Origin of the sequence: Protofrankia symbiont of Coriaria ruscifolia, assembly GCF_900634745.1 — a bacterium.
Lineage (GTDB): Bacteria > Actinomycetota > Actinomycetes > Frankiales > Frankiaceae > Protofrankia > Protofrankia californiensis.
Genome location: NZ_CAAAFR010000094.1, coordinates 1 through 57,671, shown reverse-complemented (window position 1 = coordinate 57,671; position 57,671 = coordinate 1). Strand labels below are relative to the sequence as shown.

The 57,671-nt window shown below is 68.1% G+C and carries 49 protein-coding genes and 1 riboswitch (1 of these 50 running past the window's edge); of the genes, 13 read left to right on the top strand and 36 right to left on the bottom strand.

The annotated features are described in order from the left end of the window. The 4 genes from cobO to CV1CTNOD_RS12370 form a co-directional block, all read right to left on the bottom strand. On the bottom strand, positions 1-435 hold the 5' portion of the coding sequence (cobO, locus tag CV1CTNOD_RS12385) for a cob(I)yrinic acid a,c-diamide adenosyltransferase (RefSeq protein WP_131786266.1). It extends 171 nt beyond the left edge of the window; only the first 435 of its 606 coding nucleotides appear in the window; its start codon is at positions 433-435; its stop codon lies beyond the left edge, outside the window. Between the two features lie 3 nt (positions 436-438). After that, a complete protein-coding gene (locus CV1CTNOD_RS12380; RefSeq protein WP_131786279.1) occupies positions 439-2,622 on the bottom strand; it encodes a VWA domain-containing protein in 2,184 nt (727 codons plus the stop codon). A gap of 103 nt (positions 2,623-2,725) precedes the next feature. Further along, a riboswitch (cobalamin riboswitch) is annotated at positions 2,726-2,851 on the bottom strand. Between the two features lie 99 nt (positions 2,852-2,950). Further along, positions 2,951-4,534: a TIR domain-containing protein gene (locus tag CV1CTNOD_RS12375; protein WP_207386387.1), complete on the bottom strand. Its 1,584-nt coding sequence runs from the start codon at positions 4,532-4,534 to the stop codon at positions 2,951-2,953. A 122-nt stretch (positions 4,535-4,656) separates the two neighbouring features. After that, positions 4,657-5,568 carry a mechanosensitive ion channel family protein gene (locus CV1CTNOD_RS12370; protein ID WP_131786264.1) on the bottom strand — a complete coding sequence of 304 codons (912 nt, stop codon included), beginning with the start codon at positions 5,566-5,568 and terminating at the stop codon, positions 4,657-4,659. Positions 5,569-6,472: 904 nt separating this feature from the next. Here CV1CTNOD_RS12370 and CV1CTNOD_RS12365 point away from each other — a divergent pair. Then, the gene (locus tag CV1CTNOD_RS12365; RefSeq protein WP_207386386.1) at positions 6,473-7,990 is read left to right on the top strand and encodes an O-antigen ligase family protein; all 1,518 of its coding nucleotides are present in this window, start codon (positions 6,473-6,475) and stop codon (positions 7,988-7,990) included. Between the two features lie 214 nt (positions 7,991-8,204). Here the strand turns inward: CV1CTNOD_RS12365 and CV1CTNOD_RS12360 are convergent, their stop codons facing one another. The 6 genes from CV1CTNOD_RS12360 to CV1CTNOD_RS12335 form a co-directional block, all read right to left on the bottom strand. Next, positions 8,205-9,185, bottom strand: coding sequence for a GDP-mannose 4,6-dehydratase (locus CV1CTNOD_RS12360; RefSeq protein ID WP_131786262.1), 981 nt, complete (start codon positions 9,183-9,185; stop codon positions 8,205-8,207). Then, entirely contained in the window at positions 9,185-10,207 is a 1,023-nt protein-coding gene (locus CV1CTNOD_RS12355; RefSeq protein ID WP_131786261.1) for a hypothetical protein, read from the bottom strand. Before CV1CTNOD_RS12355 ends, CV1CTNOD_RS12360 begins: the two co-directional genes overlap by 1 nt. A 23-nt stretch (positions 10,208-10,230) precedes the next feature. Beyond that, positions 10,231-11,370: a DegT/DnrJ/EryC1/StrS family aminotransferase gene (locus CV1CTNOD_RS12350; protein WP_131786260.1), complete on the bottom strand. Its 1,140-nt coding sequence runs from the start codon at positions 11,368-11,370 to the stop codon at positions 10,231-10,233. 76 nt (positions 11,371-11,446) lie between these two features. Then, complete coding sequence (locus tag CV1CTNOD_RS12345) at positions 11,447-12,157, bottom strand: nucleotidyltransferase family protein (RefSeq protein WP_131786259.1); 711 nt, start codon at positions 12,155-12,157, stop codon at positions 11,447-11,449. Continuing rightward, positions 12,154-13,281: a sugar transferase gene (locus CV1CTNOD_RS12340; protein ID WP_242606626.1), complete on the bottom strand. Its 1,128-nt coding sequence runs from the start codon at positions 13,279-13,281 to the stop codon at positions 12,154-12,156. The genes CV1CTNOD_RS12345 and CV1CTNOD_RS12340 overlap by 4 nt, the downstream gene beginning before the upstream one ends. A gap of 336 nt (positions 13,282-13,617) precedes the next feature. Beyond that, on the bottom strand, positions 13,618-14,862 hold the full coding sequence (locus CV1CTNOD_RS12335) for a glycosyltransferase (protein WP_131786257.1): 1,245 nt from the start codon (positions 14,860-14,862) through the stop codon (positions 13,618-13,620). A 208-nt stretch (positions 14,863-15,070) separates the two neighbouring features. On the opposite strand from CV1CTNOD_RS12335, the gene CV1CTNOD_RS12330 reads away from it, so the two are divergent. Beyond that, positions 15,071-16,456 carry an oligosaccharide flippase family protein gene (locus tag CV1CTNOD_RS12330; RefSeq protein ID WP_131786256.1) on the top strand — a complete coding sequence of 462 codons (1,386 nt, stop codon included), beginning with the start codon at positions 15,071-15,073 and terminating at the stop codon, positions 16,454-16,456. Between the two features lie 61 nt (positions 16,457-16,517). Here CV1CTNOD_RS12330 and CV1CTNOD_RS12325 read toward each other — a convergent pair whose 3' ends face one another. From CV1CTNOD_RS12325 to CV1CTNOD_RS12320, 3 genes are all read right to left on the bottom strand, one after another. After that, positions 16,518-17,663 (bottom strand): glycosyltransferase family 2 protein, encoded by a 1,146-nt coding sequence (locus CV1CTNOD_RS12325; RefSeq protein ID WP_165485469.1) that lies wholly within the window; start codon positions 17,661-17,663, stop codon positions 16,518-16,520. Further along, entirely contained in the window at positions 17,650-18,438 is a 789-nt protein-coding gene (locus tag CV1CTNOD_RS24690; RefSeq protein WP_165485468.1) for a class I SAM-dependent methyltransferase, read from the bottom strand. The genes CV1CTNOD_RS12325 and CV1CTNOD_RS24690 overlap by 14 nt, the downstream gene beginning before the upstream one ends. Positions 18,439-18,550: 112 nt before the next feature. Further along, on the bottom strand, positions 18,551-19,543 hold the full coding sequence (locus CV1CTNOD_RS12320; RefSeq protein ID WP_131786254.1) for a hypothetical protein: 993 nt from the start codon (positions 19,541-19,543) through the stop codon (positions 18,551-18,553). Between the two features lie 561 nt (positions 19,544-20,104). Here CV1CTNOD_RS12320 and CV1CTNOD_RS12315 point away from each other — a divergent pair. Then, positions 20,105-20,743 (top strand): response regulator transcription factor, encoded by a 639-nt coding sequence (locus tag CV1CTNOD_RS12315; protein ID WP_165485467.1) that lies wholly within the window; start codon positions 20,105-20,107, stop codon positions 20,741-20,743. Positions 20,744-20,881: 138 nt separating this feature from the next. Then, entirely contained in the window at positions 20,882-21,583 is a 702-nt protein-coding gene (locus CV1CTNOD_RS12310) for a response regulator transcription factor (RefSeq protein WP_165485466.1), read from the top strand. On the opposite strand, the gene CV1CTNOD_RS12305 is transcribed toward CV1CTNOD_RS12310, so the two are convergent. Beyond that, positions 21,570-23,039 carry an MFS transporter gene (locus tag CV1CTNOD_RS12305; RefSeq protein WP_131786251.1) on the bottom strand — a complete coding sequence of 490 codons (1,470 nt, stop codon included), beginning with the start codon at positions 23,037-23,039 and terminating at the stop codon, positions 21,570-21,572. The two genes, CV1CTNOD_RS12310 and CV1CTNOD_RS12305, sit on opposite strands and share 14 nt — an antisense overlap. Before the next feature lie 75 nt (positions 23,040-23,114). Between CV1CTNOD_RS12305 and CV1CTNOD_RS12300 the strand changes: the two genes are divergently transcribed. The 4 genes from CV1CTNOD_RS12300 (at position 23,115) to CV1CTNOD_RS12285 (ending at position 25,928) form a co-directional block, all read left to right on the top strand. Continuing rightward, on the top strand, positions 23,115-23,600 hold the full coding sequence (locus tag CV1CTNOD_RS12300) for a winged helix-turn-helix transcriptional regulator (RefSeq protein ID WP_131786250.1): 486 nt from the start codon (positions 23,115-23,117) through the stop codon (positions 23,598-23,600). A 198-nt stretch (positions 23,601-23,798) separates the two neighbouring features. Continuing rightward, positions 23,799-24,107 (top strand): hypothetical protein, encoded by a 309-nt coding sequence (locus tag CV1CTNOD_RS12295; RefSeq protein WP_131786249.1) that lies wholly within the window; start codon positions 23,799-23,801, stop codon positions 24,105-24,107. Between the two features lie 344 nt (positions 24,108-24,451). Then, on the top strand, positions 24,452-24,823 hold the full coding sequence (locus CV1CTNOD_RS12290; RefSeq protein WP_131786248.1) for a hypothetical protein: 372 nt from the start codon (positions 24,452-24,454) through the stop codon (positions 24,821-24,823). Positions 24,824-25,394: 571 nt separating this feature from the next. Beyond that, entirely contained in the window at positions 25,395-25,928 is a 534-nt protein-coding gene (locus CV1CTNOD_RS12285; protein ID WP_131786247.1) for a hypothetical protein, read from the top strand. A 64-nt stretch (positions 25,929-25,992) separates the two neighbouring features. Here CV1CTNOD_RS12285 and cobN read toward each other — a convergent pair whose 3' ends face one another. From cobN to CV1CTNOD_RS12260, 5 genes are all read right to left on the bottom strand, one after another. Further along, on the bottom strand, positions 25,993-29,802 hold the full coding sequence (gene cobN, locus CV1CTNOD_RS12280) for a cobaltochelatase subunit CobN (RefSeq protein WP_347402927.1): 3,810 nt from the start codon (positions 29,800-29,802) through the stop codon (positions 25,993-25,995). Between the two features lie 108 nt (positions 29,803-29,910). Beyond that, the gene (locus CV1CTNOD_RS12275; RefSeq protein ID WP_131786245.1) at positions 29,911-30,324 is read right to left on the bottom strand and encodes a type II toxin-antitoxin system VapC family toxin; all 414 of its coding nucleotides are present in this window, start codon (positions 30,322-30,324) and stop codon (positions 29,911-29,913) included. A gap of 53 nt (positions 30,325-30,377) precedes the next feature. After that, positions 30,378-30,638: a hypothetical protein gene (locus tag CV1CTNOD_RS12270; RefSeq protein ID WP_131786244.1), complete on the bottom strand. Its 261-nt coding sequence runs from the start codon at positions 30,636-30,638 to the stop codon at positions 30,378-30,380. 336 nt (positions 30,639-30,974) lie between these two features. Then, entirely contained in the window at positions 30,975-32,633 is a 1,659-nt protein-coding gene (locus tag CV1CTNOD_RS12265) for a cobyric acid synthase (RefSeq protein WP_165485465.1), read from the bottom strand. Then, on the bottom strand, positions 32,585-33,613 hold the full coding sequence (locus CV1CTNOD_RS12260; protein ID WP_131786242.1) for a cobalamin biosynthesis protein: 1,029 nt from the start codon (positions 33,611-33,613) through the stop codon (positions 32,585-32,587). The genes CV1CTNOD_RS12265 and CV1CTNOD_RS12260 overlap by 49 nt, the downstream gene beginning before the upstream one ends. 388 nt (positions 33,614-34,001) lie before the next feature. On the opposite strand from CV1CTNOD_RS12260, the gene CV1CTNOD_RS12255 reads away from it, so the two are divergent. The 4 genes from CV1CTNOD_RS12255 (at position 34,002) to CV1CTNOD_RS12240 (ending at position 37,817) form a co-directional block, all read left to right on the top strand. Further along, positions 34,002-34,232: a hypothetical protein gene (locus CV1CTNOD_RS12255; protein ID WP_131766899.1), complete on the top strand. Its 231-nt coding sequence runs from the start codon at positions 34,002-34,004 to the stop codon at positions 34,230-34,232. A gap of 77 nt (positions 34,233-34,309) precedes the next feature. Continuing rightward, positions 34,310-34,636 (top strand): PIN domain-containing protein, encoded by a 327-nt coding sequence (locus CV1CTNOD_RS12250; RefSeq protein WP_207386385.1) that lies wholly within the window; start codon positions 34,310-34,312, stop codon positions 34,634-34,636. Between the two features lie 162 nt (positions 34,637-34,798). Then, on the top strand, positions 34,799-36,025 hold the full coding sequence (locus CV1CTNOD_RS12245; RefSeq protein ID WP_131786239.1) for a methyltransferase domain-containing protein: 1,227 nt from the start codon (positions 34,799-34,801) through the stop codon (positions 36,023-36,025). Between the two features lie 541 nt (positions 36,026-36,566). Beyond that, positions 36,567-37,817 carry a cytochrome P450 family protein gene (locus tag CV1CTNOD_RS12240; RefSeq protein WP_131786238.1) on the top strand — a complete coding sequence of 417 codons (1,251 nt, stop codon included), beginning with the start codon at positions 36,567-36,569 and terminating at the stop codon, positions 37,815-37,817. 128 nt (positions 37,818-37,945) lie between these two features. Here the strand turns inward: CV1CTNOD_RS12240 and CV1CTNOD_RS12235 are convergent, their stop codons facing one another. The 11 genes from CV1CTNOD_RS12235 to pafA all read right to left on the bottom strand — a co-directional run bounded on the left by CV1CTNOD_RS12235 (position 37,946) and on the right by pafA (position 52,107). Then, positions 37,946-40,768 (bottom strand): DEAD/DEAH box helicase, encoded by a 2,823-nt coding sequence (locus tag CV1CTNOD_RS12235; RefSeq protein ID WP_165485477.1) that lies wholly within the window; start codon positions 40,766-40,768, stop codon positions 37,946-37,948. Positions 40,769-40,924: 156 nt separating this feature from the next. Then, a complete protein-coding gene (gene tatC / locus CV1CTNOD_RS12230; RefSeq protein ID WP_131786236.1) occupies positions 40,925-41,923 on the bottom strand; it encodes a twin-arginine translocase subunit TatC in 999 nt (332 codons plus the stop codon). Positions 41,924-41,972: 49 nt separating this feature from the next. Beyond that, the gene (gene tatA / locus CV1CTNOD_RS12225) at positions 41,973-42,287 is read right to left on the bottom strand and encodes a Sec-independent protein translocase subunit TatA (RefSeq protein ID WP_131786235.1); all 315 of its coding nucleotides are present in this window, start codon (positions 42,285-42,287) and stop codon (positions 41,973-41,975) included. 132 nt (positions 42,288-42,419) lie between these two features. Next, positions 42,420-43,256 carry a formylglycine-generating enzyme family protein gene (locus CV1CTNOD_RS12220; RefSeq protein ID WP_131786234.1) on the bottom strand — a complete coding sequence of 279 codons (837 nt, stop codon included), beginning with the start codon at positions 43,254-43,256 and terminating at the stop codon, positions 42,420-42,422. A gap of 184 nt (positions 43,257-43,440) precedes the next feature. Then, the gene (locus CV1CTNOD_RS12215) at positions 43,441-44,880 is read right to left on the bottom strand and encodes a sulfatase-like hydrolase/transferase (RefSeq protein ID WP_131786233.1); all 1,440 of its coding nucleotides are present in this window, start codon (positions 44,878-44,880) and stop codon (positions 43,441-43,443) included. A gap of 259 nt (positions 44,881-45,139) precedes the next feature. Beyond that, entirely contained in the window at positions 45,140-46,567 is a 1,428-nt protein-coding gene (locus CV1CTNOD_RS12210; protein WP_131786232.1) for a sulfatase family protein, read from the bottom strand. Positions 46,568-47,341: 774 nt separating this feature from the next. After that, entirely contained in the window at positions 47,342-47,560 is a 219-nt protein-coding gene (locus CV1CTNOD_RS12205; protein ID WP_131786231.1) for a hypothetical protein, read from the bottom strand. Positions 47,561-47,713: 153 nt separating this feature from the next. Continuing rightward, positions 47,714-48,691 carry a helix-turn-helix transcriptional regulator gene (locus CV1CTNOD_RS12200; RefSeq protein WP_131786230.1) on the bottom strand — a complete coding sequence of 326 codons (978 nt, stop codon included), beginning with the start codon at positions 48,689-48,691 and terminating at the stop codon, positions 47,714-47,716. Next, entirely contained in the window at positions 48,688-49,968 is a 1,281-nt protein-coding gene (locus tag CV1CTNOD_RS12195; protein ID WP_242606624.1) for a helix-turn-helix transcriptional regulator, read from the bottom strand. The genes CV1CTNOD_RS12200 and CV1CTNOD_RS12195 overlap by 4 nt, the downstream gene beginning before the upstream one ends. 182 nt (positions 49,969-50,150) lie before the next feature. Further along, complete coding sequence (locus CV1CTNOD_RS12190) at positions 50,151-50,735, bottom strand: FKBP-type peptidyl-prolyl cis-trans isomerase (protein WP_242606623.1); 585 nt, start codon at positions 50,733-50,735, stop codon at positions 50,151-50,153. Positions 50,736-50,748: 13 nt separating this feature from the next. Continuing rightward, positions 50,749-52,107, bottom strand: coding sequence for a Pup--protein ligase (gene pafA, locus CV1CTNOD_RS12185; protein ID WP_131786229.1), 1,359 nt, complete (start codon positions 52,105-52,107; stop codon positions 50,749-50,751). A 246-nt stretch (positions 52,108-52,353) separates the two neighbouring features. On the opposite strand from pafA, the gene CV1CTNOD_RS12180 reads away from it, so the two are divergent. Continuing rightward, on the top strand, positions 52,354-53,094 hold the full coding sequence (locus tag CV1CTNOD_RS12180; protein ID WP_207386383.1) for a dienelactone hydrolase family protein: 741 nt from the start codon (positions 52,354-52,356) through the stop codon (positions 53,092-53,094). 87 nt (positions 53,095-53,181) lie between these two features. On the opposite strand, the gene prcA is transcribed toward CV1CTNOD_RS12180, so the two are convergent. From prcA to CV1CTNOD_RS25700, 6 genes are all read right to left on the bottom strand, one after another. Continuing rightward, entirely contained in the window at positions 53,182-53,904 is a 723-nt protein-coding gene (gene prcA / locus CV1CTNOD_RS12175; protein WP_131786227.1) for a proteasome subunit alpha, read from the bottom strand. Between the two features lies 1 nt (position 53,905). After that, positions 53,906-54,685, bottom strand: a complete 780-nt coding sequence (gene prcB / locus CV1CTNOD_RS12170) for a proteasome subunit beta (protein WP_347402926.1) — start codon at positions 54,683-54,685, stop codon at positions 53,906-53,908. Further along, complete coding sequence (locus CV1CTNOD_RS12165; RefSeq protein ID WP_165485464.1) at positions 54,682-54,819, bottom strand: endonuclease domain-containing protein; 138 nt, start codon at positions 54,817-54,819, stop codon at positions 54,682-54,684. Before CV1CTNOD_RS12165 ends, prcB begins: the two co-directional genes overlap by 4 nt. Positions 54,820-55,076: 257 nt before the next feature. Further along, the gene (locus tag CV1CTNOD_RS12160; RefSeq protein ID WP_131766886.1) at positions 55,077-55,295 is read right to left on the bottom strand and encodes a ubiquitin-like protein Pup; all 219 of its coding nucleotides are present in this window, start codon (positions 55,293-55,295) and stop codon (positions 55,077-55,079) included. A gap of 517 nt (positions 55,296-55,812) precedes the next feature. Continuing rightward, positions 55,813-57,330, bottom strand: coding sequence for a depupylase/deamidase Dop (dop, locus tag CV1CTNOD_RS12155; RefSeq protein WP_347402925.1), 1,518 nt, complete (start codon positions 57,328-57,330; stop codon positions 55,813-55,815). A 95-nt stretch (positions 57,331-57,425) separates the two neighbouring features. Beyond that, positions 57,426-57,671, bottom strand: a 246-nt coding sequence (locus tag CV1CTNOD_RS25700) for a hypothetical protein (RefSeq protein ID WP_207386381.1), incomplete at its 5' end; no start/stop codon positions are given.

Below are 57,671 nucleotides of genomic sequence, written 5' to 3'. Positions count from 1 at the left end.
CACATCGATCCACCCCCACTTCAGCGGATAGGTCAGCTCGTCGAGGACGTAGAGCTGGTAGGTCTGCGCGGCCAGATCCCGGCGGATCTGCGCCCAGCCCTCACGCGCGGCCTCGGCCGGTTCGGCGCCCGGGTCGATCCGGCGCTGTACCCAGCTCCAGCCCTCGCCCATCTTGTGCCAGGTGACCGCGCCGCCCTCACCGGTGGCGGCGAGGGTGCGCAGCGCCCGTTCCTCCCCGATCCGCCACTTCGCGGACTTGACGAACTGGAACACCCCGACCGGCCAGCCCTGCGCCCAGCCGCGCAGGGCCAGCCCGAACGCCGCGGTCGACTTCCCCTTGCCGTCACCGGTATGGACGATCAGCAGCGGGCGGTCCCGGCGGGCCCGGGTGGTCAGGCCGTCGTCGGGTACCACGGCCGGCTGTCCCTGCGGCATGCTTCAGGCCGCCTTTCCGGGACGGGTGGATACCGTCGGCTTTCCAGGACGAACGGATCCCGTCGGCGTCCCGGGACGCATGGGCCCCGCCGGGCCGGCCGCTGCCGACAGGGCGGCCAACGGAACGGTCGTGCCACCGAGGATGGTGGCCAGACGTCCGGCCAGGCCCAGGCGGACGTGCCCACTCTCGCAGTCGACGACGACGCTGGCCACACCGGCGCGGGCCAGCGCGTGCGCGGCGGCGGCCGGATCCGGGCCGGTCGTGGACCGGCCGTCGGTGACGACGACCAGCAGCGCGCGCCGGTCGGGGTCACGCCGGTGTTCGGTGGCCAGAACCTGCCCCGCGCGGGTGAGCCCGGCGGCAAGGGGGGTGCGCCCGCCGGTCGGCAAGGAGCTCAGCCGCGCCGCACCCACCTCCACGCTGGACGTCGGCGGGAGGACGACATCGGCGCCCGCACCCCTGAACGTGATCATTCCGATCCTGTCGCGGCGCTGGTAGGCGTCCAGGAGCAGGGAGAGCACGGCCGTGGTGACCGTACGCATCCGGGCGCGGGCGGCCATGGAACCGCTGGCGTCCACCACGAACAGCACCAGGTTGCCCTCGCGTCCTTCCCGTACGGCGCCGCGCCGGTCGGACGGCCGCAGGAGCAGCCCCGGCCCGTGGCGTCCGCGGTCATGCTGCCACGGTGCGGCTGCCCGCAGGGTCGCTGGCAGGTGCAGGCCGGTGGCTTCCGGCGACGCGGTGACCACCGCACCGTGGCGGGTGCGGGCCCGTGAGCGCCGCCCGGCCGCGCCGAGGCCGGTACCGATGTCGGGGATCTCCAGGCGGCGGGGGCGGAACGCCGGTCCGGGCGGGTCGGCGGGACGGCCGTCGGCGGCCTCCGCGGCGTCCACCTGCCCGCGACGCGGGTCGGGTTGGCCGTACCGGCCGTGACCGGGTGCGACGGCCAGCTCGCAGGCGGGCTCCGGTTCCGCCTCCGCCTGGTGAAGGGGTTCCGCTTCGGCCGGACGCGGGGCCGGCAGGTCACCGGCAGGGGTGAACGGCAGCCCACCACCAGCACCGTCGCCACGACTGCCATCACCATCACTGTCAGCAGCTCCAGCATCACTACCGGCGCCGGAACGACCTCCGCCACCACCGCCGGCCGGTGGTCCATCGGGATCCGTGGGTGGTTCCCCGGCCTGTTCCAGGGCCTCGGCAAGGGTGTTCTCGTCCAGGCCGGGAGCGTCGAAGGGGCCCCGGCGGCGCCGGTGCGGCAATGCGAGGCGGGCGGCGCGGCGCACGTCGTCGGCGGCAACGCTGTCCCGGCCCTCCCAGGCGGCCAGCGCGATCGCGGTGCGGGCCGTGACCACGTCCGCGCGCATCCCGTCCACGTCGAACGCGGCACAGACCGCGGTGACCTGGCGCAATGCCGTGTCGGACAGGTCCACGGCGGGCAGCCGGTCGCGGGCGGCGGCGATCCGGGCGGCAAGGGCTGCGTCCTCGTCAGCCCAGGCGGCGGCGAAGGCCCGCGGGCCGGCGTCATAGGCCAGCCGGCGGCGCACCACCTCGGCCCGGACCCGCGGATCCCGGCTGGCCGCGACCTCGACGGTCAGCCCGAACCGGTCCAGCAGCTGCGGGCGCAGTTCGCCCTCTTCCGGGTTCATCGTCCCGACCAGCAGGAACCGGGCGGCGTGGCGGACCGACACCCCGTCGCGTTCGACGTGGGCGACACCGAGCGCGGCCGCGTCCAGCAGCAGGTCGACAAGATGATCGTGCAGGAGGTTGACCTCGTCGACGTAGAGCAGGCCCCGGTGGGCGGTGGCCAGCAGCCCGGGGCGCAGCGCCGTGACGCCCTCGGCGAGCGCCCGGTCGAGGTCGATCGACCCGGTCACCCGGTCTTCGGAGGCTCCCACCGGCAGCTCCACCAGCCGCACCGTCCGGGTCGCCGCAGGGCTGCCGGGGGAATGCGGGCCGTCCGGGCAGCCGGCGTCGTCGGAGGCGGCCGGGTCGCAGGAGAACCGGCATCCGGTCACCACGTGCAGGGGCGGAAGCAGGGCCGCAAGCCCCCGCACCGCCGTCGACTTGGCGGTGCCCTTCTCCCCGCGGACGAGCACCCCACCGATGGCCGGTGACACCGCGTTGAGAACGAGCGCGAGCCGTAGATCGTCCATACCCACCACCGCGGACAGCGGGTAAGCCGTCATCATGCTCCCGACCATGCGCCGACCACCGGCTGGCGGGCGTGAATGGGCATGCCGCGGTCCTCCCTCGGGTTTCCTCGCCCTCGGTAACGGTGCGGACGGCCGAAGTATCCCGGCTTCCGGATCAGTGCTCCCCCTCGGCCTTCCGGACGCATGCGCATCCGTGACATACGGTGAGGGTTCGCTCCCCGGTTACGGTGGCGGGACCGCGCCGGATTCCCACCGGCTTCCTCCACTGCCGTCGCCCACCCAGCATGGCACAACATGGCACCACGAGGTGGCGCGGCACAGCCAGGCACTGTGCGTGCCACCCCGGTATCCACCCAGGCGTTCAGGGCGGCGGTGTCCTGCGCGAGTGAATGTCAGTGGATCTCGAGGTGCCCCGGTGTGGCCGCCGCGGGGCGTTCGGCCGCTGCCACCGGTCCTCTCCGTTCCGCATCTCAGGAGTTGGGGGCGCCGTCCCCGAGGCGATGACTTCCAGCCGGCCCAGCTTGTCAGCGACCATCATCCCGAATCGCTCCGGGGTGATGGCGCGCAGGTCGATGGCGACCATGTCCGAGAGCAGGCCGGGTAGTGCGGTGTCGTCGAACCGGGCCGGCAGCACATACTCCCGGCGTTCCCGCACCGCCCGGTTCAGCGCGGCTCGGCGCTCCAGATTCGTCCAGTCCCCGGCGGCGTAGTCCGCGGAGACGAACACGACCACCACCGAGGCCCGCTCGGCGTAGATCACGGGAAGTTCCTCGGCCAGATACCTCCCCCACAGGTCGATCTGCTCGTCCGCGTCGTAGAAACAGCGCACCCCCCGCGCCCTCAGCGCAGCCGCGACTCGCTTCACGTACGGCCGCTGCGCCCCGGCGAACGACAGCGCGACATCCCACCGCCGGTCATCTGAGGTGGTTGCCGGCGGAGGGACGACTGACCTCCCGGGGATGCCGAACAACAGGGGATCACCGGCGACCTCATAGGGGAGATGAAAAGCTGCGGCGGCCTCCGGAACGTCGACCAGGTCGCACAGGATACGTTCCGGTTCGTTGAGGAAATCTGGCGGCGAACCCTGCCGGTATGTCGCGTCGAGCCATTCACGACCCGAGGTGGTGATATTGGCCCACGCCGGTTGGAGTTCCTCGGGCGCCGGCCGCCGGACCACCGGCCCGCCACCCCCGAAGGCGCCGTCGCGAACCGGTGGTGAAATGGTCGCCGCAAGCAGTTCGCCGAAAGCTGGATCCAGCGGGCCCGCGGAGGCCACCGAGACCCGGATGCGGTATGCGTGGTCGGTGTAGCAACGTACCGCTTCTGCGTAGAGCGGTTGTGCCTCGATCGCGAAGGTGTCGGCCGGTACGCGTCCTTTGTAGGGCCTGGGCGGTATCTCCGTCGCGAGCACGGCGTATTCCCCGGCGAGCGCGCTGAGCGCATATCGGAGGCCGTCCCCCACCATGTATGGTTCCAGGCAGATGCTGACTAACGTCGGATACTGCTGCCGCGCGAGTGCGCGCCAGAGCGGTTCCCAGGAACGGTCACCATCGGTGAACGCGGACACCGCGAAGCAGAGCCGGCGCCCGGTGTCCGTCCGGGTACAGTAATGGTGGGTCAGTCGCTTGCGTATTTCGGTTAGCCCGTCCAAGTGCGGTTCGATCGGCGCGAGCCAGTGCCGGACGTCTGCCGTATCGGCAAACGGCTCGGCCGCGACGTGGTCCGGTACGGCCGCCAATCGTTCCCTCAACGCGACCGCCGCGTGGGCGGCCCTGGCGTTGTCAGGAGCGAAAACCCGTCCGAGAATGGCGCAGGACAGGCTTCCGGACCCGGGGTCGCTCAGATATCGCAAGTCGAAACAGAGCGGGCCGGCGGTCGACCGCTGTGCCGCGATCCAGGCCATCTCCGTGGCGAAGGCGTCGGCGCGCCGCCGAGGTTCACTCATGTCGGAATACAGGCCTGAACCCGCCGTGGGTGTGATCGGCGCAAGACCGACCCCCACCCACGCCCAGACGCCGTCCGGGACGGACTGTCGATACACCCCGTCCTCACGGACACCGTTCCATGTCATCGCTGGTAGGGAGGTTCATCGCCGTTCTGCCAGGGCTGGTCGCCGAAGCCCGGTGCCTGGTGCTGCTGCCCCGGTGGTGGGCCGGCGAAGCCGGGGTTCCCCGCGACCGGCGGTGGGGTCGGGCCAGGGGCGTCGATGGGTGGCAGGCCATGGGGGAAACCGAATCCGATGGGCACATCCTGCCCCTCGATCGCGACGTACAGTCCTTCCCGGCACGCGGCATGGACGGCTTCGCGCATCGCCCTGGGCCGTTCGGTACGCAACATGATCGTCTCCGGGTCGGTCCTGCCGAGCATGCCGTTGACCAGATCGACCAGATATTTTCCGATCAGGACATAGCCGCGGCGCGAACGCCACATCATCCACCCGAGGTAGAGACTCGTGCCATAGCCGAACACCGACACGTACGCCGAGTAGTTCCCCTCGGTCAGCACGAGCCGGTTACTGACGTGCCGGGCGCCGATGCCGGTATACATGCGGCGGACCGTCCAGGCGAGCGGAATCTCGCGGACCCGGAGAGAACCGGCGATCTTGCTGTACGTGGATTCCACGCTGCCGGTCCTGTCCTCCAGCAGGACCCGCCATTCTCCAATTGGCTCGGTAAACCGCGCGAGTAGCAGGACCACCCAGAAAATGATACCCGCCACAAGGGCACCGAATCCCGCGATGCTGACCGCCCCCGAACTGCTGCCGCCCACCGCGGCGAACAGCGAGAGAAAACCGAAGACGAACCAGACCAAAAAAGACGCGAACAATGCCCTTATGAACAGCATGAACATGGTGTTCAGGCTGACACTGTCGTCGAGTGACAGCTCGATCGGCCGATGCCGCAGTGTTTTGTCGAGATAAGCGGCGTTGCCGTCACCACCGCGCCATCCGGGAATGTTCATCGCTTCCGGATAGATCATCGTTACCCCCTCGTGAGACGGACTCGCCGTCCGATGTCGAAAGTCTGGCGCGGGTGCGCGACGCGTGGTACCCGGCCGACCATGGATTCCGTTCTGCGGACCGACAGCATCACCACACGCCCCGGACCCCTGTCCCGATCCGTCCCAGACCCGGAAATCGAATGGAGGTCAACCGTGGGCCGCACCTCCGGCCGGCGGCCAACCCCGATCTTTCGCGTGTCGGGCGGGTCGGCTTTCGGGTCCACCCCCACTCTTGTTGATGTTGATTTGCGGCTGTCAGGTCGTGATGGTTCCGCCCGGCTGTCGCACAGGTGGAACCGCCGGTCCACTGTAAATCATGCGTGTACGCGCCCCTATCACGCCCAACCGCGTTCGCGATAAATTCGATCACGCGAATCGGCTACGGACGAAGCCCTGTAGCAATCGCCGAAAAACAACGAATACGCTGGTCAGCGCCTCGAAGGCCGGTCAGCGGGCGCAGTTCCGCGGCAGCCCCGCTGGCCTGCATCGACGTTGGTTCTTCCGCCGGAAACACCGGGACCCCCGAGAGCACAACCCCGCTGTCGTACTCCGGACACACCTCGATCGCCTCCCTCACCCGGCACGCCCGCCTCTCCCCGCCGGAAGCTCCGGCCCGCCGCGACCACTGTGTCGGAAAAGACAGTCGGAGCCGGGAGAGCGCCCGCGACCACCCACAGGCGGCGTAGGTGAACTACTACATCCGCGGGAACTGCGCGTGTCCGGGTCGGCATACGGTCGACTGCGGTGAGCCATACGGTCGACCGCGGTGAGCAAGGTGGACCGATGTCGCGCGGACCGGGAGGTTGCACATGCCTCAACGAGCTGACGGGACGATCTCCGACAACACAACCACCCGGCACAACACAACCGCTTGGCAACGCTGATGCAAGCGGTCGCCCTGGAATCCGCCCGCCGGCGATCGGCGATGGCCGAGTGGTTCGGCAGACCGGAAACGGTGCTCGCCGTTGCCGCGACCGCCGCCGCCGCGCTCATCGGCGCCGCGCTGGCCGAGCGAGTGTGGGTGGGGCTGGCGCTGCTCGTGTTCATGCTGTACGTCGCCCTGGCCGCCGTGGACCTGCAGCTCGGCATCGCCCTGTGGACACCGGCCCTGTTCTTCGAGGCTGTTCCTGCTCTCAACCTCGGCGCGAAGGCAGCCGGTCTGGTCATCATCCTGTTCTGGCTCACGGCGCCGGGCCGGCGGACGCAGCGGACGGCAGGGCAGGCGGTCGTCGGGTTCTCCGTCTTCAGGCACCAGCCGGGGCTTGTCGCCCTGGGCACGCTGCTGCTGATGTGGCTGTCGCTGTCTCTGCTGTGGGCCGTCGACATCGGGGAGGCCGCCACCGACCTGTGGCACTGGTGGGCGCTGGGGCTGGTCTTCGTCGTGGTGAGCACGGCTATGGCCGAGGTGAGGGCCGTACGTCTGGCGAGCGGCGCGTTTCTCGCCGGCGCGGTGCTCTCGGTGACCGTCGGCCTGATCGGCGCTGGTCCGGACCCGAAGAACCCCGCAGGCTCAGCCGGAACCGCCCGCCTGCAGGGAGGGGCGGGCGATCCCAACTTCCTCGCCGCGTGGCTGCTGGCAGGATTGATCCTGGCGGTCGGTCTCATCGCGGCAACCAGGAACCGGACGCTGCGGTGGGTCCTCGTCGCTGCTGCCGGCGTCGACGCCGTCGGCCTTGCCTCGACCCTGTCACGGGGTGCGTTCGTCGCCGCCCTTGCCAGCGCGCTCGCCGCGCTCGTCCTGCTGCGACGCCAGCGTCGTCAGGTGGCCGGGCTGATCCTGCTCGGCGCGGTCGCGGCCGCGGCCTGGCTGTCGACGTCGCCCGCCGCATGGCAACGCATGACGGCGAACGACCGCGGGGACGGCCGGGTGGACCTGTGGATGGTTGCCTGGAGCATCGTCCGGGACCATCCGATCCTGGGCGTGGGGCTGAACAACTACACCGTGGTCGAGAGCGACTACGTGCGCCGGGTCGGACCCATACCGTGGGTCGACATCATCGTCAGTCGTGCGCACGAGGTGCACAACTCCTACCTCCAGTTGCTCGCGGAGAACGGGATCGTCGGATCAGCCCTGTTCCTGGCCTTTCTCGTCGCCTGTCTGCGGGCGGCGTTCCTCGCCGCGCGGCGTTTCGAGGCGCTCGGCGACCGGCGAAACGCCGCTCTCGCGAACGCGGTCCTACTGGCCACGTTCAGCATGACCGTTTCGGGCCTCTTCCTGTCCAACGCCGTGGACAAGCGTCTGTGGTTCCTGCTGGCGCTGGGGCCGGCGCTTCTTCGGGCAGCGGTCGACAGCCCATGTCCGTCCGAAAAAAATTCGAGCCCCGAAAGAATTTCCGCGGCCGATCCGTCGTCTCCTTGTACCGAACGTTCACCGAGACCAGTTGATCAAGGAATTACGTGACCATCTGCGTGACGTGTCCACTCCGGATCTCAAGTCCGAGACCTGGACCCCGAATTGGGCGCGGACCTGATGTCAGTCAGTCTCTCGGGTAGTATACCGCCACACTGAATGATCAGGCGGTCCGTCGAGTTCGACGTAATAGAAGCTACGACGTAATAGAAGCTACTTTGCATCGGAGAAGTTCTTCGTCTCCGTTCCGCTCATCCGGAGTATTTCATCTGGAGTATTCGCCGATCCGGAACCGGCTCATGTTCGACTCGATCCATCTGATCGTCGCCGAGAGTCCGGCACCGAGATCGACCTTGGGATTCCAGCCGATGAGCTCATGGGCCAGCGCCGGATTCGACACCAACCGCCTGACCTCACTGAGCGGGGGCCGCAGCCGAGTGTCGTCGACTTCGACGGCGAGCCGGTGGCCCAGCAGTTCGCCGACCACGGCGACGAGCTCAGCCACCGAGACGTCGTTACCTGTCCCCAGGTGTACGGTGCGGCCGACGGCGGCATCGGATTCCGCCGCGGCGATGAAACCGGCGACGGTGTCCGAGACGAAGGTGAGGTCCCGACGGGTGTCGAGCTCCCCGAGCAGGAGCGTTTTCCCGGCCAGTGCCTGCGTGACGATGGTGGCCGTGACGGCGCGGGTCGACTGGTGCGGACCATACGTGTTGAAAGGTCTGAGAACGGTCACCGGCAGCCGGTGCGACCGGAAGAAGGCGTCCATCAGCTTGTCGCCGCCGATCTTGCTGGCGGCATAGGGGGAATGTGCTTCCAGGGGGTGGTCCTCGGTCATGGGGACGGTCCGGGCGGTGCCGTACACCTCGCTTGTCGAGGTGTGCACGACTCGGCGTACCCCCGCGCGCAGGGCGGCTTCGGCGACATTCAGCGTCCCGAGCACGTTCGTTTCGAAGAAGTCCCGGGCGTTGACGTAGGAATATGGGATGGCGATCTGCGCCCCGAGATGAAAGACAACGTCCGCACCGGTGATTGCCCGCCCCACCGATTCGACGTCGCGTAGGTCACCGAATATGACCTCCATATCACGCACGACGTGCTGATCGTGCCACTCCAGGCTGCCCCGATCGCCTCGGGAATTGTAACGGAGAAAGGCTCGGACGTGGCTGCCGCGGCGCACGAGCGCGGTGGCCAGGTGTCCGCCGATGAACCCTCCCGCCCCCGTGACGACAGCTGTCTCCGCCATTATCGGGAGGGCCCGATCGGCTGCCCATCCAGCACATCTGCGGCGGATGCCGCATCCGCGGCGGGCGTCGAAGTCGAAGCCGGTGGCCTGGACATCAGGGCCACGCCGTCGGTTGTTCCTGATCCCGCCTTTGTTCCTGATGCTGCTGCTGCCTCGAAGCTTTCCTGCTCAACGTTCTTCTGCGTGGAGCTTTTCTGACCGTGGTGTACGTGTGCGAACCGTTCGGTCGCGACGGCCGCTCCCGCCCCGAGGACGACGCCGGCCAGCGTGGTGATTGTCAGTACCAACCACGCCGGCGCGCCTGCGGCCGAGGTCGGAATCGAGGCGTCCTGTGACAGGGACACGGTGGGATCACCGCTGCCGCTGACCTGTTCCAGTTCGATCAGCCATTGCTCGAGCGCCGCGGCAGTCGCGCCCTGCTGGTCCGGGACGCCGTTTTGCTGGTTCTGCAACGCGTCGAGCCGGGCTCTGATCATGAGGATCGACGAATCGACGAGGCGCCGCAACGTTGCCTGCCGGACGTCGATCAGCGAATGCGCGTACGCGTTGGCGACATCCGCCGCGGTCTTTGCCTCGGGGGCGCTCGCCTTGACCTCGAGAATGTTGGTCTGCCCCTTCGGCATCACGTCGACGGCCCGCTGGACCCGCTCCGCCGTCCAGGGCGCCCCGAGCCGCGTCGCCGCGACTTCCGCGATGTCGCGATTCTTCAGAGCGGCGGCGGCGGTCTGGATCGTCCTGATCGGATCACCCAGATCGCGCACGAGCGGTAGCCCGAGCAGGCTGCTGTCATCCTTTGTCAGCGGCGAGACGAGGAGTTCCGCCTTGGTATGGTATGCCGTCGGCCGCAGAGCGAGTACCAGCAGGCCGCCGCCCAGCGCGGCGAGGACGACTACGACCACGAGTAGCCGGTGTGCTCGAAGAGCCCGGATATCGCTGTGACGCTCGTCGTCCCGCCCCTGCGACGGGTCGTCCCGCCGCAGCGCGGCGGACAGCGTTGTAGGTCTCCCCGCTGGTGGCTCCATGTCGTCACCTCACAGACGTCTCGTCACAGACATCTTGTCCTGGCGAGTGCCTTTCCCGTCGCACTCACCACGTGCTCCTGCTGTTCGTCCCGCATGCGGGAGAACATGGGAAGCGTGACCGTTCGCGTTGCGTACTGGTCCGTTATCGGCAGCTCCTGCGAGGCTGCATAGACGGCTGTCCGGTGGACCGGTGGATAGTGAACGCTCGTCTGGATTCCCCGGTCGGACAGCTGTTCGCGAAAAGCGTCCCGGTCGACGTCCTCGGGCAGGACGACGGTGAACAGATGATGCGCGGAGACAAGTCCTTCCACGGGAGGGAGCGGAATCACGACGTCGAGATCTCCCAGCGCCTCCCGGTATCGTGCGTCAAGCTGCGCCCGCCGATGGTTCTCCTCCGCCAGGCGTCCCAGCCGACAGGAAGCCAGTGTGGCCCGTGGCTCGTCTATGCGGTAGTTGTAGCCGAGGGCGACGACGTCGTAATTGCGTGCGCGGCCCCGGTGGCGATCCCAGGTGAGCGTGGTCATGCCGTGAGAACGCAGCAGCCGCACGCGGGATGCAACCGTCTTGTCCGCGGTCACCACGACACCACCCTCACCGACCGCCAGGTTCTTGTTCGAAAACATGCTGAAGGCACCGGCAGCGCCGAAGGTGCCGAGATGGCGACCGTGCCACCACGATCCGGCGGCATGTGCCGCGTCCTCGAGAAGAATGAGGCCGCGGCGATCACACAGGTCGCGCAACGCTCCGATCTCGCCGGCGTGCCCACCGTAGCCGACGTACATGACGGCTTTCGTCCGGCTTGTAATCATCTGTTCGCAGGCCGGCGCGGACATCCATGGCCGCACGAGTCCGGCGATGTCGGCGAAGACCGGTGTCGCGCCCGTGTAGCGGACGGCGTTGACGGTCGCCACGAATGTCAGTGACGGAACAATCACCTCATCACCGGCGGTCAGTCCGACCGCGAGGCACATCAGGTGAAGCGCCGCGGTCCCGTTTGTGACCGCGACCGCGTGCTCCGTGCCCACGAAACGCGAGAAGAGGTCTTCGAACTCCTGGGTCCGCGGCCCCATGCTGAGCCATCCCGACCGATAGGTGTCGGTCACCGCCCGGAGGTCGTCATCCTCGATCACAAGCTGTGACAACGGCACGGCCCAGTCCATCATTGTCGGCAGACTCCTTGGGGAAGGTCCTCGATAAGGTTCCTGACAAGATTCTTGACCAAGGTTTTCGTCAGGAACGTCACAGTTCGGTGAGCAGCGCTACGTCCTGCACCGCCCGCTCATATTCCTGGGGAGTACCGATGTCGTACCAGGGGGCGTCACTGGGATATGCCGCCACCTTCTCGCCGGCCGCGAGCAGGCGTTGGACCAGCTCCGGGAACTGGCATTCACCGCCCGGCAGGTATTTCAGCGCACGCGGCTCGTAGATGTAGACGCCCATACTCACGTCATAGTGCAGCGTTGGTTTCTCACGGTAGGAGCTGACATAGCTGCCGACGGTCTCGAGAACGCCGAGATCGATGTTGACGGGATTCTTGTGGGTGGCGATGGTCAGGGCGGCGCCGGCCTCGAAGTGGAAGTCGACCAGCTCGCGGTAGTCGAGGCCGGTCAGCACGTCGCCGTTCATGGCGATGAACGTCTGGTCGAGATCGGGGACCGCCTTCAACGCCCCGGCCGTGCCCAGTGGCCTTTCCTCCCAGTGCCAGTGAAGCTGCAGTCCCGGTTCGATCCGGGTCTGAGAGAAATAGGCGGCGATGAGTCCCCCCAGATAGTTCACGCAGAGGTCGACCCTGGTCACCCCGACAGCTCGCAGCCGGTCGATTATGTGCTGCAGGATCGGACGTTCACCAACGGGCACGAGCGGTTTGGGGATGATTGTCGTGTACGGGCGCAGCCTGGTGCCGAGCCCCCCGGCAAGGATAACCGCCCTGATGTTCGACAAGCCGCTCATCGGTATTCCCAATTTTCGGCCCCCCGGTTTTCGGCCCCAGTGGAAGTCCACCCGGTTCGCGGGGCATGGCGTGACATGACATCCGGCGCCGACGAGAAGTTCGGCGGTGCTCGGCAACATCCACGATCTTGTCGCCGTTCCGTGGGTACCGCGGACGTCCGCGGTACCGGAGAAGGCCGTGCGGGGGGACGCCGGACCGAAGAATGCCGAACCAGTCGGAACTGCTTTTTTTGCCCGTCGTATTCGACGTCGAAGCGGCAGAACATCACAAGCGGCGTCCACAGCAGCAGCTTGAAGTCGGTGGTGAGTCGGCGGTTACCGGCGTACAGGCGGTCGAGTCGCACCTTCTCCGGGAGCAGGTCGTCGACATAACGATGCACCGGGTCCCCGTCGCCGATCAGTTTGCTCTCGTCTCGGAAGATGAGCTGCGTCCACCCCGACAAACCAGGACGAACCGTCAGGATTTCCTGGTATGCGTCCTGGTACAGGGCCACGAACCGGGGGTCCTCGGGCCTTGGGCCGACCAGACTCATCTGCCCTCGCATGACGTGCCACAGCTGGGGGATCTCATCGATCCGCCGGCGTGCAAGAAAGGCACCGATACGCGTGAACCGTTCGTCGCCGGCCGCTGTCACCGGTGGTCCCGACGTCCCCGCCCGCATCTTCCTGAATTTCAGGACGGTCAGCGGATCGCCCCGATGACCCACCCGCAGGGCTCGATAACACACGGGCCCTCTTGATTCGATCTTGATGGCGAGCGCGACCAGAAGAAGCGCCGGCAGGGCTACCAGCAACAAAGCGGCCGCCAGCAGCGCCTCGGCGACAAGCTTTGTCCCGGCGACAAGATTTTCCCTGGCAGTGAGCCCCGTTCTGGTAGATGTCCCGGCGGACGGACATCCCGCGAGCAGGGCCTGGCGTTCTGCAACCGATCGTTCTGCAACCGATATGGTGACGAAAGCCTGCCGGATCTGATTCGCCGATCCAGCAGGTCCGGAAGCCGATCCAGCGGGTCCGGGAGGCCGAAGTCCCCAGGCTGCCGAGAGGAATCCTCGAATATGGAGCGCCGTAGACGAACCGGTGCCCGAGCGGCCCCGGACTGGTTCGTCCGCATGAAACTCGCCCACACGAAGGAGCACTTCTTCCCCCTGCTTTCCACGTCAGCCTGTGGCGCGCCGCCGGCCTTTCCGTGCCCGAGGCTCCTGCCGGATCCGGGGCCCGAAAGCCGACCCGGGCGGTCCGGAAGACCCAATTCCCCGGGTCGCCACCGGGCCTGGAAACCGCACAACCACCGTACGTCCGCCCATGCCGCCGCCGGCTCCCCTGCCGGCACTAACTCTCCTACGCCATATGCAGGTGGTTGGAATCATGCAGACGGCATGCAGGCGGTTGGAAATCCGCACCGCGGATCATCGCGCTGCGGATCATCGTCGTGCTTCCCGGAGTCGTTCCGGCCGCCGGGATCACTGTGCGCCTCCGGCGATGAAGCGGGCGACCCGGTCGGCCTCGGCCTCCAGGGTTGCGGCGCGCGCTATTTCAAGACCGCGGGCAACCAGACGGTCCCGCAGGTCACCGTCGTCAACGAGGCGGTTCACCGCGTCCACCAGCCCCTGGACGTCCGAGGGCGGCACGAGCAGACCGGCGCGCCCGGCATCGAGCGCGGTGCGCACGCCGCCGACGTCGGTCGCCACGACGGGCGTGCCGCAGGCGAGGCTCTCGATCAGCACCTGCGGCACGCCCTCGGTGAGCGAGACGTGCACAAGGATGTGCGCACGCCGGTAGAGCTGGAGGAGAGCCGGGCCGAAGGGGACGTAACCTCCGAACACGATGCGTCTGTCGACGCCGAGCCGATGAGCATGTCGTCGAACCGCGTCCTCGAGCGGTCCCCGGCCGACCAGCTGCAGCACATAGCGGTCCGACCGCTCCCGCTGCAGCCGTGCAAGTGCCTCGACGAGCAGAAGAGGGTTCTTCTCCAGGTCGATACGGCCGACGGCGAGCAGCTCGACCGGCCCTGTCCAGTCACGTTGTGGCACGGCCACGGCGACATCCCGGGCAGACACCAGGGTGACCGTCATCGGCAGGACCGCCGACCGGCTCTGCCCGTGACCACGCGACCCGTACCGACCTGGTCCGTACCGACGAGGCCCGTAACCACGGGCGAGTTCCTGCCCGACGACTGTCGTCGGCAGCCGCCGCGCCAGCAGGTGGTAGAGCCTGTCCATCCCCCAGACCGGCACGAGCGCCGGTGCCCACAGGCTGCTCGGCAGGCGGCTGCGGAAGTACGCGAGCGTGTCCTGGCGCACGCCGAGTACGACCCGCCTGCGCCGCAGGAGCGCGAGCGCGATCAGTACCATTCCGAACGGGTTCGGCCCGAGCACCCATACAATGTCCACCCGTGCCAGCCCCCGCCACATCCCGGCAACGGTGCCGGCGGCCGCACGCACCAGCTCGCCCACCCGGCGCAGGCTGTCGTAGTACGGCAGTTCGACGAGCTCCACGCTGGGCGAGAGGACGTGATCCGCGGGCCTGTCCGCGTGGACCGTACGGCCGAACAGGACCAGTCCGTCAAAGCGTTGCCCGACCGCACAGGCGAAGAGGAGGAACGCCTGGTCGGAGGAGATCCGCCGCCCGGCAACGGTCTCCTCAAGCCAAACGGTCTCCTCAAGCCAGAAGACGTCGTCGGAGTAGATGCCCAGACGGCGGTACATATTCGGTCATCCAAATCGGCGCTCGGCGACAAGCATGGCCACGAGTAGTCATGAATAGTCAGCAGACAGTCCCGATCATAACCCGGCTCCCCGGCGGCCGGCCAGTCGCAGCGAGACGGGGACGGGACCGTCCGGCCCGGAACGCCGGGAGCACCAGGGGCGCGTGGACGCGTGAGCGAACGGCGAACGGCGAATATAGGCTCCTCGGATGGTCGCGCCTTCGAGGGCAGGTGACGACAGCGGCCCTCGGCATCCCACCTTCGTCTCGTCCGCGCTCGCGACTTGGGGCACGCAGCTTGTGGTCGCCGTCCTCTCGCTGGCCAACGTGCTCATTGTCGCGCGGACGCTGGGCGCCACGGGCAGAGGCGACGTCGCCTTTCTCACCGTGATCGCGTACGTCGTCTCCCAGCTCTCCCTGTTGGGAGTGGAGCAGGCAAACGTCAACTTCGCCTCGGCCGAGCCCGAGCTGCGACCAGCACTGGCAACCAACTCGGTGCTGCTAGCCCTCCTCCTGGGGACAATCGCCGCCGGCGCCGTAAGCGGCCTGATCGCTATTTTCCCCCGTATCGGCGGACATTCGTCGGGTGGCCTGCGCTGGCTCGTGCTCGCCTCGATCCCGATGCTGATCCTCCAGGTCTACCTGCTGTTCCTGGTGCAGGCCGACTACGCCTTCGGGTTCGCGAACGCGGCATACCTGCTCGCCCCGCTGGTGAACGTCAGCGTCAACGGCCTGCTTGCCGTGCTCGGTCTGATCAGCGTTGGCACCGCGGTCGCCGCATGCATGGGCGGCCAGGTACTGGGCACATTGCTGATGGCCTGGTATGTGGCGTGTCGCTCGGCCGGGTTCGGCCGCCCCGACATGCGCCTGGCGAGGCGGTCGCTCGGCTTCGGGATGAAGGCGCACGCCGGGCAGACGATGCTGCTCGCCAACTACAAACTCGACCAGTGGCTCGTCGGCGCCATCGCAGGCGCCCACCAGCTGGGTGTCTACAGTGTGGCGGTCGCATGGGCCGAAGCACTCTTCTACCTGCCGACGGCACTGGCCGCTGTGCAGCGACCGGGCCTGGTGCGCTCCAGGGGCGTCGACGCCGGCCACGAGGCGGCGGCCGTGTTCCGCGCGGCGGTCCTGATAACGCTCCTCCTCGGCGTCGCCCTGATCCTTGCCGCACCTTTTCTCTGCGTGACCGTCTTCGGTGTCGAGTTCCAGGGTTCGATCGTCCAGTTGCGCATTCTGACGGCGGGCGCGTTCGGTATCGTCGCGCTCAAGCTGCTGGGCAACGCGTTGACCGCGCGGGGAAAACCGCTGCTGGAGACCGCGGCGGTGGGTGCCGCGTTCGTCGTCACGGTGGGGCTCGACATTGTTCTCATTCCCGGGCACGGAGGTGTCGGGGCGTCGGTTGCCTCGGTGCTGGCATACTCGGTCGGCGGAATGGTGGTCGGGATTATCTTCGCGCGGACATTGGGAACCGGCCGGGTCAACCTCGTCCCGCGGTGGCGTGACGCGCTCGTACTCGGGCGCGTCGGCCTGCGCTGTTCAGCGCGGCTGGTGCCATCCCGGGCGGCAGCGGCGAACACGCTTCGAGGTGACGGCTGACCTGAACGGCTGACCTGACTCGTCAAAGCCTTTCAGAGCCCTTTTCGGGACTCGGCGGGTTTCAGGCGTGTTGCCGTGAACGGTCCAGGAGCCCCCGCAATGTGCCGAGACCATAGCCTGTGTGCAGCGCGCCGAAACAGACCGCGATTTTGGAGCAGGCCGCGACTTCAGCAGTCATCGCCGACCATTCGTCCGGACGACCTCCGGCAACGACCACGTCAGGAGCAGGCCCGTCTCCGTGCGCGCGCCCCACCGCCGCAACCGCCGACATCAACGCCGCGACCGTGTATGCCAGCGCACCGACGGCGAGGGCCAGACGCGCCCTCGGTATGAAGATCGACGCCCCCGCCAGCCCCACAAACGCGAGCAGGAAAGACGCCGGAGCCAGGTGCCGTGGCCGGACCATGGTGTGGTGTGCCCGGCACACACGTACCCGGGCGCGACCATATCGGTAGTACTGGCGGAAGACAGCCCGCCAGGAAGGGCGTGTTATGTAGTGAAATCTGATCGAGGTGTCGAGGAGGAGCCGGCAGCCCACCTGCCGCAGGCGCCAGTTCAGCTCCTCGTCCTCACCATAGGCCATTGCGGGGTCGAAAAGTCCGACGTGCTCGAGCGCCGCGCGCCGGTAGACGCCGCACTGGACGGTGTCGACGAACTCGTGTTCCGTCCTGCCGGAATACACGCTGCCCCCGACGCCGAAGTGAGATGTACGGGCGAGCGCGACCGCCTCCCCGAAGCGGGTGTCGCCGTGTTGTTCCGGGCGGCCGCCCACGCAGGCGACATCGGACGGGCTGCACCGCAGAACGTCGACGGCGCGGCTGAGGAAGTCGCGTTCCGGGTAGCCGTGCGCGTCCACCTTCGCGACCAGCTCGTTCGAGGAGCTCCTGATGCCGAGGTTCAACGCTTCGGGAAGGTTGCGGCGGCGCCCGTCAGCAATCACCGTGAGGCGCCTGTCGGTGGTTGCCCGCTCGGAGGCGATCGCGACGGTGCGGTCCTGTGAACCGCCGTCGACCAGCCAGACCCGTACCAGTTCCGCCGGATAGTCCTGCGCCAGCACCTCGTCCAGGCAACGGCCGACATATCGTTCCTCGTCGTATGTGGAGATAACGACGTCGATCGTTTTTCGGTCGATCGTTTTTTGGTGGTCGACCGACGTTGCGGCGCTGATTTTCCCGGTATCCTCGGCCGCTGTCTCAGTGCGCCGCATGATATACCGTGTTCGGCGTACCGATTTCCTCGGGATGCTCTTCCCGGGGGCACCTCCCGGCGTTCTTGCGGACGACGCCGGTGATGATGTACCGCCAACCCTCCGGTGTGACCCGTTCGCACAGAGCCTGGTCGACGGCGCCGAGCACCCGCCGCTGCCGTTCGGACCGCCCGAATCCGCCGAGTATCCCCAGCGTCGTGTAGTCGACCGTCCCGAAAGCGGACAACAACCCGACGGCATCCTCGGACGAAAGGTAACTGCACCCCTTCCTGCCCCAGCCGAAATGCGTGCGGAAGAAGCTGTGGATCCTGGTCCCCGCAGCGTTCTCCGCGAACCACAGCTCACCACCCGGCTTCAGCGCCCGGTGCATGTTCGAGATCGCGTTTTGTTGAGGGACGGGCCAGCTGTCACCACTGGTGGTCATTCCCGGGAGCAGCGACTTGAAGGCAACTATGTCGAAGGCCGCCACGTACGGGATACTCAGCACGTCGATCCTCTCGTACGTGATCGCATCACTGATTCCGTACTCCGCGTGCAGACGCCGGGCAGCCGATGACGGTTCCTCCAGGCCGGAACACACGACCTGGAATCCCTTTGTGGCCAGCCACAGTGAGAGACCTCCGTGCGTTCCACCGAAACCGATCTCGAGAACGCTCGGGGCGGCTGCGTCCACTCTTGCGTCCACTCTGCTGTGTTTTTCCCAGAACGACAGGCACCTCGACCAGTTCGCAACGTCCCAACCGATACTGTCGCGGATGAGGCTCGCTCGGTTCATGCCCTGTCACCTGCCCCCCGAAGGTATGAAGTAACCGGATCCGGACCCGCCGTCGGGGCTGCGCGCAGGACGCGACGCCGAACAGGATGATCAAGATATCCGCAAAGAGCCGCTAACTCAGCGTCGCGCAGCCGGTCGGCTCGACGTAGCCGGCGTTGTCGTACGGTCGGCCGAGCGTCAGCACACGCATGTGCGCGAGCAGGCTCTGCGGCAGGTCGACATACGTCTGCTCTCCCCAGGGATAGGGCACCGCGGTCGAGAGCGGATTCTGTGCGACAAGACCGACTCCCCCGCCCGTGTCGCCGAGGATCATCCCGTATCTCTGGAGCGCACGGGCAATGATCATTTCGTACGGGTTGAGGCCGAGCGTCGACAGGTCCACGCCCGGGTCGATCTGCAGGCGCGCGCCCTCGGGGATCGCGCCGGATCCTGTGTTCCTCCCGTCGGCCTCGGTGGCCGGCAGGACAGGACCGCCGGCCCTCGTGTCCGGGTAGGCGAAGAACAGGGCGTGTTTGATCTCGCCTTCCCGGAGCTCCTCGGGCCGGATCAGGCCCGCGGCGCCCGCCGCGCCAGAGCCGGTTGCCGACAGGCCGTGGGGGTACCAGCCCGGCCCGGTTGTGGAGGTCGCGTTCGCCCAGGAGGCCGACCAGCTGCCGTCGGCGTTGTGCACCGCCTGCCAGAAGTCGTACTCGCATCCTGTCGAACGGTCGATGACCACCATGTGGCCGTCGCCGGCCGGGTCGGGCGCGGCGTTCGCGGGGATCGGGACGCCGGACATCGTCGACGCCGGCGCCCACGGGGCGGTCAGTGAGACGGTGTGGCGTGACGTCGTCGAGTCGGTGTAGTGCAGCGGCCGCGACCACTCCTTGACTGCGATCACGAAGCCCTGCGCCTGCGCCGCCGCGACGACCGTCCGCAGCATCGTGGCCGAGTTCACGTCGACGCTCGCGCTCCCCGGGACAGGGGCGTTCCAGGAGCTCGTCGGCGAGTAGAGCGTCACCGATGTGGTCGGGGGAGGTGGTGGGACAGGCACCGGCAGCTGCGGATTCTGACAGGCTTCCAGGCCGGCGCCTGTCAGCAGTGTCAGCAGGGCTGACATCAACACGGCGGATCGGCGCCGAACCCGGGATCGCAGACTGATCGGCACAGACATATGATTTTTTGGCACGCTACTTCCTCGTGGCTACGACGCCCCCCCGGGCGGAGGCACCGTAGCAGTTCCTTCCCGGTACGCCCAAACCCGAACAAGAACGAATTGACCTCCACATCGGTGTCAATACGCTGGCGGGCCGGTAAAGTACGTGGAGTCAGCACAAATGAGCTGCTTGAGACCGCGGGAATCTCACTGCTCACGGTCCGTCTGGATACGTCGGTACGACCGATACCTACCCGGATCTCAGGTGATGCCGCCGCCACGCTTGACAGACCTATGGCACATCGCGCCGGCGTGGCCACCGCCGGCAGCGGTCACCGATAATCCCGCCGGCACGTCACGTAATGTCGCTTGATGCCGCTCAATGTGTCGCGGAGTGCATATGGCATACCGTCGCCGTGGCCGGGTAGGAGTCAATCGGTCCTCGTTGTCGAGCGAAGGTATGCGAAGGTATGGGGGAAGCATGACGGCGGCGCAGACCGATCCGCCCCGGGACACCCGCCGGGTTGCGTCGTGAGGGTGGTTCTCTGCGACGACCACCGGATGTTCGTCGAGGCCATGGCCGCGATGCTGACCGCACGGGGCTGGACGGTGTGCGCCGTGGCTTTCACCGCCGCCGACGCCGAGGGCGTGATCCGATGTCATCGACCCGACCTGGGGATGATCGACCAGGGTTTCCTGGACGGGGGTGGTCTGGAGCTGATCCGTTCCCTGGCCGACCTGACACCGGTGACAAAACTGCTGCTGCTCACCGGTTCCACCGACATCGCGGCGATCAATGCCGCCATCCGGGCCGGTGTCGGTGGATTCGCGTCCAAGACGCAGGACATCGAACGGGTCATCGCGATTGCGGAACGCGTCGGTCATGGAAAGACCATGACCGACGCGAACGTCGCCGTGCGGGCCATGCACGCGCCCCATTACCCCGGTGCGTCAGCCACTGTCGAGAACCTGCTGACCAACCGGGAGCGGGACGTGCTCGTCCGGCTCGGACGAGGGCAGAGCACCGCCATTCTCGCGGCGGAGCTCGGTATTACGGTGAACACGGCGCGCTCACACATCCAGAACGTGCTGAACAAACTCGGCGTACACAGCCGGATGGAGGCCGCCGCGCTGGCGGTCAGGGTCGGGCTGGTGGATCGCTCCTGCTGACCGCCCCCTTCCGCGGCCAGCTCTTCCACGGCTGACCCTGCCGAGGCCGGCCCTTCTGCGCAGCCGGCTCCCGGGCTGATCGGAGGTGTACTGAAAGCACGCGGCCGGTACATATCCAGCATGCAACCGAGTCGAATATTGATCGCCGATTCCCAGCGGGCGTTCAGCGGTGTTCTTGCTGCCGCCATGCGCGCCGAGCATGATTTCACGGTGGTGGACGTGGTGCACAGCGCGGAGGCGGTCACCAAGGTTCTGGAAATGCGCGAGGTGGACATTCTTCTGCTGGACGTGGAACTGCTCGGGGAGGATGCGGCCGAGCTCGTCAGACGATTGCGGCGGCTGTGCGACCGGCTACCGACAGTCGTTGTGACCGATATGGACGACCCTCGTCTGGCCACCGCCGCGGTACGGTCCGGAGTGCGCTCGTGGGTGCCGAAACGGCTGGGTCTGCACCATCTGATGTCCGTGGTGCGAGGTACCCGCAACGGTGAGAGCTGGTTTCCGCCATCGCTGCTGGGGCCCGTTCTCACCGACCTGGCGCGGTCGGCACAGCCGTCCCCCGCGGAGAGGAAGATCTCGACCCTCACCTACCGCGAGCGGCAGATCCTGCAGTGCATGGTGAACGGGCTCGACCGCAACACCATCGCCGCGCGGTTGTTCCTCTCCTCGAACACTGTGCGTACCCATGTTCAGAACCTGCTCGGCAAGCTCGAGGTCCATTCCGGGCTGGAGGCGGTCGCCCTGGCCGCACGCGCCGGGATCGCCTTTGACGAAACGTCCGACGAGGCAGCCGACGAAGCATCCGCACCTTGGCCGCTGGCGAAGTTCAACCAACGCTGACGGACGCCGTGCCGTCGACCGCCGCGGCGTCCGCGGTGTCGTCGACCACAGTGGCGGCCCGTCGCCCGGGACGGGGTAGAGCCAGCGCGAGGAGCCCGCCAGCCAGGGAGATCGCGGCGATGAAATACCAGCCGCGCTGGAAGCCGAGCAGCCGCGACTGCGGCCCGTCCGGGGTGCCGAGCACGGCCACGAACACGGCGACGCCGACGGCGATACCGATCTGGCGGGCCATGCTGACCACGGCCGAGCCGGTGGCGAATCGCGCGGGTGGCAGTGAGGTGGCAGCGGTGGAGAACACAGTGGGCAGGGTCAGCCCGACACCGATACCGGTGAGCAGCATGCCGCCGAGCAGGTCGCGGAGGTAGTCGGGTTCCGAACCAACCGAGATTGCCCACCACAGCACGCCGGCGGAGAAGACCGTGCAGCCGAGGGCGATGACCGCCCCAGGCCCCAGGCGCGGGATGAGCCGGCCGGCGGCCACTGACAGCAGCGGCACCATGGCCGGTCCTACGGCCACCGCAAGGCCGGTCCTAAGGGCGGACCAGCCCCACCCGTCCTGCGCCCACAGCACGACCGACAGCAACATGGCGCCGAACGCGGCAGAGAACAGGGTTGCGCTACCCAACGTCACCGAAAAGCTACGGCTGCGCAACAGGGCGAGTTCGAGGACCGGGCTGCTGTGGCGCGCCGAACGGGCCAGGAATGCCACGACGAGTGCTGCGGTGGCGACGAGCAGGCCGATGACCCGCCAGGAACCCCAGCCCCAGTCGTCACTCTTGACCAGGCCGAACGTCAGCGCTCCGATTCCGATGGTGAGCAGGGCCGTTCCGGCGGCATCCGGCAGCGGGCCGCGTTCCCCCGGCGGGTCGGGCAGGATACGGGCGCCTGCGACGAGGGCCGCGATCCCGACGGGGATGTTCACCAGGAACACCCATCGCCAGCTGGCGCTGACCAGCAGACCTCCGGCAACCGGTCCGAAGGCGGCGGCCAGTCCGCCCATCGCGGTCCATGTGCGCACTGCCGCGCTGCGGCGGGCGGGCGGGTAGGCGGCGAGCACCAGGCTCAGGGAGGTGGGCACCACAGCAGCCGCGCCGACCGCCTGGATGCCACGGAAGGCGACGAGCGTCCAGACGCTGTTCGACACCGCGCAGCATGCGGAGGCGGCGGTGAACAGGGCAAGGCCGAGGAGGAAGCCGCTCTTCCGGCTGGCGCGGTCGGCGAGCCGTCCGACCGGGACGAGCAGGGCGGCAAAGATGATCGCGTAGGCGTTGAGCACCCAGGACAGGTTGCTCAGGCTCGCGCCGTGGAAGTCACCCGAGATCTGCGGCAGGGCGACGTTGACGATGAACAGGTCGAGGCTGGGCAGGACCACGCCGGCGCACACGATCGCCAGCACGAGCCCCGGGCGATCTGCCAGCCTCGGATGATCATCTGTTTCCGCAGTAGGTCTTGTCATGCAACGCACGGTAGACACGTTGAGTTCTGTCATGCAACTCTTCAGTTCCGTCACGCAACTCTGTATCGTCCGGTCATGCGGCGGGTCAGCTTCGAGGATGTGAACTGCTCGATTGCCCAGTACCTGGAGGTCGTGGGCGAGTGGTGGACGCCATTGATCCTCCGGGACGCCTTTTTCGGGGTCTCTCGCTTCGACGACTTCCAGCAGCGACTCGGCATCGCCCGCAACGTCCTCGCCCAGCGGCTCGACCATCTCCTCGCCCACGGTGTCCTCGACCGCGTCCCCTACCAGGAACACCCGGTCCGTTACGACTACCGGCTCACCGATAAGGGACGCGATCTCTGGCAGGTGCTGACCGCGATGCGGCAGTGGGGCGACCGGTGGGCCACGCCCCCCGCCGGCCCGCCCGTCGAGCTCGTGCACGAGACCTGCGGACATGTGGCCGAGGCGGTCCCGGCCTGCTCGCAGTGTGGCGCTACGCTGCGCCCGGGAGAGGTACGGATAGTCGCCGGACCGGGTGCGGCCGACGGCAGGACCCTGCCGCCGGCCGAGCGACTTTGATCACCGTCGGTCTCTGCGGCCCCTCGACCGGCCTTGGTCAGGCCTGCCGATCGTCACGCCCACCCGCCGTCAGGCTCGCGAGACGGTACGGCGGCGGGCCGGGCACCGGCTGCTGCAGTCCGGTTACATAACTACCCGTAACCATATGTTCACTCTATTGCCGCCGGTCGTCCGCGGACGACCGGCAATGTTGTCGTCATGGCAGAGCCGCCGGTGGTCATATTCGGTCAAAGTACCGATAGCGACAGCTGGTGGGCGCTCCTGCCCTCCGCCGAGGTCCTACGCGCGCCGCGTTTCGACGATCTTCTCACCCATGTCGAGCGCGTGATGGCCGGGCAGGCACCGGGCCGGCCGTTCACGCTCATGCTCGACCATCGCGGTACCCGCGAGCCGGGCGTCACACCGCGGGCGCGCCGGCGCAGACGCAGGCCACCGCTGCCTTCCGAACGGCCACAAGATGATCATCAGGACGCCGACCCGCGGAGAGCCGTGAACCGCCGGACGTGATCAACAGGCCACCCCTTCCTATCTTTCCTGTCTTTTTCTGTCTGGATGGGACACCCGGACAATGTGCACCCGGCGGCCACCGGCCCGCTATTGCATTCTCTGATGGTTTGGTAGGGCCACGGCCGCCGATCCCGGACGCGCTTCGAAGCCGTTAACTGCGACGGGGTGGGGTGGGGCGCCAATGTTAACGCCTGGCGGCCATGACTGCATCCGGTGCTGTCACTCCCCGTCAGAAAATCGCGTCAAGGTGACAATGTTTACCACTGCGCGGTGAACGGGAATGCTGGACCAGGGCGCCCAAGCTGTAGTCATCGGCTTACCGGCCAACCATGAAAGGGAGTGGCATGACGCTCGCGAAAAAGCCCGTGTACCTGCTGCCCGCAGTAGGCGTTGCCCTCGCGGCCTTCCTGTTTACCCCGGCGGTCGCCCAGGCAGCCCCGTCGACGAGCCAGATCGAGAAATCGTACGACAACAAGTACGATCACGACAAGTACGACCAGGTGAAGTACGACTTCAAGAATCATGATCACGGAACATATGGATATAAGAAACACGACAACGGAAAATACGACTACAAGAAATTTGATTACGGAAAGTACGACCACAGTAAGTCCTACGGCAAATCGTACGACGAGCACGGCAAGTCCTACGGCAAGTCGTACGGCAAGTCCTACGGCAAGTCGTACGACGAGCACGGCAAGTCGTACGGCAAGTAGGAGCCATAACTCCTACGGCAGGTAGGAACTTGGCGAGAAACCCCGTCCGTCCACCGGAACCACCGGAGAGGTAAACGACCGCCGGCATGCCCGTTGCGGCCACAAGGGCGCCCGCAGGAGTTCCACGGCCTGAACATGTGAACGGGCCCGGCACCCGCCGACGACCTTCCGGAACGGCAGGGGCAGAAAACCGCGGTCTGCGGACCGCCCACAACCCGGGCGGCCCGCAGACCCGGCTGTCGTCAGCCTCTACACCTGTTATGAGCAGATGCCGGCCGAGACTGGGCGAGACTGGGGAGGCCATGGGCTCCTACCTCCGGGGGAACAGCTGAAAGCCGGCGGTGGAGGCGGTCCGGCCGATGACCGTGGACCAGCTGCCGCCGGGTAGGACCACGACCCGCCAGTCCCCCGCTCCCAGCGCAGCTCGGCGCGGCCGTCGGCAGCATCCCGTACGCGTGGGGTGCTGGTGACGCATTTCTTACAGATGCACGGTCTCCGCTGTCTGTGCGCTTTATCCTCTCTGTGAGGATCATCGGGGGTGATGGTCCCGGTGACGCCAGAGGGACAGGTCATGCATCGGTCGTTCGGTCCTGGGAAAAGGCGGCTGCGTCCTCATGTCCGGGGACTCACCGCCATCACGCTGCTACTCACGCTCGCGTTGGTCGGCTGCAACCAGCACAACCAGGGACACCGTAGGAGCGGATCATCGCAGGCTCCCCCGCCGACCGCCACCAGGACCCCGGTGAAAACGCCGACCGCTACCAGGACAGTGACCCCGTCGACATCCACGTCGTACACCGACGCCATGTTCTACCTCGGTCGCAGCATCGGCGACCCGAACAACCGAGTATCGTGTGCCAGCGGCATCGATTATCCGTTCAAAATCCAGGACGCGACCAAGCCGATCCACTGGAAGACGCGGTTCAGCTCCGGCGCGACCGAGGTGTTCACCGATCCGCGAGAGGGCAATCTGAGACCGGGTGGGGTACAAGTCATCACCGTGCGGGGGACGTACGTCGGTGCGTCCGGATCTTATTTCACGGTGACGGTCTACTCCGAGCAGGCCCGCAGCGTCAGCTACTCCATCGAGTTGTTCTGCCGGTGAGCGCGTGGGCCGGGCCGATGCCGGCTGGCTGCCGGTCCACGCGTCTATCGCGGCTTATTGCAGCTTATTGCGGCTCGTCAGAGCCCTCGTCGGGGCCTTCGAGGTCGCCTTCGAGGTCGCCTTCGAGGTCGAGGTATGACTGGCGGAGGCCGTCGATGGTGGCGGCGTCCGGTTTCTCCCACAGACCGCGGTCGGCGGCCTCCAGCAGACGTTCGGCAATGCCGCGTAGCGCCCACGGGTTGGACGCCTGCATGAAGTCGCGGGTTTCCGGGTCGAAGACGTAGGACGCGGCCAGCGACTCGTACATCCAGTCCTGGACGACACCGGCGGTGGCGTCGTAACCGAACAGATAGTCGACGGTCGCGGCCAGTTCGAACGCGCCTTTGTAACCGTGGCGGCGCATTGCCGCGATCCACCGCGGGTTCACCACCCGGGCACGGAACACCCGGTGGGTTTCCTCCTGCAAGGTGCGCGTCCTGACCGCGTCCGGTATGGCGCTGTCCCCGATGTAGGCGGCCGGGGACGCACCGGTGAGCGCCCGTACCGCCGCGACCATCCCGCCGTGATATTGGAAGTAGTCGTCGGAGTCGACAAGGTCGTGTTCGCGGGTGTCGGCGTTCTTCACGGCCACCTGAATGCGGCGGAACGCCTGTTCCATGTCGGCGCGCGCCTCCCGGCCGTCGAGATCGCGGCCGTAGGCGTAGCCGCCCCAGACCGCGTACACCTCGGCGAGGTCCGCGTCCGACCGCCACTCCCGCGAATCGATCAGGGGCAGCAGCCCGGCACCGTACGCTCCCGGTTTCGAGCCGAAGATCCGGGTGGTCGCCCGCCGCCGGTCACCGTGGGCGGCACCGTCGCGCGTGAGGTCGGCGCGGACGTGCGCGGCAAGCAGGTTGTCGGCGTCGGCCTCGTCGTCGAGGGCGGCGACGGTGGTCACCGCCTCGTCCAGCAGCGCGATCACGTGGGGGAAGGCGTCCCGGAAGAAACCGGAGATCCGCACCACCACGTCCACCCGGGGCCGGCCCAGCTCCGACAGGGGTACCACCTCGAAACCGGTCACCCGCCGGGAGGCGTCGTCCCAGGTAGGACGGCAGCCGAGCAGCGCCAGCACCTCCGCGATGTCATCACCCTGCGTGCGCATGGCGGAGGTGCCCCAGACGGTCAGGCCCACCGAGGCCGGGTAGGCGCCGGTGTCGGCGAGGTGGCGGGCGAGCAGCGAGTCGGCGAGCGCACGGCCGGTCTCCCAGGCCAGCCGGGACGGGATCGCCTTCGGGTCGACCGAGCAGAAGTTCCGCCCGGTCGGCAGCACGTTGACCAGCCCCCGGGTGGGCGAGCCCGACGGTCCGGGCGGCACGAACCCACCGGCCAGTGCCCGGAGCACATTGGTGATCTCGTCCGGTGTCCGGTCCAGGCGAGGCACCACCTCGGACGCGGCGAACGCGAGCACCCGCTCGACCTCGGCGTATCCGGTGCTGGCGGCACGGCCGACCCCGCTGCCAGCCGCCCCGGTGGCTCCTTCGGTGGCGCTCCTGGTGGCTGTTCCGGTGGCGCTCCCGGTGGTTTCCCCGGCACCGGGCTGGAGGGTGCCGGACGGGAGAGCGCCGGACTGTAGAACGTCCGCGCACACCCTGGATGCCGCGGCAGGATCCCAGCCGGCGGCCTCCATGCCGGCGACGAGCGCGCGGGCGGTCGCCTCGAAGCCGTCGACTTCCGCGCGCGCGGCGCCGGCGCCCTCGACGTGGCCGAGAGCGGCCCGCAATCCCGGTAGCGCCCGCGCCGTGCCGCTCCACACCTGCGACGCCCGCAGGATCGCCAGTACCAGGTTCACCCGCGCCTCACCGGCCGGCGCGTCGCCGAGGATGTGCAGACCGTCACGGATCTGGGTGTCCTTCACCTCGCAGAGGTATCCGTCGACGTGCAGCAGGAAGTCGTCGAAGTCGTCGTCGCCGGGACGCTCGTCCAGTCCGAGATCATGATGGAGCTGGGCGGCCTGGATGAGCGTCCAGATCTGCGCCCGGACCGCCGGCAGCTTCGCCGGGTCCAGCGCGGCCAGGGTGGCGTGCTCGTCCAGGAGCTGTTCCAGCCTGGCCATGTCACCGTAGGTGTCGGCACGGGCCATCGGCGGCACCAGATGATCGACGATGACCGCGTGTGCCCGGCGCTTGGCCTGCGTACCCTCCCCGGGGTCGTTGACCAGGAAGGGGTAGACCAGCGGCAGATCGCCGAGGACCGCGTCCGGCGCACACTCCGCCGACAGGCCCAGTCCCTTGCCGGGCAGCCACTCCAGGGTGCCGTGCTTGCCCAGGTGCACGATCGCGTCCGCGCCGAACTCCTCGTCCAGCCAGCGGTAGGCGGCCAGGTAATGGTGGGACGGCGGCAGGTCCGGGTCGTGGTAGATCGCCACCGGGTTCTCCCCGAACCCCCGCGGCGGCTGGATCATGAGCAGGATGTTGCCGAACCGCAATGCGGCCAGCACGATCGCGGGTTCCCGCGCATCAGCGGGCCGCGGCAGTCCGCCACCGCTGCCACGGCCGCCACCAGGAACGTTCCCGGGAACCTCCGTGGGGGCGTCAACGTAGAGGGTGCCGGGCGGATCACCCCAGTGCCGGACCATACCCTCGCGCAGGGATTGCGGCAGCGCGTCGAACCAGCGCCGGTACACCTTTGCCGGCACCCGTGCCGGCGCGGCCGCGAGCTGCTGTTCGGTCAGCCATTCGACGTCGTGCCCGCCAGCGGCGATGAGCGTGTGGATGAGCGTGTCCCCGTCGGCGGGGACCGCCTGCCCCTGCGGGCCGTCCTCCCCCAGGTCGTAGCCGGCCGCACGCAGCGCGTCCAGCAGCCGGACGGCGGACACCGGGGTGTCCAGGCCCACGGCATTGCCGACCCGGGCGTGCTTGGTCGGGTACGACGACAGCACCAGCGCGATCTTCTTCTCGGCGTTCGGGACGTGCCGCAGCCGGGCCAGCCGGGCGGCGATCCCGGCGAGGCGGGTGGCACGTTCGGGGTCGGCCACGTAGACGGGCACCCCGTCCGGCCCGGACTCCTTGAACGAGAACGGCACCGTGATGATCCGGCCGTCGAACTCGGGGATCGCGACCTGCATGGCCGCGTCCATCGGTGACAGCCCTGCGTCGCTGCCCGCCCACTGCGCCCGGGACGACGTCAGGCACAGGCCCTGCAGCACGGGCACGTCGAGCGCGGCGAGCGCGCTGACGTCCCACGCCTCGTCGTCCCCGCCCGCCGAGGCGTCAGCCGGCCGGGTGCCGCCGGCCGCGAGCACCGTCACGATCAGTGCGTCCACCCCCGCCAGCAGCGGGAGCACGCCGCCCGGGGTGGAGTCCAGCCCGCGCAGCGAGGTGGCGAACACCGGCCTGGCGTTGACCCCGCGCGCGTCCAGCGCGTCGCACAGCACGTCCACGAACCCGGTGTTCCCGGACGTCGCGTGCGCCCGGTAGAACACGACACCGACAGTCGGACGGTCCGTCTTGGCCGTCCGGCTACCCGCCCACGAGTCGTGCACCCCGGCCGCGGGCATCGCCGTGGGCGGCGCGAACCCGAACCCGGTCAGCAGCAGCGTGTCGGCGAGGAAGCGGTACAGCTCGGCGAGGTTGGTGGTGCCGCCCTCCACCAGGTAGCCGAGCGCCTCGGTCGCGACACCGGCCGGCACGGTGGCGCGGCGCATCAGTTCGGCGTCGGGTAGCGCTTCCCCGCCGAGTACGACCGTGGGCAGCCCGGCGGCGAGCGTCGCGTCCAGACCGTCGGGCCACGTCCGGGCTCCCCCGAGCAGCCGGATGACCACCGCGTCCGCGCCCTGCACCAGGGCGGGGACGTCCGCGGCGGCGAGCCGGGCCGGATTCGCCACCCGCCAGTGCATCCCGCTGGCCCGGGCCGCCAGCAGCTCGGTGTCGGCGGTGGACAGCAGGACGATCACCGGTTCGGTGCCAGGGCGTGTCACGTCGATGCTCCCGATGGGGTGAAAGGATCAGCCGGTGAAGGGGTTCGACAGACGTACCCCGGTGTGGTCGAAATCTTTGGTGTTGCGGGTGACCAGCGTCCGATCGTGGGCCTTGGCGGTGGCCGCGATAAGTGCGTCAACCGTGGGAGGGGGATGTGCTCCGCTGCGCGCTCCCCATGTCCGCGCGATGGTGAGGGTCACCGGCAGGATCCGTTCGTCGAATTCTTCGATGACGTCGTCCAACCAGCCTTCGAAAACGGCTGCCTGCCGATGGTTGCCCCGTTCGAGCAGACGTGTGATGCCGTGTGTGATTTCTCCCATGGCCAGTACGGACAGGTACAGGCGGTCCACCGGCACAGTGGAGATCCATTCCGTCACGCCGGGGTTCCGTGTGTGTTTCCTGGTCGCGGACAGGATATTGGTGTCCAGCAGGTAACTCACCGGCCGTCGCCCAGGTCGATCTCCTGGAGGAACTCGATTCGCGTATCGCACGATCAACATGTGTTGAGGGCGCAGGCGTTCTTGTACCACCAGGAAGCCGCGGACGTAGCAGACTGGTCCTCCCGGATCGCCACGACGCGCTCCGTGTTGAACGCCCAGTTGATCTGGAACTTACCGCTTTTCAGAAAAATACACACTTTGCGACCCAGGGCCGCGCTGGTAGGGGTGTGCCAGGTGCCGTTCATCTCCTGACCCTGGTTGCAGTCACCGAGGCCGTTGACGGATTTCGCGGCACGGTCCAGGTATGCCTCCATATCCGTGGAGGTTCGATACCGTAGGAACTGAACCCTGGAGGAGCCTTCGGCGGTCTCGCATGTGATCGCGGCCGAGGCGTACCAGGGGGCCACCGACTCGAGGTCGGGGCGGCCGTGACAGGATTCGCGATCGATCTTGTTGAAGTTCGGCAGATCGCATATGTCCGTCTGGTCGCTCCTGATGGACGGTGACGATGTACTCGGTGTGCATGGCGGACGAGGTGTCCCCGTGATGATCGGAGTCGGTCTGGTGCTCACCACCGGCTTCGGCATGGTGGTGACTGTCGGCTCTGCCGTGCCAGGCGACACGCTCGGGGTCGGCGGGGGCTGCGGATGTCATCTCGGTGCTCCCGGTGGGACGAAGGGAAGGCCGGCCGGCGGACCGCCGTCGAGCAGCCTGCGTATGGCCGCGGTGTCGAGATGGTCCGCGACCAGGTCGCCGAGGGCGTCGAGGCGGCGCCGGCGGACGTCGGCGAAGCAGGTGCGGGCCGGGATGAACGACCGTCCGGCGCGGGCCGCCACATCGACGAGGAACTCCCGGCGGAACTCGTCGTTCTCCAGCAGGCCGTGCCAGCTCGTGCCGGCGACCGCGCCGGCACGCACACCGTCCGCGGCGAACGGCTCGGCGGCTGGCTTCCCGGCTGACCACGCAGCTGACTTCCCGGCCGGCCCAGTGTCATGGACGGTGAGCCGGCCGTGGCGGATCTCGTAGCCGGTCACGGCCAGGCCGCCGGACGTCGTCCCGGCACGGCGGCCGAGCAGCTTGTCGGGGGCGAAGGCGGTGGTCACCGGCAGCAGACCGAGCCCGTCCACCTCACCGGCGCCGGACTCGACCGGGTCGTCGATGCGCCGGCCGAGCATCTGGTATCCGCCGCAGATCCCCAGCAGCGGCCGGCCCCGCGCGGCCCGAGCACGCAGGACGGCGTCCAGGCCGCGCCGGCGCAGCCAGGCGAGATCCTCGACGGTCGCCCGCGTCCCGGGAACGACCACCAGATCGGCGTCGGCGAGGTCATCGGGCCGGGTCGCGAATCCCACGACCACCCCGGGTTCGGCCCGTAACGCGTCGATATCAGTGATGTTGGACAGTCGCGGCAGTCGGATCACCGCCACCCGCAGGACGTCGCCGGTGTCGTCGCAGCCACCGCCACCGCCGATGCCGCTACCTGCACCGTCGCTGTCGGCATCCGGGTAGGCGGTCGCCGGGTGCCCCGATGCCGGATAGGAGGCGAGATCCAGGGAGTCCTCGACATCGAGCCACAGGCCGGACCGCCACGGGAGTACCCCGTGCACCGGACGGCCGGTGAGCTGTTCGAGCTGGCGCAGCCCGGGTTCCAGCAGCCGGGGGTCGCCGCGGAACTTGTTGATGATCCAGCCCGCGACCAGCGCCTGGTCGCTTGCGTCCAGCAGCGCGAGGGTGCCGAACAGCGCGGCGAACACCCCGCCGCGGTCGATGTCGCCGACGACCAGCACCGGCAGGTTCGCGGCCCGGGCCAACCCCATGTTCGCGATGTCGGTGTCCCGCAGGTTGATCTCCGCGGGTGAACCGGCGCCCTCGCAGATCACCGCATCGAACCGGCTGCGCAGGTCGGCCAGGCAGTCCGCGACGATGCCGGCCAGGTGCGCCTTGTACGGACGGTAGCCCAACGCGTCGACCTCGGCGACGGGCCGGCCCAGGACGACGAGCTGGCTGTGCCGGTCACCGCCGGGTTTGAGCAGCACCGGGTTCATCGCCGCCTCCGGCTCGACCCCGGCGGCGGCGGCCTGCATCGCCTGGGCGCGGCCGATCTCCGCGCCGTCCGCGGTCACCACCGAGTTCAACGCCATGTTCTGCGCCTTGAACGGCGCGACCCGGACACCTTCGCGGGCAAGCCAGCGGCACAGCCCGGCGGTGACCACGCTCTTGCCCGCGTCCGACGTCGTCCCGGCGACCAGCAGCGCTCCCCCGCTCACCGCCGGTCCTGCCGGGTCCGCCGGCGCAGACGTGCGGAGGTCCATGCCGGCCCCAGCGTCGACCGGGCCGTCGCCGTGGCCGCGGCGACACCGACTGACAGGAGCAGCGCACAGGCGCTGACCGCGGCGGAGAGGACCGCGGCCCGCTCCAGGTCGGCGGGTACGGCCGGCCGGCCGTACCCCATGACCGGCCGGTGCTCCACCCCGTGGTGGTAACGCAGCGTCCCGCCGAGCCGCAGCCCGAGCGCTCCGGCGAACGCCGCCTCCACCTGACCGGCGTTCGGGCTCGGATGACTGCGACCGTCGCGGCGCATCACCCAGTAGGCGTCGACGGACGAGCCGCCCACGACCGGTGCGCAGACGCAGGCCAGCAGCCCGGCGAGGCGTGACGGCAGGAGGTTCGCAAGATCGTCCAGGCGGGCCGAAGCCCAGCCGAAACGGGCGTGCCGGGTGCTGCGGTAGCCGACCATCGCATCCAGGGTGTTGATCGCCCGGTAGCCGAGCAGACCCGGTACACCGCCGAGGGCCCCCCACACCAGCGGCCCGACGACCGCGTCCGAGGTGTTCTCGGCAAGTGACTCCACCCCTGCGCGGGACAGACCGGCGCAGTCGAGGACGGCCGGGTCCCGACCGCACAGCGACGGCAGGCGGCTGCGGGCCGCGGCCAGGTCACCGCGGACGAGTTCGCTGCCGAGGTGGCGGCCATGACGGCGCAGGGACGTCCCGCCCAGCACCGTCCACGTTGCTGCCGCGGTCAGCGCCGCCGAGGTGGCGCCCTGGCAGCCGAGCCGGCGTCCGACCCTGGTCACACCGGATCGCACCAGGGCGCTTGCGGTGACGGTGCCGCCGGCGAGAGCGCAGGTGTAGGCCAGGCCGGCGGCCCGGCTGTCGCGATACAGCACCTGTTCGGTGTGGTTGGCGACAGTCCCGAAGGCGGCCACCGGGTGCATCCGCGCCGGGTCGGCGAGGGCGGCGTCGAGCGCGGCGCCGGCCAGCAGCCCGACAGCGCGAAACCATCCGGACATGGGAGTTCTCCCTGACGTGCGGGTGGGGTTGTGACCCATGCCGGCTCGGCGGCGTGGTCGGTGTTCAGCGTGGAAAGCCGCGGCGTTGCGACGGACCTCTGCCGGACGGGTGACGCCGGGTTCTGGAGCAGCGGGACGACCGGTCGATGTCAGGGGGGACTCCCACCGGCTTCCTCCGCGTCCATCATGTCCATCGGCTGGGCCCGGTGCATCGGCTGGGCATGATGAGCAGAACAGATCCCCCAGCTCCCGGTCAAGTACACCAACCCGCCGCCTCAATCTCTCTCGCCCGTGGACGACGACGAGGCCGCTTTTGTAACATCGAAAATGTTACAGTTTCCGTATGAGTACCCACGGCTACCCATTGGGCGAAGGTCCTTCCACCCGTTTGAGCCTGTCCCTCCCCCAGGGGACCGCTGACGCCGTACGCGAGATGATCGGTAAGCGCGAGTTCTCCGGCTTCGTCGCGGAGATGATCGAGGACCGTATCCGCCGAGAGCTCCTCGCCGAGGACATCCGTGTCTACCAGGAAGAACACAGCGAGTTCACGGACGACGAGCGGACCTGGGCGCATGAAGCGCTCACTGGTGAGGTCACGCAGCGACACGACGCTGCATGAGGCGTCCGGCCGCACCGGGGACCCTCGTCCTCGACTGCGCGGGATTGTCCGGCTTCATCGAACAGCAGCGAAGGGTCATGGCTGTCCTGAACGAGGCGCAGCGTCTGGAATGGAGGGTCAAGACCTGCGCTGCGACCATTATCGAAGCGACGCACCCCAAGGTAGATGCGGCGCGCACAACCTGGATCCTCTCCCGTGTCCAGGTGGAATCCGTCACCAAGGACGCTGCACGAGCTGCATCGGCGTTGCTGCGGGCCGCGAACCTGCACGGGCACAAGTACGCCATCGATGCCATGGTCGCGGAGATGGCGCTGCGCCAGCGAGGACCGGTAGTCCTGATCACATCCGACCCGGACGACATGGCCCGACTATGCGGCCCCAGCGTCCGCCTGATTCCGCTTTGACGATAGAAGCCGCGACCGGCCACGGCTGGCGCAGGAGCCGCACGACCTGGGCGGCGCCAAGCCCGAAGCGGTGATCGGGCGACAGCGTGAGCAGTGATAGCAGAGCGCTTGCTTCGGTTACACCCGCTGGGCAGCGGTGCATTTTCTTCATCGGGAGGTTAGGTGGATCAACATGAGCATCACCGCTACCGGGCCCGCTGCCACTGGGACGGTTCGACAGCCGCCGGCTACGAGGCGTACGACCGGGGCCATCGTGGCGAATGTCCGCCTGCGCCCGCAAGCGTCCAGCTCAGTGCGGACCCCGCCTTCCGCGGCTCGCCCGAGCATCCCAACCCCGAACAGCTCGTCCTGCTCGCGGCGTCATCCTGTCAGCTCCTGTCCTTCCTGGCCGTAGCCGCCCGCGCACGGGTAGACGTCCGCGGCTACTCCGACGACGCGGAGGCGGTCATGCCCCACGCGCCTCGGACGGGCCTGAGTCAGATCCTGCTGCGGCCGCGGATCGTGGTTGCCGGGGACGTCCCGCTCGAGCGGCTCCATCGCCTGGTGGAGCAGGCCCATCAGGAGTGCTACATCGCGAACAGCCTGCGTTGCGAGGTCAGCGTGCAGCCCACCTTCGTCCGGATGCCGGCCTACGCGTTCGGGGATTCGGGCCTTGCCGCCGAACGCCTCGCCCTGCTCGCGCAGGTCTTCGACACCCCGTCCCGCGCCTTGATCACGAAGGGGGCGCCCAGGGTGCCCCCGCTCGCGCTCGACCTCGGCTGCGGGCCGGGGCACAGCACCCGGATGCTCGCCGAGACATCGCAGGCGCGGCGCACGGTCGGGATCGACGCCTCTGTCGCGCATGTCGAGGCGGCTCGTGGTGTTGCGCCCGAGCTCGAGTTCGTCGTCCACGACCTGACCCGGACGCCCTTTCCCCTCGAAAACGCGGATGTGGCCTATGCCCGGTGGGTGCTGGCTCATCTGCCCGATCCCGTCGGCAGGGCGAGAAGCTGGCTCACCCAGCTTGCCCCGGGAGGGGTTCTGCTCCTGGAGGAAACCGAGCGGATCGAGACTACCGAACCGGTACTCATCCGATATCTGGCGTTGGCGCATGACGTCGTCGCCGCCCGTGGCGCGAGCCTGGAAGCCGGCCCGCTTCTTGCCGTGTTCGATCCATCTCCCGTGGGCGAGGTCGTGCGCAACGACGTCCGGGAGTGGCCGGTGGCCCTGCCGACCGCGGCGGCGTTGTTCGCGCTCAACCTGCGGGTGTGGGGCAGCGACCCGGCAATGCCGCTGGCCGCGGATGACGTGGCCTCCCTGCAGGCGGTGCTGGACGGTTTGGCCGCATCCGACGACCGGCGGGTCGTCACCTGGCATATCCGTCAGATGATCATGCGTTCTGCGATGTGATTGTGTAGCGCGACAGGTCGCGTCCGCGGAGATGGTCGGGAGCCTGGACGGTGATTGACAGGATGCGTGCCTTCTACGGGCTCTCGACCGCCGGGGATGGCGAAGCGGAGAAATGCCGATATCCCCAGTGGCGCGCGACCTGGACGAATTTTCATCGTCATTTTCATCGTCGACGAGCGCGGACAACATTGATCTCATACTGTCGATGCCGTGACATGCGTGCGTGACATGAGTGCGAGCAATCCTCGATAAGAGGACGACTCCGGAGACGACGGCTGTCGACTAACAAATCCATGACCGAACATCGTCGAATCATGAAACTGAGGGACTAAACGGTCGTGACAGCAGCTGTTTTCACCCTCAATTTTCTGATCGAACCAGGACGTGTGACCACCTGACTGGCGCGCCGGCGGGCTCAGGCGAAGCCGATCCGATGAGATCCGGAAGGCCCAGGTCCCCATTACCGACAGGTTCATAGCGAGATTCCCGGATTCGGGGCGCCGATGCGCCCGGTAGAAGCATCCAGCAGAAGGAACCCAGTATGAGTGAAATCACGCAGGCAGTTCCCGCGGCCGAGCTGTTCACCCCGGAATTCCGCCTCGACCCGTATCCGACGTATGCCCGGCTCAGGGAGAACTCGCCCGTCTGCCGGGTGCAGACACCCAGATTCGAGACCTGGCTCGTCACCCGGTATGCCGACGCCCGGGCGGTGCTGTCCGATCCTCGGCTGAGCAAGGACATCGACCGGGCCGGGGATCTCTACCTCCAGGTATTCGGTGAGAAATCGGTCGCGCTGAACAGGAACATGCTGAACGCGGACCCGCCGGAACACACCCGGCTGCGGCGCCTGGTGTCCCAGGCGTTCACCCCGCGCCGTATCGAGGCCCTGGCCCCCCGCGTCCAGCAGATCGTGGACCAGCTGCTGGACACGATAGTGCCCGCCGGCCGGGCCGAGCTGATAAGCGAGTTCGCCCTTCCGCTGCCTATGAACGTGATCTGTGAACTTCTCGGCGTCCCGGCCGAGGACCGCGAGCAGTTCTTCAGCGGCACACAGGTCATCCGGACTCAGGGCACGGCCGGGCGTAGCAACGAGGAGGACCGGGCGGCCATCCAGGAAGCGCAGCAGAACCTGTACAACTATCTCACCAAGCTGGTCGGGAACAAGCGTGACCAGCCCAGTGACGATCTGATCAGCGCGTTGATCGCGGCTCGTGACGACGGCGGCAAACTCTCCGAGGAGGAGCTGGTCTCGACCGCGTTCCTCCTGCTTTTCGCCGGTCACCAGACGACGGCCGACTTCATCGGAAACGCGGTCACCGCGCTGCTGACGAACCCGGACCAGCTCGACCTGATAACGAAGAATCCGGAGCTCCTGCCGGGCGCGATCGAGGAACTTCTCCGCTTCAACGGGTCGGTTCCGGTGGCGAGCTTCCGGTTGGCGACGGAGGATGTCGAGTACAGCGGGGTACGCATTCCGAAAGGCTCGATCGTCACCGTGGTCCTCAATGCGGCGAACCACGACCCCCGGCACTTCCCGGATCCCGACAGCCTGAAGGTCGACCGGACGGAGAACCCGCACATGGCCTTCGGGTACGGCGTCCACTACTGTCTGGGTGTGTCGTTGGCCCGGATGGAGGCGCGGACCGCTATCGGCACATTGTTGCGCAGGCTGCCCAACCTGACTCTCGAGGTGGCGCCAGAAGAACTCCGGTGGCTGCCCGCCGCTTCTTCCTTCCGGGGCCTCCTCGAGCTCCCGGTCCGGTTCGAACCGTCAGGTCGACCACAGCGCTGAGACGCTGACCCACGGAATGCCGGATTGGGCCGAAGAACACGCGACCATCATTTTTCGAGCGTTCGGAGGCCCCGAGGGGAACCCGGGTCGGGCGGGTCGGATAGTGGACGCGCTATATCGACATGAAGCTATATCGACATGGAGTAGGCGACGACCCCGCGGCGGACGGCGTCGAGAGCGGTGCGGGCGGTGCCCCGTACGGTCGAATCCGCCGGCGCGACCTGGGTGATCTGGTCGAGCAGGTCGATGAGCTGGCGCATCCAGCGGACGAAATCGCCGGCGGTGAGGTCCAGACCGGAGTCGGTCAGGACCTTCTCCAGCGAGCGTCCGGACGCCCAGCCGAAAGCCACCCAGGCGAATCCGGGCTCGGGCGGACGCAGGAAGTCCAACCCGTGGCCGGCCTCGACGTCGCGCAGCCGTCCGGCGAGGCGGGCCGTCGCTGCCAGCGCGTCCCGCAGCCCCGGATCACCAGGCATCTTCGGTGCCGTCGCCTCCTCACCGCGGGGTTCGTAGACGAGAGTGGAGACCGCCGCGGCAAGCGCGGCGGGTGACAGCCCCTCCCACACACCGGCGCGTAGGCATTCGGCAACGAGCAGGTCCTGCTCGGTGTAGACGCGGCCGAGCAGGGCGCCGACGGCGGTGACGGTGTCGCCCCGCAGGTAACCGAGTGTCTCCAGGGCGGTGCACACCCGGTCGAAGACCTTCGCGACCGTGTTCGTGCGGTTTTCGATGCGCCGCTGGAGAACATCGGTCTCCCTGCGCAGCTTCGCGTGACGGTCCACGACACGCAGGTGCGCATCCCGGTCCGGGCAGCCGTGCACGGGGTGGGCGCGCAGCTCGCGGCGCAGCCGGGCGAGGTCTGCGTCGTCCGCGGCAGCCGCCCGGACGCGGGCACGCCGCCCGGACTCGGGCGGGACGTCGACCTGGCGCAGGGACGACGCCAGGTCACGGCGGGACTGCGGCGAACGCGGGTTGAACGTCCGCGGTACCCGGAGGCGGCCCAGCGGTTCGACGGCCACCGGAAAGTCGACCGTGGACAGTCTGCGGACCTGTTTGTCCACGGTGAGGACGACCGGGCGCGGGCCGTCACCGTAACCGTTCACCCCGGGGTCGAGAACGACCGCGAGGCCGCTACGCCGGCCGGTCGGGACGCGCACGACATCACCGACGCGCAGCTTGGACAGCGACTCGAGCGCTTCGGCCCGGCGGCGGTTGGCGCCTTCCCGCGACAGTGCCGCCTCGCGGGCCCGGATCGCCTCCCGCAGGCGTGCGTACTGCGGGACCGAGCCCTGCTCGCATGCCAGACCGGCAGTCAGCTCGTCGAGCGCGCCGTTGTTGCGGCGGACCTGCCGGGCCAGACCGACGACCGCGCGGTCGGCCTGGAACTGTGCAAAGGACGACTCAAGAACACTCCGGGCCTCGGTCCGCCCGAGTCGCCCGACGAGATTGACGGCCATATTGTACGACGGACGAAACGACGACCGAAGCGGATATGTGCGGGTCGACGCGAGTCCCGCGAGGGCCACCGGGTCGAAACCGGACTGCCACAGCACGACCGCGTGTCCCTCGATATCGATGCCGCGCCGCCCGGCCCGTCCGGTGAGCTGGGTGTACTCCCCCGGGGTGATGTCGGCGCGGGTCTCGCCGTTGAACTTGCTCAGGCGTTCCAGGACGACCGTGCGTGCCGGCATGTTGATGCCGAGCGCGAGTGTCTCGGTGGCGAACACGGCACGTACAAGGCCGCGGACGAACAGTTCCTCGACCACTTCCTTGAACGTGGGCAGCATCCCGGCGTGGTGCGCGGCGATCCCGCGCTCAAGACCTTCCAGCCACTCCCAGTAGCCGAGGATGCGCAGATCGTCCGCGGGAATGCTGGCGGTACGGGAGCGCACATGCTCGCGGATGGCGTCCCGCTCGTCCGATGTGGTCAGTCGCAGGCCGGCATGCACGCAGGCGAGCACCGCGGCGTCGCAACCGGCCCGGCTGAACACAAAGGTGATCGCCGGCAGCAGCCCGGTACGGTCGAGCTGGTTGATGACGTCGGGCCGACTGGGGACCCAGGTCCGCCCGCGCGGTGGAGCGCCTGCCCCGCTCCGGCCGCGCGGCCGCTCCGGGCGCCTGCTCTCCTGCCGGGACAGGCGGATCAGATCCGGATTGATCCGGGGACGCGCCGAACCCGCGGTCGGACCGGCGCCGGGACCCACATCGGGAGCGGGCCTGGATCCGGCTCTGGAGGCGGCCCTGGGGCCGGCATCGCGGGGACGCACCGCGGTGAATGCCTCGACAGCCGCCGCGTCCGTCCCGGCGTGCAGGACGTCGTCCAGGGAGAGCGGACCACTGGCGACGAACAGATCGTGCAGCTCCCGGTCGGCCAGCACGTGTTGCCACAGCGGTACCGGACGGTGCTCGGTGACGACGACACGGGTATGCCCGCGGACGGTGACCAACCAGTCCGCGAACTCCTCCGCGTTACTCACCGTTGCGGACAGCGACACCAACCGGACGTGTTGCGGAAGATGAATGATCACTTCTTCCCACACGGCGCCACGCTGCCGGTCGGCAAGGTAGTGAACCTCGTCCATGACGACGAAGGCGAGGCGGTCGAGCCGCTCGCGTCCGGTCGGCTCCGCGTACAGCATGTTGCGCAGGACCTCGGTGGTCATGACGACCACCGGCGCGTCCGGGTTGCGGGAGATGTCACCGGTCAGCAGGCCGACCGCGTCGATCCCGTGACGGGCTACGAGGTCGGCGTACTTCTGGTTCGACAGCGCCTTGATCGGGGTCGTGTAGAAACAGCGTTGACCCCTGGTGAGCCCAAGGTGGGCCGCGAACTCGCCGACGATCGTCTTACCGGCTCCGGTGGGCGCCGCGACCAGGACGCCCTCGCCCGCGTCGAGAGCTGTGCACGCCTCGATCTGGAAGGGGTCGAGGCCGAACGGATAACCGCCCATGAAGTCGGCCAAAGCCGCGGGTATGGCCGTGGGGAGGGCCTCGGGGCCGGACGAGCCCGCGGGCGCGGTGGACACTTCGTCAGCCTACGCCCACGCCTTCGGCTCGTTGCCGGATGGATGTTCCGTTGGGCCCGGTGGGTTCGGGTGGATGTTCCTTCAGGTGATGTCGAGGTGGGCGGCGTTCGACAAGGAACCCGGGGCGCCGGCCGCACCGACAGCGGTCCCCACCGGGTCGGCGGACGCTGCGGACGTCGCCGGTTCCCCCGTCGCGGGATGCGGCAGGTCGTCGAAGTCCAACGGTGACGCCTCGTCGTCATCGAGGTTGGCGTAGGGCGAGGTGTCGCCGCGGCGGGCCTTGCGCTTGTCGTTGAACCAGCCGATCACGAGGGCGACCTCGTACAGCAGGATCATCGGCAGACCGAGGGCGATCATGGTGAACGGGTCCTGGCTCGGTGTCACGATCGCGGCGAAGACGAAGACGAGGAAGATCTCGGCACGCCGCCACGACCGCAGCTTGGCCGTGCTGACCACGCCCGCCAGGTTCAGCATCGCCACCAGCAGCGGAATCTCGAAGGACAGCCCGAACACGACCAGCATGGCGATGACGTAGCTCAGGTACTTGTTGACGTCGAGGATGCTGACGAGCCCGTCCCCGCTGAATCCGAGCAGGAGCTCCAGCCCCTTGCTCAGGGTCAGGTAGGCGAAGAAGCCGCCGAGGGCGAACAGAACCAGTGAGAAACCGACGAACGTCAGCGACCACCGGCGTTCGTGTCGGTGCAGACCCGGTGTGATGAACGACCACAGCTGGTAGAGCCAGACGGGCGCGGACACGACCGCTCCGGCGATCAGTGAGATCTTCAACCGGATCATGAAGGCGTCGAGGATGCCGAAGAAGGCCAACTGACACTGCCCGTCGACGCCGGACCGGATGTCCTTCGGCAGGGAGCAGTAGGGATCCTTGAGGAAGTTGAAGATGTGCGGTTCGAAGTAGAAACAGACTGCCGTGGCGACGGCGAGCGCGATGAGTGCTTTTGCCAGCCGGTTGCGCAGCTCCCGCAGGTGCTCGGTGAGCGACATCCGGCTGTCCTCGACCGTCCTGGTGCGGCGGAACTGCACCGCATGCGCTATCTGCTGCGGCGTGGGCAACCCGGGCACGGGCGGCTACTCCTGCTCGTGGAAAGGCGGTCGGTGGTCTTCGGCCGTGTCAGCGCCGGCTGGTGTCGCCCGTACCGGCGGACTGACCGTTGACCCCGACAGCGCCGGTCGACGCCGGCTGCGGGCTCACGGCCGGCTGGCCGGACTCGATCGGCTGCGGTGCCGCCTGCGCCTGTGCCTGCGCCGGAGCGGCCGAGGATGCGGCTGGGGCCTGTGCGTCCTGGCCGAGCCCCTTGGTCTCAGCCTTGAAGATCCGCAACGAACGCCCGAGCGAACGCGCGGCATCGGGCAGCTTCTTGGATCCGAACAGCAGGATGACGACGAACGCAATAATCAGAAGCTCGGGGGTACCGAGGTTGGGCATGGCATGCGTCCTTTGCTTCGGTGTCCGGTCCGTCGACCGGTGCGTGTTTGATGCTACGTCGGTCAGCCTTGCCTCGTCAGACGACGGTCCGATGTCCTGCGCATGACGGGCCTGCGACAGGTCAGGTCCACCTCAGGCCGCCGTACGGAAGCCGATGTTGCCAGCGGAGCTGTCCGGGGTGTTCGAACTCCGTGCGGCGACACGGTACCGGTTGCAGTACGACGCATGACACATGTGCGATCCACCGCGCATCACCTTGGCGTGACCGTCGGGCGGCCCCGTCGGATTCGTGCGCGGTCCGGTCGCGTGGAACGTGGAACTGAACCAGTCGGCGCACCATTCCCAGACGTTACCGACAACATTGTAGAGGCCGTAGCCGTTGGGCCGGTACGACTTCACCGGGGCAGTGCCGATGTACCCGTCCTCACCGGTGTCGAGGTTCGGGAAGTCGCCCTGCCAGATGTTGCACCGGTGCCGCCCACCGGGCGTCAGCTCGTCCCCCCACGGGTAGCGGCGCTGTTCCAGCCGGCCCCGCGCGGCATACTCCCACTCGGCTTCGGTGGGTAGCCGGACGCCGGCCCAGGCGCAGTACGCCTGCGCGTCGTTCCACGAGACGTGCACGACGGGATGATTCTGCCGGGAGATGACGGACGAGCCCGGCCCCTCGGGGTGCTTCCAGACCGCTCCGGACACCGCACGCCACCAGGGAGTGGCGTGTACGGCCGGTGAGGCCCGGTTGAGATCCTCGGACAGGAAACCCTCGAAGACGAAGGAGAAGTCGTATCGTTCGGCGTCGGTGACGTACCCGGTCGCGTTGACGAACGTGGCGAACTGGGCGTTGGTCACCGTGGTGGGTTCAATCGAGAACGAGTTCAGCTCGATTTCCCGGACCGGGCCCTCACCGTCGGCACGATAACCCTCGTCATCCTCGGTGCCCATCAGGAAGCGTCCGCCGGGAAGCTGGACCATACGCCTGGTCCGGGGTACGGACGAGCGTACAGGTGCGATGGTCCCGATGCCGACGGGATCGCGGCCAGGGGTGCAGCAGGAACCGGACATGAAATCTCTCTTTGTTCGACCGGGACGGTGGTCCGCCCGTGTGCGGGGCGGACCACCACCTTGCAGTTGTTCGAGCGTCGCAGTTGTTCGGGCGTCAGCTCGTGCGATCGGCGGCGAGCTGGGCAGCCAGAGACGGGATGCCCAGGGCCTGCTCCTGCGCCGGGGTTGCGTTGTACAGCTTGTTCACCAACTGGTAAGGGTCGTTGACCAGGTCGTAGTACTCCCGGAACAGCACCTGCCCGGTGCCGGCCTCCTGGCCGTTCGCGTCGGTGTGCAGGTCGTAGTACTCGACGTACTGCTTGGTGGTGCTGACGTAGGAGGCCCAGGTGGGCACACCGCCCGTGCCGGTGCCCTGCTTCCACCACTCGGTCAGTATGTGGTCGCGGCTGTACGCGGAGAGCAGGGAGTGGCCGTTCTGCGGCGTGGTCGGGGTGATCCCGGCCGCGTCGAGAATGGTCGGCGCAATGTCGATGTTGCCGACGATGCGGTTGTCGACCGTGCCCGCGCCCAGTCCTCCGCCCGGCCAGGACAGGTAGAACGGCACCTCGTGAGCGGGCGTGTAGGGCGTCGACTTGGCGAGGCGGCCGTGGTCGGCCCAGAGGTAGCCGTTGTCCGGGATGTAGATGACCAGTGTGTTGCTCAGCTGGCCGAGGGCGACCAGCTTGTCCTTGAACGCCTGCACCGCGTCGTCGACGGACAACAGGGTCCGCAACTGCCGCTCACGCACCGCCTGGCCGTCGGCGAGGGTGTTGGTCGAGTTCTGGATGTAGGCCGGCTTGTCGCTCTTGTCGGTCTCGAAGACCGACGGACGTCCGTTCCACGTCGGCACGACCGTGTCGGCGTACTGGGCGGCGGGGGTGTTGGGCTCGTGCGGGGCATATGGAGCCACGTAGGCGAACCACGGCCGGGTGTCGGTGGCGGCCTTGTCCAGGAAGCTCAGCGTCCTGTTCTTGATGACGTTGGTGGTGTACCCGTTGATCGTCTGGACGGTGCCGTTGACGTTGTAGGTGCCGTTGTTGTAGCTCGGCTGCAGCAGCGCCCACTCCTCGAAGTGCGGCGGATTGTCGTTGATGTTCCAGGCGTTGAGGTACTTGCCGAACAGCCCGGTGCGGTAGCCCGCCTGCTTGAGGTAGCGCTGCACGGTGGTGTTCTGGTTCAGGTTGTAGGGGTGCCCGTTGTCCCGCACGCCGTGGTTGTGCGCGTAGCGACCCGAGAAGATCGACGACCGCGAGGGCGCGCACAACGGCGTGGTGGAGTGGGCGTTGGTGAACCGCACACCCTGCCCGGCGACCCAGTTCAGGATCTTCTGTGTCGCCCACTGGGTTTCCTTGGGCTGGTCGTCACTGACGATGACCAGGATGTTCGGCCGGGTCGCCGCGGACGCCGGCTGGACGAAGCCCGGGAGCACCGACAGGCCGGTCGCCGCGGCCGCCGTGGCGGTCGCCGCCAACGAGCCCGCGAGAAAGCCCCGGCGGCTGGCCCCTTCCTGTTGTTCCTGCTCCTGTTCTTCGTTCACCTGGTTTTCCTTACTCACTCCGGTGCCCTCCTTCGATTTTTGTGGCCGCCGGCCCGGTGGTTTTTGGAACTCCGGCGGCACAGGAATGCAGCGGTGGTTACGCCGCCCTCGGCCCGGCGTTCACCGTCCGTGCGGTGGACACCGCACGGACGGTGAACGCGAAAAATGAAAGAGAATCATCAGCGGCCGGTACGAAACCCCGCCCGGACGTCGGACCGGGTTTTAGAGCGACTGAGGACGCCGACGTTCGACGGCCGCTCGTATTGTGTTCGAAAAGTCAGCTCGTGCGGTCGGCGGCGAGCTGGGAGGCCAGGGCCGGGATGCCCAGGGCCTGTTCCTGTGCCGGGGTTGCGTTGTAGAGCTTGTTCACCAGCTGATACGGGTCGTTGACCAGGTCGTAGTACTCCCGGAACGCCACCGTTCCGGTGCCGACCGGCAGACCGTTGGTATCGGTGTGGAGGTGATAGTACTCGGTGTACTGCTTGGTCGTGCTGACATAGGACGACCAGGTGTGCGGGCTTCCCGCGGTGTGGCTGCCCTGCTCCCACCATTCGACCAGCAGATGGTCGCGATTGTAGGTGGACAACAACGAATGGCCGTTCTGCGGCGTGTTGGGGGTGATCCCGGCGGCGTCGAGAATGGTCGGCGCGATGTCGATGTTGGCGACGATACGGTTGTCGGCCGTTCCGGCGCCCAGCCCGCCCGCGGGCCAGGACAGGTAGAACGGCACCTCGATGGACGGCAGGTAAGGCACCGACTTCTTGGTCCAGCCGTGGTCGGCCCAGGTGAATCCGTTGTCGCCGATGTAGATGACGAGCGTGTTGTCGAGCTGCCCGGTGGCGACCAGCTTGTCATGGATCGCCTGCACCGAGTCATCCACCGACAACAGGGTACGGAACTGGGCCTCCCGTGTCGCCCGGCCGTCGGCCAGCGTCGCGTTCGCACTCTGGATGTAGTCCGGTTTGTCACTCTTGTCGGTCTCGAAGACCGACGGACGGCCGTCCCAGGTCGGTACGACCGTGTTGGCGTACTGGGGCTCCGGGGTGTTGGGTCCGTGCGGGGCCTTGGGAGCGATGTAGAGGAACCACGGCCGGGTGTCGGTCGTGCCATTCTGGATGAAGCCCTTGGCGAAGTCCCTGATGACGTGGGTGCTGTAGCCCGAGATCGTCTGGATCGTGCCGTTGACGTTGTACTGGCCGTCGTTGTAGACAACCGGGTCCAGCAGGGCGAAGTCCTCGAAGTGCGGCGGGGCGTCGGCGACGTTCCAGGCGTTGAGGTACTTGCCGAAGAACCCGGTGCGGTAGCCCGCCTGCTTGAGGTAGCGCTGGACGGTGGTGTTCTGGTTCAGGTTGTAGGGGTGCCCGTTGTCCAGGACACCGTGGTTGTGCGCGTAGCGACCCGAGAAGATCGACGACCGCGAGGGTGCGCACAACGGCGTGGTGACATGGCCGTTGTTGAACTCCACGCCCTGGGCCACAAGCCAGTTACGGATCTTCTGGGTTGCCCAGTTGGTCTGCTTGGGCTGGTCGTCGGTGACGATGACCAGGATATTCGGGCGAGTGGCCGCGGACGCCGGCTGGACGAGGCCCGGCAGCGCCGACAAGCCGGTCGTCGCGGCCGCCGTGGCGGCTGCCAACGAGCCCGCGAGAAAACCACGGCGACTGGCCTGTCCTTGTTCCTCGTCCCCCGGATGTTCCTCACTCACTCCAGTGCCCTCCTTTGTTTTCTGAGCCGTCGGAGACGCGGATGAAAGCATGCTCGCGCCGCCTTCGGCTGCCGGGTGCTCCCCGCCCATGTGGTCGGGGATTCGGTCATGAGGCAGGCGCGTACAAGCGCGGTCGCGACATGACCGATGAACCTGTTTCGCCATCCGGCCGGGTGCGCGCCCGACCGGACATGCGAATATTCCGGGCCGCACGAAAAGATGCCGGACAGGCACCATTGCACGGTTACGGATGAGAAAAGGAAATCCGGAGAACGGCGTACCCGCACGGTGGGAACGCCGAGATCATCCGGCGAAAAAGGTGGACAGCCAAAAAATCAGCGCCTGACAGTGGGCGTGGCTTCGGCGGTCAGGGGAGAACGGGCAAACACAGCGCGCTCGCCTTACGCCCGTAGTCGACGTGCAGGCAGGCTATGAGGATCTCGCCCCGCTTCACAGGAGCAACAATAGAAGAAGATCCGCAACACGGTCAATGTACTTGTGGCAGAAACTGTCGATTACTTTGCGCCATCGAACCAAGATCTACAATAGGTGGACCGTCCACCGGACGCGCGCAGCTCGGGCCGGGCCGGTACGAAACGCTGATTCCCGTGGGGCGCCAGAGGGCCGAAGACTGCGCGATCATGTTCTTTCCGCGCTCGGGGTTCCCACCGGATCCGGGAGATCCGGAAGCCGATCCGGGAAGCTCGTAAGGCCCGCCGGCCCCGGCGTGTTCCTGGGGCCGGAGGGCCTTACGAGCATGCCAAGCCCGGTCCGTCAGGCCGGGATCCGTTCGTTCAGCCGCGCGGTCACCTCGGCGGCGTCCAGCCGCGCGGCGAGCGTCGCGGTTTCCTCGGTGAGCGTGGACAGCCGGCCACGTAGCTCGGCGGCCTCGTGGTTGACCTGCCGCACCTTCCCCCATACCCGCAACGCCAACGTACCGAGCAGGGCGAACGTCAGCAGGACGAGACCGAGGTCGAGGAGGAGCCAGCGCATGAGATCAACCTACCCGGCTGGCGGGCCCACCGTTTGCGGGCAGGGTCCGTACACGGATGGACGGGAGAAAGCAGCCACGCTGGATCGATGGGAGGATCCACGACCGTTGCCGGGGCTGCGCGGAAGCCTACCTCCGACCGCTGTACGCGACGGCTACCCGTGCCCGTCGCGGCCGTAGGCTGACAGCGCTCGCGCGGCGGCGTCGTGCATGCTCGCGACGACGTCCGCGGGTTCCACCACCCTGGCCTGGTCGCCGAGGCCGAGCACCAGCCTGCGCAGCCAGCCCGTCTCCCACACCCGCAACTCCACCAGCAGGAGCCCGCCGTCGAGCTCCCGGCGGGACTCGACCGGGTAGTAGTCGGCGACCCAGCGCGCGGCCGGATGCAGCTCGAGCACGACGAGCATCTCCTCCGGCCCGGGCTGGAACAACCCGTCGGTGTCCCGCGGGCGCGCCTCGGGCGGCGGCGCGGCGGGTATGTCGAGGACCGTGACGCCGTCCGGGCCGTCGATGCGGTCGAGCCGGAAGAGCCGGACCGCCTTCGACCGGTGGCACCAGCCCTCCAGATACCAGCGGCCGTCCCGGGTCAGCACCCGGATCGGGTCGACGTCACGTTCGGTCAGTTCGTCACGGGACCAGACCAGGTAGCGCAGGTGCAGCCGCCGGCCGCGGGTCACCGCGTCCTGGACGACCCGCAGGACCTCGTCCTGGGCGTCGAGCTCGACCCTGACCCGCTCGGACGGCAGGGTGCCGACGGCATCCTCCAGCTTGCCCAGCGCCCGGTCGAGCGCGTCGCGGGCGGACAGCCCCGGCACGTCGGCGAGCGTCCGGGCCGCGACGACCAGCGCCATGGCCTCGTCCGCGGACAGTTTGAGCGGACGGTCCAGGGTCTGGGGGTCGAGGACGGTGATCTGGTCCGCGGAGTAGCTCAGGTCGATCAGATCCCCGGGCGCGCCACCCGGCAGGCCGCAGACGAACAGCAGATCCAGGTCGTCCCGCAGCTGGCGGACAGTGATCCTAAAGGTTGCGGCCGCATCGTCGAGGCACACCCCCGGATGGGCGCGCAGCCACGGCACCAGGGCGAGCAGGCGGCTGAGACGGTCGGTGGAGGAGGAGGGCGCTGGCGGGCTCACGGCACCACGCTCCCCGGAACCGCCGCTGCCCCGGCCGACGGAGCTACCGGCGGGATTACCGGGTTCTCGGGCTGAGAGACTGCCGGGTCTGCGCCCCGGAGAACTGCCCGGATCGAGGCCCCGGCCGGTGGGGCTACCGGGTCCTCGATCCGGAGGACTGCTTGACCCCCGGATTGGCCCCTGGACTTCGCCACCATACGCACCGGGCCGGCATCGGCATGTACCCGGGCGGCATCGGCCAGCCGGCGCAGCACCTCGTTGCGCAGCTGCGGTGGTTGTTCCACCAGCACGTCATCGCCGTAGCCAGCCACCCATCTGGCCAGCTGTTCGGTGTCGGAGTAGTCGATCTCCACAAGATCCATCCCGACCGCCGCGGACCCGGACGGGCTCTCGGCCGCCCCCGGTACGGAGTCGGACCGATGGTCAGCCGTCCCCCACACGGAGCCGGGCCGTCTCTCGGGCGCCCCCGGCGTGGAGTCCGGCTGGCTGTCGGTCTCTCCCTGCGCGAAACGGCGCGGGCTGGAGAGCACCCGCGCGTGCCGGCGCAGGGCGTGGCCGGTCCCCGGGCGGACCCGCAGGACGGCGGTACGGGTGTGATCAGGCGGTGCTGACGCGGACACCAGCGCCCGCAGGTCGACGCCGTCGGGAATGCGGACCGCGCCTGGCGGCCCGACCGCACGCACCGCACCGGTCACCCGCGACAGGCGGAAGACCCGGGCGGCCTGTCGATCACAGTCGTGACCGGCCAGGTACCAGCGCCCCCGCCACGAGACCACGCCCCACGGTTCGACGTGGCGTTCGCGGGGTTCGGTCTCCTCCGGTTTGCGGTAGGGGAATCGGACGGCCTGCCCGACCTGCACGGCGGCGAGGCAGGGTGCGAACGCGGGCTCCGTGGTGGCGACCCGGGGCTCCAGACCGTCCGGACCGGGCAGGGTGCGGATGCCGCCGGCCGCGAGCTTGCGCAGCGCGCTGGCGGACGCGTCCGCCAGCGCCGTGCTGGACCACAGCTGCGCGGCGAGCCCGAGGGCGGCGGCCTCGTCCGGGTCGAGGGAGATCTCCGGTAGCGCATAGTCGCTGCGCCGGATGCGGTAGCCGACCTCGTCGCTCCAGAACGAGTCCGACCCGGTCTCCAGGGGGATGCCGATGTCGCGCAGGTACTGCTTGTCCCGCTCGAACATGCGGCGGAACGCCTCCTGCTCGTCAGCGGTGCTGCCCGGGGCGTAACCCTCCACAAGCTCGCCGATTTCGGCCACGGAGAGAAACCGCGATGTGGCCATCAGGCACATCGTCAGGTTCAGTAGCCGTTCCAACCGACGACGGGACACCGTACGAGGCTAGAACACGACTCTTGGATCTTCAGCGGCGCCTGTGGCGACAACCGGTACGGTGCCAGCCAGCCGCCGTCCGGACCGTCGACAGCCGCCGTCCGGACGACAAGCAGCTCGCGTCCGGACGCAGGTCAGCGGTCTGCCGCCTGGACGCCGAGGAGGTCGACGACGAAGACCAGGGTGTCATCGGCGGCGATCACGGGCGGCTGCCCGCCCTGCGGACCGTAGCCGAGGTCGGGCGGAATCACGATCTCGCGCCGTCCACCGACCTTCATCCCGGCGATGCCCTGCTGGAAGCCGGGGATGACCCTGTCCAGCGGGAAGGGGACCGGCTGCCCACTCTGCCAGCTCGAGTCGAACTCCTTGCCGCCAGCCCACAACGCACCGACGTACTGGACCAACACGGTGCTGGTCCGCGCCGCGGCCGCTCCGGTACCGACCACGAGGTCCCGGGTCACCAGGGTCGCCGGAGGTGTGCCGGTCCCGGCGGCGATCGTCGGCTTGGTCGACAGGTCGCTCGCGCCCGTCACCGCGGGCACCTGCGCGCTCCCGGCCGGGGGCGCGAGGGTGTCGTCCGCGCGCACCGGCGCGGCCTTGGTCCCGTCGGGCGCGGTGGAGCCGCTGCAGGCGGCAAGCGCGGCAATCATCGAACCGAGCAGGACGGCGGAGAGCAGAGCGGAGCGGACACCCCTGCCGGGGCGTGGGACGACGGTCACAGGTAGGTGGTCCTCACATGCTGGCGATGAGTTTGTCGACCCGGTCGTCGACGGAACGGAACGGATCCTTGCACAACACCGTGCGCTGGGCCTGATCGTTGAGCTTGAGGTGCACCCAGTCGACGGTGAAGTCACGCCGCTTCTCCTGGGCTCGTTTGATGAACTCGCCCCGCAGCCGGGCCCGGGTGGTCTGCGGCGGGACGGACTTCGCCTCGAAGATATCGAGGTCGCGGCTGACCCGTTCCACCAGCCCGGCCCGTTCCATCCGGTAGTACAGGCCCCGGTGGCGGTGGATGTCGTGATACTTCAGGTCGATCTCGGCTACGCGAGGTGAAGCCAACGACAGACCGTGCCGGTGCCGGAACCGGTCGATCAGCACGTACTTGGTCACCCAGTCGATCTCGCGGGCGACCAGTTCCAGGTCCTCGGTCTCGATCGCGAGCAATGTCCGTCCCCACAGGTCCAGGACGCGTTTGGCGACCGCGTCCCCGCCGCGGCGCTCGACGAACTCCTGCGCCTTGGTGAAGTACTCACGCTGGATCTCCAGCGCGCTCGCCTCGCGCCCGTTCGCCAGTTTGATCTTTCGCTGGCAGGTCATGTCGTGGCTGACCTCGCGGATCGCCCGGATGGGGTTTTCCAGTGACATGTCCCGCAGCACCACGCCAGCCTCGATCATGCGCAGGACGAGGTCGGTAGAGCCGATCTTGAGCAGCGTCGTGGTCTCACTCATGTTCGAGTCACCGACGATCACGTGCAGGCGCCGGAAACGCTCGGCGTCGGCGTGCGGCTCGTCCCGGGTGTTGATGATCGGACGGGACCTGGTGGTCGCCGATGACACCGACTCCCAGATGTGCTCGGCGCGCTGCGAGATGCAGTACACCGCCCCGCGGGGGGTCTGCAGGACCTTGCCCGCCCCGCACAGGATCTGCCTGCTGACCAGGAACGGCACCAGGATGTCGGCGAGCCGGCTGAACTCGCCGTGCCGTCCCACCAGGTAGTTCTCGTGGCAGCCGTAGCTGTTGCCGGCCGAGTCGGTGTTGTTCTTGAACAGGTGGATGTCGCCGGCGATCCCCTCCTCACGCAGCCGTCTTTCCGCCTCGACCAGCAGCCCCTCCAGGATGCGCTCGCCGGCCTTGTCATGGGTGACGAGATCGGGAACGGAGTCGCACTCGGGGGTGGCGTACTCCGGATGGCTGCCCACGTCGAGATAGAGCCGGGCACCGTTCTTCAGGAAGACATTGCTGCTACGGCCCCAGGAGACAACCCGGCGGAACAGGTAGCGCGCCACCTCGTCCGGGGACAGCCTGCGCTGGCCGCGGAAGACACAGGTGACCCCGTACTCGTTCTCCAGGCCAAAGATGCGGCGATCCACACTGACGACCCTATGCTTCACGCCCGCCGCGGTGTGGACGGACGCTCCTACCCGCCCCGGCCGCGGTCCCACCGGGCCTCCGGTCACCGCTGTACGGTTGCACGTGGTAGCGGACCGGATGCGCTTATCCGTGTCCGGTACCGTTCGCACCGGGATCCGCGTAGTGATACGGAGACTCGACCCCCCCGGCAACGCGCGAAAAGCATGTATTGCGCCGCCTTCGGTCCTCTGGGAAGGACGACCAGCATGACGTTGAAACCCGAGCATCCCGGGGTCGTCGCAACCGTGGGTGGCACCACCCCGGCCACGGTTGTCGCACCGCGCACGGACGAGCCGATCCGCGGCGGGGTGATCCTGCTCCAGGACGCGCGGGGGATCACGCCCTACCTGGTGTCGGTCTGCGCGCGCCTGGCGGACGCCGGCTGGCTCACGGTCGCGCCGCATCTCTACCACCGGGACGGGATCATCGAGGTCGACCCGGCCGGCAGCTGGTCGTCCGCTCCGCAGCAGATGGGCACCCTGACCGCTGCCGGCATCACCACGGACGTCGACGCCGGCCTCGCCCACCTCGCCGACGCCGGCTTCGGCCTCGAGCGGACCGCGGTGATCGGGTTTTGTATGGGCGGGACCGCGGCGCTGTTCACCGCTACCCGCCATGCCGTGGGTGCGGCCGTGTCGTTCTACGGCGGCGGTGTGAACACGCCGTACTGGGACGGCGTGCCACCGCTGGTGGAGCTCGCGCCGGCGCTGCGCGCGCCGTGGCTCGGCCTGTACGGCGAGGAGGACGTACTGATCAGCGTTGACGAGATCAACGCGTTGCGGGCCGCTGCGGGCACCGCCGCGGCACCGACCGAGCTGATCAGCTACCCCGGCGCCGGGCACGCCTTCCACAGCGACGACCGCGCCGAGATTCACCGGCCGGCGGCAGCCGAGGACGCCTGGAACCGCACGCTCGCCTGGCTGCACACCCACGTGGCTTCCGCCTGAACCAGCCGCCATCCCCCGGGCCTCCGGCGGCGCGCAGGGAACAGTTTCGCGCCGCCTTCGGCCGCAGGAAGGGGAACCGGCCGCCGGTCAGGTCGTGGCTTCGGCGGTTTCGGCCAGCAGCGAGTCCAGCTGCGAGCCGGGTATGCGCTTGAACAGCCGACGGTTACGGGTGCGGTCGAGCATGGCAACCTCAAGATTGGCCGATGACAGGACGCGGTCGCCGTTGCTGCCCGGTGGCGTGCCGGCTCGCAGCGCGTTCGCGGCGACCCGCAGAGCCGTGGCAAGTGGCTGTGAGTCGGCGTGGTGTTCCTTCAGGGAGATGGCCACCTGTTCGGACTGCCCACCGATGGCCACGAACCCGCGTTCGTCGGCGATCGACCCGTCGTAGGTGAGCCGGTAGATCTGGTCGGACCCGGCATCCTCGCCGACCTCCGCAACGACGATCTCCACCTCGTACGGCTTGATGCTGTCGGTGAAGATCGTGCCGAGGGTCTGGGCGTAGAAGTTGGCCAGCGCCCGCCCGGTCACGTCACGGCGGTCGTACATGTATCCGCGGACGTCCATCATGCGCACGCCCGCCGTCCGCAGGTTCTCGAACTCGTTGTACTTGCCGACCGCCGCGAAGGCGACGCGGTCGTAGATCTCACTGATCTTGTGCAGGGTGGACGACGGGTTCTCGGCCACGAACAGGATGCCGTCGGAGTAACTGCGCACGACCACACTGCGGCCGCGCGCGATCCCCTTACGGGCGTACTCGGACCTGTCCCGGACCTGTTGCTCCGGACTGGCATAGCCGAAGGGCATGGTCATGTCAGCCTCCCGGGTTCGTCATGCGGTCGGTGACGACGGCTTCGACGATGGTGCCCACCTCGTCGTCGGCGAAGCGACGGAAGCCGTCCTCCGTCACCGAGGCGACCACCGGGTAAATGCGGCGGGTCAGGTCCGGACCGCCGGTCGCCGAGTCGTCGTCGGCGGCGTCGTAGAGCGCGTCCACGCAGACCCGTACGGCCCCGTCCCGGGTGAGGTCCGGCCGGACCTTCTTCTTCAGCGCGCCGCGGGCGAAGACGGAACCGGAACCGATGGCCTGGAAGCCGCTTTCCTCGGCCCGGGAACCGGTGATGTCATAGGAGAAGATCCGTCCCCTGCCGGCGTCGAGGTCATAGCCCGCATACAGCGGAACGACCGCGAGCCCCTGCAATGCCATGCCGAGGTTGTTCTTAATCATGAAGGACAGCCGGTTGGCCTTGGCGTGCAGGCTGAGGGTGGAACCCTCGATCTTCTCGTAGTGCTCGAGCTCGACCTGGAACAGGCGGACGAGATCCGCGCCGATCCCGGCCGTGCCCGCGTACCCGACGCAGGAGTACTCGTCGGCGTGGAACACCTTCTCGACGTCCCGCTGCGCAATCACGTTCCCCATGGTCGCGCGACGGTCACCGGCCATGATCACGCCGCCGGGGTACGTCACCGCCACGATCGTCGTGCCATGAGCCACCTCGGTGACGGCGACCGGCAGACTGCCGCGTGCGCCTGGCAGCAGCTCGGGCGCGGCCATGGCCAGAAACTCGGTGAACGACGACGTTCCCGGTGTCATGAACACAGACGGTAGACGCCCGGCGACTCCCGCTGGATCAGCCACAAATCCCCCTTCAGATAGTCGATGAGTCGGGTGAGCAGTACCAGGTCGTCGGTGAGGTCCCCGAGACCCGTGTTGCAGCTGACGCACACAATGTCACTCTCGTCCTGCGCCGCCGATGCCGGGGCCGGCCTACCAGCGATTTCGCCCTGGGCCACGCACGGCTGCGACTGAGGTGGCCGTGCTTCACCCCGCTAGCCGACAGTCGGCTGCGGGTCGAACACACGCGTCCCCTGCTCGTCGGCAGGCTCCGCCGCGTCCCACCCTGTGGCATCGGTATCCCGCCCGGTTTCCCGACCGCGGCCCCGGTATTTCTGCACAGCTTTCTCCGGGCGGTCGGCAGGATTATCTACTCACCCCCTTTCTGGACGTAGCCCTTGACGAACTCCTCCGCGTTCTCCTCGAGCACGTCGTCGATTTCGTCGAGCAGGGAGTCGACGTCCTCGGACAGCTTCTCGTGCCTTTCCTTGATGTCGTTGGCGCCGGACTCCTCGACCTCGACATCGTCGGTCTGGTCCGTCCGCCGGCCCGCGCGCTGCTGACCGCCGCCAGTGTCCTTCGTGGCCATGAGACCCTCCTTCGATCGTCTGGAGCGACACTATCTCCGGGCCCGGGCATCCTGAGGCGTTCCTCGCGGCCCGCAGCCGACCTCACCACGCCGCTGCGGTGACCTCGAGCCCGGGTCGCCATGAGCACCTGGGCCTCCGGCAGCGCGAGAGAACATGATCGCGCTGCCTTTGGCCCTCGGAGGACCACTCCATCACGATCCGGCCGGCGCGTCGCGGCGTCCGCCCACGGCGCAATGCACGGACAGTCCCGGCTCGGCCACCCACCAAGAGCTGCGAGCAGGGGTCGGACGTCGACGGTGGAGCCCGTCCAGGGTTCCCGTACAGGCATCCAGCCCCTGTACGTCCCCGCAGACAGCCGTCCGGCGGACGGCCACGAGTTGCCCGCGGGCCGTGAGCCCGCGGACAGACAGCGGACCACAGGCCGGGTGGGTGGGCCAGGGGCGGGCCGGAACCCGGTAGGCCTGCCGCTCTACCTGCCCGACCGACCTACCTGGCCCGTGTCCACCGGCCTGTCGGTCAGCCTCCGGCGAGCGCGTCCACGAGGTCCAGCGCGGTCGGGCACCGGGCGAGCAGCTCGCCCACGTGCGCCCGGGTCCCGCGCAGCGGCTCCAGGGTCGGTACCCGCTGCAGGGAGTCGCGGCCGATGTCGAAGATGACCGAGTCCCAGGAGGCGGCGGCCACCTGCTGCGGGTACAGCGCCAGGCAGCGACCCCGGAAGAACGCCCGGGTGTCGTGCGGCGGCTCGGTCATGGCCTGGACGATCTCGTCCTCGGCGAGCAGCAGGTCGATCCGCCCGCGCTCCACCAGGCGGTTGTACAGGCCACGCTCGGCTCGCACGTCGGAATACTGCAGGTCGACCAGCTGGAGGCGGGGAGCGTCCCAGCCCACCCCGTCCCGCGCCCGGTAGCCCTCGAGGATGGCGAGTTTGGCGACCCAGTCCAGTTCCCGGGAGCACGTCATCGGGTCGTCCTCAAGACGCACCAGGACCGACTCCCAGCGGGAGAGCACGTCCGCGGTCTGCGGGTCCGGATCGGTGCCGAAACGGTCCTCGACGTACTTGCGGGCCTGCTCGAGGTACTCCATCTGCAGCTGGACGGCGGTCATCTTCCGGCCGTCGGCGAGGGGCAGCAGGTGTCGCAGGGACGGGTCGTGGGAGACCGCCCGCAGGTTGCTCACCGGATTGTCGACGCTGAGGTCGACGTCGAGCCAGGAGTCCTCGATCATTGCGAGCACGAGCGAGGTGGTCCCGACCTTGAGGTAGGTCGAGATCTCGCTCATGTTCGCGTCACCGATGATCACATGGAGCCGGCGGTACTTCTCCGGGTCCGCGTGCGGCTCGTCCCGGGTGTTGATGATCGGACGCTTGAGGGTCGTCTCCAGACCGACCTCGACCTCGAAGAAGTCGGCCCGCTGGCTGAGCTGGAAGCCGGCCTCCCGGCCGTCCACCCCGATACCGACCCGGCCGGCGCCGCAGACGACCTGCCGGGAGACGAAGAACGGGATGAGATGGCGGACGATGTCGCCGAACGGCGTGGACCGGGCCATGAGGTAGTTCTCGTGGCAACCGTAGGAGACGCCCTTGTTGTCCGTGTTGTTCTTGTACAGGTGTACCGGCATGGTGCCCGGCACGGACAGCGCCCTGCGGGCGGCCTCGGCCATCACCCGCTCCCCCGCCTTGTCCCACAGCACCACGTCGCGAGGATTGGTCACCTCGGGCGTGGAGTACTCCGGGTGGGCGTGGTCGACGTAGAGACGTGCACCGTTGGTGAGGATGACGTTGGCCAGCCCCAGATCGTCCTCGTTGGCTGGCGCGGACGGATCGACCACCGGTTCGCGGGGAAGCTCGAAGCCCCGCGCGTCGCGCAGCGGTGATTCCTCCTCGAAATCCCACCGAGCCCGGCTGCCGCCGGTCGCCTGTCGGTTGGCGTAGGAGTTGACCACCAGCGACGAGGCAAGCATCTGGTTGGTGGTTGGCTGACCGGGCACCGAGACGCCGTACTCAGTCTCGGCTCCCATGATCCGGCGAACGCTCACACTGCCAGCGTAGGTGCTTTGAGCTCCCGCCGAGACCTGGACCGGATGGGTGACCCTCGGTGACTGCCTGACAAATACCCGGAAACACGGACCAATCATCCCATCGATTGGGCCGTCGGTTGGGCGTTGGGGCTGCGCCGGAGACATTCCGGGTCGGCGAGCGGACATCGTCGGCGACGAGTAGACGTCGTCAGCGGACGGGTGTCGGCCAGTGAGCGGGTGCCGCCGGCGGACGGGCGGTCGGCACCCAGCCGGGCCCGCAGCCGGCTCATCGGCTCCGCCGACGGCCGGGAAACCTCGGTCCGGACGCGTGCCCGCCTCAGCAGCGAGGGCGGGAGGGC

Coding starts and splice junctions, on each gene's coding strand:
- CV1CTNOD_RS24690 (WP_165485468.1), bottom strand. CDS start 18,438: ATGAACCGAGCGAGCCTCATCCGCGACAGTATCGGTTGGGACGTTGCG.
- CV1CTNOD_RS12370 (WP_131786264.1), bottom strand. CDS start 5,568: ATGATCTATCCGGAAGCGATGAACATTCCCGGATGGCGCGGTGGTGAC.
- CV1CTNOD_RS12360 (WP_131786262.1), bottom strand. CDS start 9,185: ATGGCGGAGACAGCTGTCGTCACGGGGGCGGGAGGGTTCATCGGCGGA.
- CV1CTNOD_RS12180 (WP_207386383.1), top strand. CDS start 52,354: ATGACGTTGAAACCCGAGCATCCCGGGGTCGTCGCAACCGTGGGTGGC.
- CV1CTNOD_RS12375 (WP_207386387.1), bottom strand. CDS start 4,534: ATGAGTGAACCTCGGCGGCGCGCCGACGCCTTCGCCACGGAGATGGCC.
- CV1CTNOD_RS12335 (WP_131786257.1), bottom strand. CDS start 14,862: ATGTACCGCCGTCTGGGCATCTACTCCGACGACGTCTTCTGGCTTGAG.
- CV1CTNOD_RS12330 (WP_131786256.1), top strand. CDS start 15,071: ATGGTCGCGCCTTCGAGGGCAGGTGACGACAGCGGCCCTCGGCATCCC.
- CV1CTNOD_RS12270 (WP_131786244.1), bottom strand. CDS start 30,638: ATGGAGGCATACCTGGACCGTGCCGCGAAATCCGTCAACGGCCTCGGT.
- CV1CTNOD_RS12235 (WP_165485477.1), bottom strand. CDS start 40,768: ATGGGCGGTTATCCGTTCGGCCTCGACCCCTTCCAGATCGAGGCGTGC.
- CV1CTNOD_RS12220 (WP_131786234.1), bottom strand. CDS start 43,256: ATGGTCCAGCTTCCCGGCGGACGCTTCCTGATGGGCACCGAGGATGAC.
- tatA (WP_131786235.1), bottom strand. CDS start 42,287: ATGCCCAACCTCGGTACCCCCGAGCTTCTGATTATTGCGTTCGTCGTC.
- CV1CTNOD_RS12380 (WP_131786279.1), bottom strand. CDS start 2,622: ATGACGGCTTACCCGCTGTCCGCGGTGGTGGGTATGGACGATCTACGG.
- CV1CTNOD_RS12365 (WP_207386386.1), top strand. CDS start 6,473: ATGCAAGCGGTCGCCCTGGAATCCGCCCGCCGGCGATCGGCGATGGCC.
- prcA (WP_131786227.1), bottom strand. CDS start 53,904: ATGACCATGCCCTTCGGCTATGCCAGTCCGGAGCAACAGGTCCGGGAC.
- CV1CTNOD_RS12240 (WP_131786238.1), top strand. CDS start 36,567: ATGAGTGAAATCACGCAGGCAGTTCCCGCGGCCGAGCTGTTCACCCCG.
- CV1CTNOD_RS12205 (WP_131786231.1), bottom strand. CDS start 47,560: ATGCGCTGGCTCCTCCTCGACCTCGGTCTCGTCCTGCTGACGTTCGCC.
- CV1CTNOD_RS12350 (WP_131786260.1), bottom strand. CDS start 11,370: ATGATGGACTGGGCCGTGCCGTTGTCACAGCTTGTGATCGAGGATGAC.
- CV1CTNOD_RS12285 (WP_131786247.1), top strand. CDS start 25,395: ATGCATCGGTCGTTCGGTCCTGGGAAAAGGCGGCTGCGTCCTCATGTC.
- CV1CTNOD_RS12345 (WP_131786259.1), bottom strand. CDS start 12,157: ATGAGCGGCTTGTCGAACATCAGGGCGGTTATCCTTGCCGGGGGGCTC.
- CV1CTNOD_RS12250 (WP_207386385.1), top strand. CDS start 34,310: ATGGCTGTCCTGAACGAGGCGCAGCGTCTGGAATGGAGGGTCAAGACC.
- CV1CTNOD_RS12325 (WP_165485469.1), bottom strand. CDS start 17,663: ATGCGGCGCACTGAGACAGCGGCCGAGGATACCGGGAAAATCAGCGCC.
- CV1CTNOD_RS12290 (WP_131786248.1), top strand. CDS start 24,452: ATGACGCTCGCGAAAAAGCCCGTGTACCTGCTGCCCGCAGTAGGCGTT.
- CV1CTNOD_RS12160 (WP_131766886.1), bottom strand. CDS start 55,295: ATGGCCACGAAGGACACTGGCGGCGGTCAGCAGCGCGCGGGCCGGCGG.
- CV1CTNOD_RS12300 (WP_131786250.1), top strand. CDS start 23,115: ATGCGGCGGGTCAGCTTCGAGGATGTGAACTGCTCGATTGCCCAGTAC.
- CV1CTNOD_RS12260 (WP_131786242.1), bottom strand. CDS start 33,613: ATGTCCGGATGGTTTCGCGCTGTCGGGCTGCTGGCCGGCGCCGCGCTC.
- CV1CTNOD_RS12305 (WP_131786251.1), bottom strand. CDS start 23,039: ATGACAAGACCTACTGCGGAAACAGATGATCATCCGAGGCTGGCAGAT.
- CV1CTNOD_RS12265 (WP_165485465.1), bottom strand. CDS start 32,633: ATGGACCTCCGCACGTCTGCGCCGGCGGACCCGGCAGGACCGGCGGTG.
- CV1CTNOD_RS12355 (WP_131786261.1), bottom strand. CDS start 10,207: ATGGAGCCACCAGCGGGGAGACCTACAACGCTGTCCGCCGCGCTGCGG.
- CV1CTNOD_RS12295 (WP_131786249.1), top strand. CDS start 23,799: ATGGCAGAGCCGCCGGTGGTCATATTCGGTCAAAGTACCGATAGCGAC.
- prcB (WP_347402926.1), bottom strand. CDS start 54,685: ATGACACCGGGAACGTCGTCGTTCACCGAGTTTCTGGCCATGGCCGCG.
- cobN (WP_347402927.1), bottom strand. CDS start 29,802: ATGCACTGGCGGGTGGCGAATCCGGCCCGGCTCGCCGCCGCGGACGTC.
- CV1CTNOD_RS12195 (WP_242606624.1), bottom strand. CDS start 49,968: ATGGCCACATCGCGGTTTCTCTCCGTGGCCGAAATCGGCGAGCTTGTG.